The sequence below is a fragment of the Nocardia sp. NRRL S-836 genome (genome assembly GCF_001279525.1).
GTDB lineage: Bacteria > Actinomycetota > Actinomycetes > Mycobacteriales > Pseudonocardiaceae > Lentzea.
Window position 1 is genome coordinate 1 of sequence record NZ_LGDY01000002.1, and the last position, 57,239, is coordinate 57,239.

The window sequence follows — 57,239 nt, forward strand, 5'->3', positions numbered from 1 at the left end:
CGGGGTCGCCGCCGGGGGTGCCCGGGTTGCCGGGGGGCGGGTTCTGGACGTTGTTGCCCGTGTCCGGCAGGTCGGGCAGCGTGGTGACGTTGTCGGAGTACTGCTTGGCCCACTTGAGGACCGTGCGGACGTACTCGTTGGAGTTGTTGTAGCGGAAGACGGCCGCGGCGCGGTCGGACGGCTTGGTCAGGTCGCCGCCACCGGCGCAGAGGTAGCGGCCGGCGCCCAGGGCGGCGTCGTAGACGTTGTTCGGGTTGATGACGCCGTCGTCGTTGCCGTCGGCGCTGTAGCCGGCCCAGGTGCTCGGGATGAACTGCATGGGGCCGACCGCGCGGTCCCAGGTGCTGTCGCCGTCGAGGCGGCCGCCGTCGGTGTCGCGGACGGGCAGGATGCCGGGGGCGCCGTTGAGGACCGGGCCGAGGATCTTGGGGGTGGCGTCGCCGATGCCGTTCACGCGGCCGTTGTTGGCGTGGTTGGACTCGATCTTGCCGATGCCGGCGAGCAGGGCCCAGTCGAGCTTGCAGCCGGGGACCATCGTGGCCATCTTGTCCTCGGCGCGCAGGTAGGCCTCCAGGACCACGCCGGGGATGCCGTGGTCGCCGGGGAAGTCGTCGATGACGCCGCCGTCGTTGACGAGGTCGTCGTCGATGTCGCCGTCCTCGAGGTCGAGCAGCAGCGCGGCGCTCAGCTCGTCGGACAGCGGGAGGCGGCCGGTGGCGCCGAGCTCGGACGGGTCGCGGCGCAGGGCGCCGAAGACGTCAGCGGTGCCGAGGGAGACGGCCATGTCGGAGTGCTTGGAGACGTTGACCCAGTCGACCAGCTTGGTACCCATGATCATCGCCGGTGCGAGCATGGCAGCCAGCGCGGCCACGGCGAAGCCCTTGTGACGGGCTGACAGAGCCGCGGGACCGCGCAGTTTGGCCATTGCCACGAATACTCACCTCTCGTGCGTCATCGCGGCGCGCCGTCACACAGTTACGGCGTGCGCCCCCTCGCTGCCCTGTTCCACCCTGCCCCACTCGCGAGCCTAGGTGTACCCAAGACGGAGTGAAGCGTCTGTTGGGTTCCCTTGACTGTTAACTCACCGAACATTCACCGGAGGGCCACAGGGCCTGCTCCCGCAGCAGTGCCAGTGCCTCGTCACCGAAGGGGTTGACACCGGGGCCCTTCGCGAGGGCGTGAGCGACGTGCACGTGGAGGCACTTGACCCTGCTCGGCATGCCGCCCGCGGTGATCTGCGTGCCCAGCGGCTCCAGCGCGTCCCTCTCCGCGAGGTACGACTCGTGGGCCCGCCGGTAGGCGGCGGCGAGCTCGGGGTCCTCGGCCAGCCGTTCGGTCTGCTCCTTCATCAAACCGCTGCCCTCCAGCGTGCTGACCAGGGAGTTCAGCTTCGGGCAGGTCAGGTAGAACATCGTCGGGAACGGGGTCCCGTCCGGCAGCCGCGGGTGCGTCTGCACGACGTTCGGGTGCCCGGAGGGGCAGCGGGACGCGATCGCACGGGTCCCGCGCGGCGTCCGGCCGAGCTGCTTCGCGACCGTTTCCAGGTCAGCAGCGCTTACTTGTGCGTCACCGATTGCCAAAGTTCCTCGTACCAAGACTGGTTCGCCGACGGCTTGCCCGACGGTCGCTCCGATTCAGTGTTGCGGTTCTCGTCGCCGGGCAGCTGCACGATGTAGGGCGTCTCGCCCGGCCGCACCCAGTGCAGCCGCTTGCGCGCCTCGATCTCCACGTACGCCGGGTCGTTCAGCTGCGACCTGCGGTGCTCCAGCGCGGCGACCTGCTCGCGCAGCTTGTCGGACTCCGCGTTCGCGTCGCGCAGCTCGTCGCGCTGCGACAGGTAGGTCCGCAGCGGGACCGCGATGCTCAGCGCCAGTGCGCACAGCACCATCGCGAACATCGCGGCCCGCCGCGTCCCGGTCATCCCGAAGGCGCCGCCCGTGCCGTCGGAACGGCGGGCCGGGCCCTTCGGACGTGGTGGCTTGCGCGCGCGCGACGGCCGCGCCTCCCGTTCGGCACGGGGGCGGCGAGGTCGGCGCGCGCGCTCAGCCATGCGTCAGCCCTCCGGCGTGTACCGGGGGAACGCCAGCTCGCCCGCGTAACGCGCGGCGTCGCCGAGGCTCTCCTCGATGCGCAGCAGCTGGTTGTACTTCGCGGTGCGCTCACCGCGGGCCGGCGCACCGGTCTTGATCTGGCCGGCACCGGTCGCGACGGCGAGGTCGGCGATGGTCGTGTCCTCGGTCTCGCCCGAGCGGTGCGACATCATCGACTTGTAGCCGTAGGAGGTGGCCAGCGAGACCGCGTCGAGCGTCTCGGACAGCGTGCCGATCTGGTTGACCTTCACCAGCAGCGCGTTGGCGGCGCGGCGGGAGATGCCCTCCTCCAGGCGCTCCGGGTTCGTGACGAACAGGTCGTCGCCGACGATCTGGACCTTCTCGCCCAGCTCGGCGGTCAGCTGCACCCAGCCGTCCCAGTCGTCCTCGGACAGCGGGTCCTCGATCGACACGAGCGGGTAGTCGCGGACCAGCTCCGAGTAGTAGCCGATCATCTGCTCGGCGGAGCGCTTGGACTTCTCGAACGTGTAGGCGCCGTCGCCGAAGAACTCGGTCGCGGCCACGTCCAGCGCGAGCGCCACGTCGCGGCCGGCCCGGTAGCCCGCCTTCTCGATGGCCTCCAGGATCAGGTCGAGCGCGTCGCGGTTGCTCGACAGCGACGGCGCGAAGCCGCCCTCGTCGCCGAGGCCGGTCGCGAGGCCCTTGCTCTTCAGCACGGACTTGAGGGCGTGGTAGACCTCGGTGCCCCAGCGCAGGCCCTCGCGGAACGTCTCCGCGCCGATCGGCGCGATCATGAACTCCTGGATGTCCACGTCGGTGTCGGCGTGCGCGCCACCGTTGAGGATGTTCAGCATCGGCACCGGCAGCACGTGCGCGTTCGGGCCGCCCACGTAGCGGAACAGCTCCAGGCCGGACGACGTGGCCGCGGCCTTCGCGACGGCCAGCGACACGCCCAGGATCGCGTTCGCGCCCAGGCGCGACTTGTCCGGCGTGCCGTCCAGGTCGACGAGCTTCTGGTCCACGACGCGCTGCTCGACGGCCTCGATGCCGACCAGCTCGGGGCCGATCTCGTCCAGCACCGCCGTCACCGCGCGCTCGACGCCCTTGCCCAGGTACCGCTTGGCGTCGCCGTCGCGCAGCTCCACCGCCTCGTGCTCACCGGTCGAGGCACCCGACGGAACGGCAGCGCGCTCCAGCGTGCCGTCGTCCAGCGCTACCTCGACCTCGACGGTGGGGTTGCCGCGCGAGTCCAGGATCTCGCGTGCTCCGACCTGCTCGATGACCGCCACTTGCGCTCCCTGTTTCTCCTGCGTCTCGTCTCGCGACGAGCCTACTTGGGCCAGGTGACCGGCTGGGGCTCGACACCGTCAGATCACAGCGGAGCACCGGCGCCGGTCTACTGAATCGTGCCAGACGCTTGCCGTGCCCGTACACGGCTACGACAACGTCACCGGCAGGTGCTTGACGCCGTTCTGGAAGTTCGACCGCAGCCGGCTGACCGGACCGGCGGGCTCCAGCCGGCCGGGCAGGTCGAGGACCGCCTCGAAGACCGCGCGCAGCTGGGTCCTGGCCAGCTGCGCGCCGAGGCAGAAGTGCGGGCCGTGCCCGAAGCTCAGGTGGTCGGCCTCCCGCCGGCCGACGTCGAACCGGTGCGGGTCGGTGAACGCGCGCTCGTCCCGGTTCGCCGACGAGAACCACACGACGACCTTGTCCCCCGCCGCGATCCGCACGCCGGACAGCGTCGTGTCCTCGACGGCCGTGCGGCGGAAGTGCATGACCGGCGTCCACCAGCGCAGCATCTCCTCGACAGCGGTGCCGAGCAGCGACCGGTCGGCGCGCAGCCGTTCGTACTGGCCGGGGTGCTCCAGCAGGGCGATCAGGCCGCCGGGGATGCCGTTGCGCAGCGTCTCGTTGCCGGCCACCGAGAACAGCCAGAAGAGGTTCTCGAACTCCTCGATCGACAGGTCCTCGCGCATGAGGTTGCTGATCACGTCGTCCGACGGGTGCGCACGCTTGTGCTCGCCCAGCGCGTGCGCGTAGGCGTAGAGGTCGGGCATGCCGTCGCGGGCGCGCGGGTCGCGGCCGTCGTCCGGGCGCAGTTCCAGCGCCGCCAGCGCCATGTCCGTCATGCCGGTCGTGTCGCTGGACGACAGCGCGTACTCGGCGTCCTGGAAGCCGATCACGCGGTTGCTCCAGTCGTAGAGCAGCGCCCGGTCCCGGCGCGGCACGCCGAAGACGTCGGCCAGGGTCAGCAGCGGCAGGTCGGCGACGTCGGCGGCGAAGTCACCGGACGGCTCGGCGACGATCCGGCGCGCGTTCGCCCGGATGCCCTCCTCCAGCCTGGCCACGGCCCACGGCGTGAACGCCCTGGTCAGCATGCGCCGCAGCCGGGAGTGCTCCGGCGGGTCCTGGTTGAGCATCATGCGCCGGACGTACCGCAGGTCCTCCGGCCGCGGGTCGCGGATCTGCGTGGCGCCGCGGTGCGACGAGAACACGCCGGGCGAGCGCAGCACCGTCCGGACGTCGTCGTAGCGGAAGACCGCCCAGAAGGATCCGGCACAGGAATCCTCGATGCGCACGACGTTCTTTTCGCGCAGCCGGGTGAGTGCGTCGTGCGGGACACCGGAGGTATATGTGTCCGGGTCGAGGATCAGCTCGGCATCGGTACGCATAGACAGGATTCTGACGTGCTCCATGTCGAACGTGGCGGGAACGGACCGCTGCTGGTGCTGCTGCACGGCCTCGGTGCCACCGGCGAGGTCTGGGAACAGGTCGTCGCGGGCTGGCACGGCAGCTGGCTCGTGCCGGACCTGCCCGGTCACGGCAGGAGCGCGCCCCTCGACCGGTACTCGTTCGGCTCTCTCGCGGCCGCCGTCGCGACCGTGGTCCCCCGCGAGCCGGTCGCCGTCCTCGGCCACTCGCTGGGCGGTGTGGTCGGCCTGGCGCTGGCGAGCGGCTGGTTCGGCGTCGAGGTCACGACCGCGGTCGGCGTCGGGATCAAGGTGCGGTGGACCGACGAGGAGCTGGCCAAGGCCGCCGCCCTCGCCGCCAAGCCCGCCAAGGTGTTCGCGACCAGGGACGAGGCCGCCGAGCGCGCGGCGAAGATGGCCGGGGTTCCGCTGCGGCACGGCGTGTCCGAGGTGGACGGCGGCTGGGCGCCCGCGCTGGACATGGGGGCGTTCGGCGTGGGCCGCCCGGACCTGGCCGGGCTGGTCATGGCCGCGCAGGCGCACGTCGTGCTGGCGGCGGGCGAGAACGACCCGATGTGCCCCCGGGAGCACCTGGAGGAGCTGGTGCCCGAGCCGGTGGTGCTCACCGGCGCGGGCCACAACGTGCACGTCGAGTCGCCCTCGGCGCTGTCGCCGCTGCTCGCTCAGCTCGCGAGGTAGCCGCCGTCGGCCGCGAGCACCGTGCCGGTCACGAAGCTCGACCGGTCGGACGCCAGGAACAGCACGACGTCCGCGATCTCCTCCGGCTCGCCGACGCGGGCCAGCGGCAGCTGGTCGCTGAACGCCTCGAACACCTCGCCGGCGTGCTCGACCGCGGCCTCGGTGCGGATCGGGCCGGGCGCGACCGAGTTCACGCGGACGCCGTGCGCGCCGAACTCGACGGCCCACGAGCGGGTCAGCGCGTCCATCGCGGCCTTGGAGGCGCTGTACACGCTGGTGACCGCGTTGCCGACGTCCGCGCCGATGGACGAGATGTTGACGATCGCGCCCTTGCCCTTCGCGACCATCGCCGGTGCGAGCGCGGCGGTGAGGAAGTAGGTGCCGCGCACGTTGACGTCGAAGACCTGCTGGTAGGTCTCCAGCGACTGCTCGGGGGTCGGCGCGAACGGGAAGATGCCCGCGTTGTTCACGAGCACGTCGACGTCGCCGACCTCCTGTGCGAGCGTGCGGATGTCGTCGAGGTTCGCGACGTCGGAGACGAGGAAGTGCCCGGTGCCCCCGGCCTTCTCGATCAGCTCGACGGTCTCCTTGCCCAGCTCGGCGCGGCGGCCGGTGAGGTAGACGGTGGCACCCGCCTCGGCGAGCCTGACCGCGATCGCGCGGCCGATGCCCGAGGTGGCTCCGGTGACGAGTGCCTTCTTGCCTGCGAGTTCCTTGGTTGACATGTCTACGAATCTGGCGCAGCGTGATGGTCAGGCCGTGAACTTCGGATGAATCAGCTGGTCAGCACCGGTGTGCGCAGGCCGAAGTAGGTCCTGACGAACCGCGGCACGTGGTAGCAGCCGAGCACCACCGGCTCGATCAGGTGCACGTCGGCGAGCGACTCCAGCAGCAGCTCCACGCACGCGACGTCACGGCCGAACAGCTCGGCCGCCTCGCACACGTTGACCCCGTCCTTCTCCTCGTGGGCGAGCAGCCGCAGCAGGTGCAGCTCCTCGTCGGTGAGCTGCCGCGCGGCCTTGTCCAGCGGCGCCAGCACGGCCCGGCAGTCCGACGGCACGGCGTTGCCGAGCCGGGTCTCCCGCTCCATCTGCCGGTACAGCATGTCCACGGTCCACCGCGGGCGGGCGGTGAGCTTGCCGCCGAGCACCCTGATCGGGTTCGGCAGGTACGACACGTGCGCCAGCACCTCCGCGACCCGCTCCGGCTCGGCGGCGACCCGCCTCGGGTCGAGGACCTTGCGGAAGAGCTCGTGCGCCTCGGACTCGGTGAGGCCCCCGGTCTTGAACCAGGTCACGGCGGGCAGCTCGTTCAGCCTGCGCACGCTGGTGAGGATCAGCGCGGAACCGGAGGTGTGCAGGTCGCGCACGGACTCGGCGTCCGGCACGTCGTCAACCACGACCAGGAACCGCTTGCCGCGCGCCTTCTCCCGCCACAGCGCCGCCCTGTCGCCGTCCGGGTTCTCGACGCCGACCGCGCGCAGCAGCTCGTTCGCGACGTCCCTGCCGCGCACGAAGATCTGCCCGTCGGGGAACCGGTGCCTCACGAGGTGGCCGATCCGCACGGCCAGCGCGGTCTTGCCGCTGCCGTGCATGCCGGTGATGCCGATGGTGCCCGGCAGCACCTCCAGCGCCTGCGCGATCTCCTGGGCCCGGCCGGTGAAGTCGGGCAGGTCCGGCGGCAGCTGCGCCGGCGTGCGCGGCAGCGCGAGGTCGCCCCTGAGGATCTGCGCGTGGACCTTGCGCAGCTCGGGGCCCGGTTCGAGGCCGAGCTCCTCGTTCAGCAGGGCGCGTGCCTGGTGGTAGTGGTCGAGCGCCTCCGCCTGCCGGCCGTCGCGGTAGAGCGCGGACATCAGCAGGGCGCGCGGGCGTTCCCGCAACGGGTTCGCGGCGACGTGCTTCTGCAGCTCCAGCACGTCCAGCTCGCGTTCGAGCCAGTCCTCGCGGGCCTTGAGCCGCTGCTGCGCGAGCCGGACCCGTTGGGCCTCGAAGTAGGTGCCGGTGAGGCCTTCCAGCGGCTCGCCGCGGCAGTCGTCCACGAGCTCGGCGCGCACGGTGTAGCCGCCGTCCCTGGACCTCAGGTCCAGCTCGGGCAGGGTCTTGCGGATCCGGTAGGTGTGGGTCCGCAGCGCCGTCACCGCGCTCGGTGTCGGGTCGTCCCAGACCATGCCGATCAGCTGGTCGTTGCTCAGCCGGATGCCGTTGTTCAGCAGCAGCGCCGCCAGCACGGCGCGCTGCTGGCGCGGCCCCAGGTCGATCTCCTCGTCGTCCCGCCAGGCTCGTACCGGACCCATCAGGGAGAAGCGCAGGCTCATGCAACAGCACAACGTTCGCGCGCATTCCCCGCTTCCCTCCCGGCCGGTTTCTCCTAGCTTGGGGGGATGAACCCGTTACGCGAGGTGACCCTCGACCAGCTCCGGCAGCGGACGAGCGTGAAGTGGCGGCACTACCCGCCCGACGTCCTGCCGGTGTGGGTGGCCGAGATGGACGTCATGCCGGCCGAGCCGGTCGCGCGGGCCATCACCGACGCGGTCGCGCTGGGCGACACCGGCTATCCCGCGGGCACCGCGTACGCCGAGGCGCTGGCCGCGTTCGGGCGCGAGCGCTGGGGCTGGGAGCCGGCCGTGGAGCGCACCGCGATCGTGCCGGACGTGATGATGGGCGTCGTCGAGATGCTCCGGCTCGTGTCGCCGCGGGACGCGCCCGTGGTGGTCAACTGCCCGGTGTACCCGCCCTTCTACCAGTTCATCAGGTCGATGGGGCGCACAGTGGTCGAGGCACCGCTCGGCCCGTCGTGGCGGATCGACCTCGCGGCGCTGGAGCGAGCCTTCGACCGCGCCGGGCGTGGTGCGGCGTACCTGCTGTGCAGCCCGCACAACCCGACCGGGACCGTGCACACCGCCGACGAGCTCGCCGCCGTCGCGGCGCTGGCCGAGCGGCACGGTGTGCGGGTCGTGGTGGACGAGATCCACGCGCCGATCGTGGCCACCGGCGTGCGGTTCGTGCCGTACCTGAGCGTGTCGGGCAACGCGTTGTCGCTGATGTCGGCGTCGAAGGCGTGGAACCTCGCGGGGCTGAAGGCGGCGCTGGCCGTCGCGGGCCCGGAGGCGGCGGACGACCTCGCGCGGCTGCCGGAGGAGGTGGCCGACGGGCCCAGCCACGTCGGGGTCCTCGCGCACACCGCGGCGTACCGGCACGGCGGCGCGTGGCTGGACGCGGTGCTGGCCGGGCTGGACGAGAACCGCCGGTTGCTCGCCGACCTGCTGGCCGCCGAGCTGCCGGACGTGGGGTACGCGCCGTCGGAGGGCACGTACCTGGCGTGGCTGGACTGCCGGGCGCTGGGCCTCGGGGACAGCCCTGCCGAGGCGTTCCTGCGGCACGGGCGGGTGGCCGTGAACTGCGGGATCCCGTTCGGCACCGGCGGGGCGGGGTTCGTGCGGGTGAACCTGGCGACCTCGCCGGAGATCGTGACCGAGGCGGTGCGCAGGATGGCCGCGGGGTGGTCGAAAGCCTCGTCCTGAGGACGGCGGGCTGGTACTGCTGGGCCCGTGCGGATCAAACCCGGCTTCGCGGCGGTCACGGTGCTGGTCTGGGCCTCCGGCTACCCGATGGGCGCGCTGGCCGTGGCGGTGGCGCCGCCGTTCCTGATGACCACGATCCGGTTCGCTCTGGCGGCGGTGCTGATGGGGCTCGTGGCGCTGGTGACGGGCGCGCGCTGGCCGCGTGGGCGGGCGCTGGCGCACACGTGCGTGGCGGGGCTGCTCGTGCAGGCGGTGCAGTTCTCCGGTGTGTACCTGGGGCTGCGGCTGGGGGTGCCGGCGTCGGTGACGGCGCTGGTCATCTCGTGCACGCCGGTGCTGACGGCGGTCGTGGCGGCGCGGGTGTTCCGGGTCCGGATCGGACCGCGGCAGGTCCTCGGGCTCGTGCTGGGCGTGGCCGCCGTGGTCGCCGCGTTGTGGGGCCGGCTGGGGTCGTTCGGGTCCGGCGCGGTGTTCACGGTCGTCGGCATGCTCGGGTTCGTCGCGGGTGGCGTGTACCAGCAGAGGTTCGTCCGCGACACGGACTTCCGGACCGGGAACGCGGTGCAGCACGCGGTGTCGGTGCCGGTGGTGGGGGTGCTGGCGCTGACCGAGTCGTCCGGTGTGACCGACTGGCGGCAGTTCTGGGCGGCGGTGGCGTTCCTGGTGCTGGTGAACTCGATGGGCGGGGCGTCGTTGTTCCTGGTCGGGGTGCGCACGGGCGGTGCGGCGGCGATGACGGCGCTGTCCTCTGTGGTCCCCTCGGTGACGGCGCTGATCGCGTGGCCGCTGCTCGGGCAGGCGCCGACGGCCGGTGTGGTGGCCGGGCTGGTGCTCGGGTTCGCGGCGTGCTGGCTCGGCACGGCCACCCCTTCGAGTTCTGTCGCCCGGACGGCAGTCGTAGAACCCGCCCGCGATGGGTACCGTTGATCGAATGACGGACGGCACCTTCGAGGCGTTCCGCAAGGCGGAGGCGTTGCTGGGCCAGCAGCGGCCGCTGGACGCGCTGCGCGAGCTGCGGCAGGTGCTGGACGAGGCCCCGGACGCGCCGTCCGTGCAGCTGCTCGCCGGCCGCGCCTACCTCGGCACCGCGCAGCTGCGGCGGGCGGAGGAGGCGTTCCGCAAGGTCCTCGACCTCGACCCCAGCGACCACTACGCCCGGTTCGCGCTGGGCAAGACGTTGCAGCGGCAGCAGCGGCTGCCCGAGGCGCTCGCCCAGCTGCGGATGGCCGTCGCGATGAACCCGTCGCCGGAGTACCAGGAGGCGCTTGGCGAGGTCAAGGCCAGGCTGGCGCTCGGCGGCGGCTGACGCGCCGCCGAGCCACCGCCCGTGCTCACCTGAACAGCGTCTCGCCCCAGTACCCGCCCGGACGCACACCGGGTGGCACCGCGAAGTGCCCGGAACCGGTGTGCTCCAGGTACTCCATCATCTTGTCCTTTGTGGACAGCGCCTGCTGCATCGGCACGAACGCCTTGCGCGAGTCCCGGTTGAACGCCACGAAGAACAGGCCGGCGTCGAGGTGCCCGAGCCCGTCGGAGCCGTCGGTGAAGTTGTAGCCGCGGCGCAGGATCCTGGCCCCGTTCACCGACTCCGGCGACGCGAGCCGGATGTGGGACTGCTCGCCGATCTTCGGCACCCCGCCGGCACCCCTGACGTGCAGGTCGGGCTCGTCGAACTCCTTGGCCTGCCCGAGCGGCGCGCCCTCGCCCTTGGTGCGGCCGACGATCTGCTCCTGCTCGGTGAGCGAGGTGCGGTCCCAGATCTCGATGTGCATGCGGATCCGGCGGGTCACCAGGTAGGTGCCGCCGTGGATCCACTCCGGGCCCTCCGCGGCCCACACGTGGTCGCGCAGCAGGTCGGTGTCCTCGGCCTTGATGTTGCGCGTGCCGTCCTTGAACCCGAACATGTTGCGCGGCGTCGCCTGCGCGCGGGTGGTCGACGAGGTGCGGCCGAAGCCGAGCTGCGACCAGCGCACCGCGACCCGGCCGAAGCCGATCCTGACCAGGTTGCGGATGGCGTGCACGGCGACCTGCGGGTCGTTCGCGCAGGCCTGGATGCAGATGTCGCCGTTGCTGCGCGCGGGGTCGAGGTCGTCCTGCGGGAAGCGCGGCAGGTCGATCAACGCCTCCGGCCGCCGGTCCTTCAGCCCGAACCGGTCGTCGAACAGCGACGGCCCGAAGCCGATCGTCAGCGTCAGCGCGGAGGCGGGCAGGTCGAGCGCCTCACCGGTGTCCTTCGGCGGTGCGTCGGCGTTGCCGCCGACCGCGCCGTTCTCCGCCGCCTCCTGGCCCGCGGTCATCCGTTCCGCTGCCCGCGTCCACTGCTTGAGCAGGTCGACGAGCTCGTCCCGGCTCTTCGTCTTCACGTCCAGCGCGACGAAGTGCATGTGGTCCTGCGCGGGCGTGGTGATGCCCGCCTGGACGTCGCCGTGGAACGGCACCTGCGCCGCCGCGACGTTCTCGACCTCCGGCGCCGCCGTGACGGCGAACGCACCGGCGGCCGCGCCGGCACCGGCGAGCGCCACCCCGGCGCCCGCGTACCCGAGCAGCCTGCGCCGCGACACCTCGCTCACTTGGCCGACACCACCTCGGCGACCCTGCTGACCGGCTCGCCCAGCGCGTCGACGGCCTCAGCGAGGGCCTTGACCTCGTCCTTGGACAGCTCGGTGTACAGCTTGAAGCCGTCGCCCCTGCGGTGCTTCTCCAGCGCCTCGTCGAGCGCCTTGAACTTCTCGTCCAGTGTGGACACCAGTGCGGCGTCCTTCTGCTGCACCACCGGGCGCAGCGCCGCGATCGCCGCCTGCGAGCCGTCCACGTTGGACCGGAAGTCCCACAGGTCGGTGTGCGAGTAGCGGTCCTCCTCACCGGTGATCTTGCCGGTGGCGACCTCGTCGAGCAGCTCCTTGGCGCCGTTCGCGAGCTGCACCGGGGTGAGCTCGACACCCTTGGCCTTGGCGACGATCTCCTTGACGTCGGTCAGCAGCTGGTCGGCGATCTTCTCGGAGTCGGCCTGCAGCCCGGACTCCCACAGGTCCTTCTCCAGGCGGTGGTAGCCGGTGAACGCCATGCCGTCCTCGATGACGTCCTCGCGGCCGTCGATCTTCGGGTCGAGGTCGCCGAAGCTCTCCGCGACCGGTTCGATGCGCTCCCAGTAGATCCGCGACACCGGGAACAGCGCCTTCGCGTCGTCGACCTTCTTGGCCTTGACGGCGTTGACGAACTCCTCGGTCTTCACGAGCAGCTGGTCGGCCTGCGAGCTGACGTAGCGCTGGTAGCTCTTGGTCGCCTCGGCCAGCACCGCGTCGCCGTCGGTGGACTTCTTGCTGTCGCCGGTGACGGTGAAGTCGCCGCGGATGCCGTCGCCCTTCATGCCCGGCTTGCACGCGGTCTGGAACTTGCCGGACTCGGTGACCTCGACGATCAGCTTGCGGCTGAGGCCCGGCCCGATGTTCTCGACCTCGCCGAGGATCCGGTCGCCCTCCGCGTACAGGTAGAACTCGGTGACCTTCGTGCCCTTGTTCGTCACCTCGAACGTGACGTTGCCCGTACCCGTCTCGGTCTTCGCGACCTTGCACGCGTTGTCGCTCGCCTCGACCGCGATCGCGCCACTCGCGGCGTTGTCAGCGGGGCTCCCGCACGCGGCCAGCACCGCGAGTGAGCCCAGGACGACTACTGCCTTGCGCACCGCAACTCCAGAATTTCAGGCGGCAGCGCGGACGCGCGGCCGGACGAGGAAGAGGGACAGGACGACCGCCACGTAGGAGACCCACGCGACGGCCTGCAGCACCGAGGTCCGCTGCGAGTAGTTGAAGAAGCCCTTGAGCACCGCGCCGTACCAGGAGTCCTCCGGCAGCACGTCGCTGATGTCGAACGCGAGCGTGTTCAGCCCCGGCAGGATCGCCGCCTCCTGCAGGTCGTGGATGCCGTAGCTCAGGACACCCGCCGCCACGAACACGAGCAGCACGCCCGTGACCGTGAAGAACTTGCCGAGGTCGAACCGGATCGCCCCCGCGTAGAGCCCGGCGGCGATGGCCACGGCCACCGCGATCCCGGCCAGGAACCCGATCAGCGGCTGCGCCGCACCCCCACCCGCGGCCTGCACGCTGGAATAGAAGAAAACAGCCGTTTCGAGCCCTTCTCGTCCTACGGACAAAAAGGACACAACGACCACGGCAACGGGCCCGACCTGAAGTGCTTGATCCATTTTCCCGCGCAGCTCGGCCGCGATCGTCTTGGCCGCGCGCCGCATCCAGAAGATCATTCCCGTGACGAACGCGACCGCAATGATCGACATCGTCCCGCCGAACGCTTCCTGCTGCTCAAAGCTCATGCCGGCACCGGCGAAGGTGATCACCGCACCCGCCGTCACGGAGAGCACCACCGCGGTCACCACGCCGACCCACACCCACTTCAGCGCGTGCCTTCTGTCCGTTTTAACCAGAAATGCGATCAGGATGCTGACCACGAGCGCGGCCTCAAGCCCCTCCCGCAGCCCGATCAAGCCATTGGCAAACAACATCCCGCGCCTCCGTGAATTCAGGTCGGCCTGAATTTAGGTAAGGCTCACCTGTATGTCCAGCCGCCAACAGTGCCGGTTGCATCACGCTTGACCCGGCACCCCGCCGCCGGAGCCACGTAGCCTGGGTCTCGTGGTCCTGCTGCAGCCCCAACGCCGCCGCTCCCGCGCCGCCAACATCGTCGGCCGCATCGCCCTGGTGCTGCTGCTGATCGTGGTCGTCGCAGCCGGAGCGTGGGGCCTGGGCGCCCTGAACCGCCGCGACGCCGACCGAGTCGGCCCACCCCCGTTCCTCGTCCCCCTGCAGGAGGTGGAGCCAGGCGCCGCCGCCCCCGGCAACGCGGTCGCCCCACCCCCCACCCCCGGCGACAACCCGCTGACCGAATGGGCCACCCGCGTGGCGTCGAAAACCGACATCCCGGTCCGCGCCCTGCACGCCTACGCCGCCGCCGACCTGACCATGCAGCGCGACGCCCCGTCGTGCCGCATCTCCTGGGCCACCCTGGCGGGCATCGGCCGCATCGAGTCCCACCACGGCAACATCAACGGCGCCCGCCTCCAGGACAACGGCCTCCCGTCCCGCCCGATCATCGGCATCCCCCTCGACGGCTCCCCCGGCGTCCGCGCCATCAACGACACCGACGGCGGCCGCCTCGACACCGACACTAGGTGGGACCGCGCCGTGGGCCCAATGCAGTTCATCCCCGGCACCTGGAACCGCTGGGCCAAACGAGCCGCAGCCGACGGCCAGCCCGCCGACCCCCAGAACATCGACGACGCCGCCCTGACCGCAGCCCGCTACCTGTGCGGCGGCGGTTCACGCGACCTCGGGACGGGCCCCGGCTGGTGGGCGGCGGTGCTCGCCTACAACAACTCCGTGGAGTACGGGCAGAACGTGTTCAGCGGCGCCGACGCCTACGCACGGGCCAGCGTGCCCCAGTAGCCACTCGCCGCGTTTCGCCGCCTTTGGTTCGCTCGGGTGTCTTCGCTCGCTTGGGCTGGGGGCCGCCGGGGGTTCCTGCCGCTCGGTGGACCTGCCTGTTACGCCTTCCGCCACACGATCGGGTGAAGGATGTCCTGATTCAGGCCCGGTGCCGTCTATCAGGCATGTCAGGATTTCACTGCTCACTCGCCCGCAGATATGGAAACGCGGGAGGGGCGCCACACCACGCTGTCGCGGCGACTCGGCTCGCACCGCCTCGACGGCTCGCCGCCGCACCGTCTCGACCGTTGTGCGTCGCGCTGTCGCGGCGGCTCCACACGGCACTGTGCCGACCGCCGCCCGCTGGGTCACCGCCTCCACCCGCGCCAGGCCCACCTACGGCCTTCCCGGCCACCCCGGCGCGGCCCCAGCCGCGCATTCGCCCAGCCCTGTCCGGCCCGGCCTGTCCCGGCCTCGCCTCCGAAGTCTGAGCCAAACCCGTCCGCTGCTGGCCCAGCTCGTTCGCGTGGCCACCGCTTCTCGCCCAGCCCGGCATGGCCGGTGTTTCTCGCCTGCCGAGCACCGCGAGCGGCTCTCGCCTGCCCCGGCATGGCCGGTGTTCTCGCCTACCCGGCATGGCGAGCACTTGTCGCCTGCCCGCCATGGCTGGTGTTTCTCGTCCGTCCCGCATGGCTGGCGTCTCTCGCCTACCGGGCACGCTGGCGTCTTTCGCCTGCCCCGCATGGCGGGTGTTTGTCGCCTGCCTGGCGTGGCGGTGTTTGTCGCCTGCCAGGCCGGGTGAGCGTCTTCTCCCTTCCCTGGCAAGGAACCTGGGTGGTTGTGGTTTCGTCACGAGTCGCAGGCGAAGCCCTGCCGCGGCAAGGAGGGACGTCAAGTCCACGCTTTTCGGACTTGACGTCCCCTCCTTGGTGTGGCCGCCTCTGGTGCGATTCGTGACGAAACCACAACCACAACGCAAGCACCCAAGCAGCCGCAAGCCGCCCAAAGCACCAGGCGTGCCATCAACCCGCGAGCGGCGCCGGCCCGGTTTTTGATCAGATTGTCAGGGGGTCGAGGGGGACGGAGTCCCCCTCGCAGCAACGCACCCGCCACATCCCCAAGCCCCGCAACCACTTACGGACGCGCACCCGCCACCCGCCATCGCAACCGGCGGACGTCCCACGCACCCGGCGCGCCTCGGACAAGCTCACCCCCACCTGGAAAGGCGCGTCGCCGGAGGCGCGTTGCCGGGACGAGCGCGGCCGTCGAACGGGCGCGGCAACGGGAAGGCGCGGCAACCGAAAGGGCACCCAAAGCCGACGAAGAAGGCTGGGGCCAGACGGAAGTAGGCCCCAGCCCTCCTTCTCATTTCCCTGCCGACGCAACACCCACGCGCACCTCAGCAGGAGAAGCCAACCACCCACCCGACCCCTCAACCGCAGATCCCCCAACCTCCGAACCCACCGTGGAATCCCCAGCATCCGCCCGATCACCCAAAGGCGCCCCACTAGCCGGCACCCCACCCGGCGAAGACGACGGCACCGGCTCCTCCGACCGCGGCACAGCCGTCGGCACACCCCCAGACGCCCTCGCCGAAGCCGGCGGCGCACCCGTCGGAACCGGCGCACCCGAAGAACTCGGAACCCCAGGCGGAACCCCCGCACTCGACGTCACCACCGGCACAGACGTGTCCGAAGTAGACGAACCATCCCCAGGACCAGGATCCTCGTTCCGCCCCACCGCCCCCGGCTTCGACGAAGCCGAAGACGAAGACGAGACCGAAGACGGCGGCAACGAGACCGAAGACACCCGCACGGTCTGCGTCACGGTCGACACCGCCACCCGAGTCTGCGTCCCCATCCGCGCCGTCCGCACCTCACGCACCTTCCCCTCCACCACAACGGTTTCCGTCACGGTCGAGGCAGTGTCGAACGGCTTGGTCCACCACTGCGATGTCGGCCGGGTGGCGGGCGGGGCCGCCAGAGGGGCTTCCTCCGGCGACCCCGTCAGGGCGATCAGCGCGAACATGCCGCCGAGTGCCAGGAAAGGTACGACGACCACGGCTCCGAAGCAGCCACGGCCACTGGGCGGCTCTTCACGGTGACTCATCTGCGACACACCCCCGCACGAGGACAACTGTTCCACCTTGTTGATCGTCCACAAGGAACAGTGCGTCACAGTTCTTTAGTCACACGATGGGGTGCTCACGCCAACGGCGGCAACTCCGGAGCGTGAGCGGCGGGCGAAGATGAAAGCCTTTCCAGGGCCAGGGAAACTGCTCGTTCCAACTGCGGGTCGCGGCCGGAAACGCGGTCGGCCGGGGTCATGACCACCTCGATGTCCGGGTCGACGCCGTAGTTCTCGACGTCCCAGCCGTGGCCCTTGAACCACGACGCGTACCTCGGCTGGGTGACCATGGTGCCGTCGACCAGGGAGTAGCGCATGTCGATGCCGATCACGCCGCCCCACGTGCGGACGCCGACGACCGGGCCGATGCCCAGTTCCTTGATGGCCACGTTCACGATGTCGCCGTCGGAGCCGGCGTACTCGTCGGCCACCGCCACGACCGGGCCGCGCGGGGCGTCCTGGGGGTAGCTCTCCGACGCCGTGTAGCCGCGGGCCACGGACCAGCCGATGACCTTGCGGCCGAGCTTCTCGATCACGAGCTGGGAGGTGTGGCCGCCGCCGTTCTCGCGGACGTCGAGGACCAGGGCCTCGCGGGTCAGCTCCACGCGCAGGTCGCGGTGCAGCTGGGCCCAGCCGGCGCCCATCATGTCGGGAACGTGCAGGTAGCCCACGCGGCCGCCGGACATGTCGTGCGTGAACGCACGGCGGTTGGCCACCCAGTCGTGATAACGCAGGGGCTCTTCATCGGCCAACGGCACGACCACGACCCGACGCAGCGCGCCACCACCACTGGGGCGCACGGTCAGCTCGACGGGCTTGCCCGCGGTGCCGATCAGCAACGGACCGGGCCCGGACGCACCGACCGGACGGCCGTCCACGGCCACGATGGCGTCGCCCGCGCGCACGGCCACGCCGGGAGCGGCCAGCGGCGAACGGGCGTGCGGGTCGGAGGTCTCGCCGGGGATCACCCGCTCGACCACCCAGTCGTCGCCGGACCGGACCAGGTCCGCGCCCAGCAGGCCCTGGCGGCGGGAGGTGGGCACGTGGTGCGGCGCGCCCCAGACGTAGGCGTGGGACGTGCCGAGCTCGCCCTGGACCTCCCACAGCAGGTCGACGAGGTCGTCGTGGCTGCCGAGCTGCTCCACGAGCGGGCGGTAGCGGTCGAGCTCGCCCTGCCAGTCGACGCCGCCCATGTCGGTGCGCCAGAAGTTGTCGCGCATGAGCCGCCCGTTCTCGGCGTACATCTGCGCCCACTCCAGAGCGGGGTCGACCACGACGCGCACCCGCGCCAGGTCGATCTCGACGTGGTCCGGGGAGTCCTCGTCGGCCTTGCTGTCGGTCGGGACGACGCGCAGGTCGCCGCGGTCCTCGACGAGCATCCGGCGGCCGTCGCCGGACACCGCGAACGCGTCCGCGCTCTCGGCCAGGCACTCGGTCTTCTGCTTCGCGAGGTCGAACCGCTCCAGCACCGTGCGCGGCGGCCGGGCGTCGGGCGTGGCCAGGTTGTCGCCGAGCACGCCGAGCAACGGGCGGCGCAGCCACAGCAGGCCGCCGCGGGCCGCGCGCAGGCCCGTGTACTCGGCGGCCGCGACGGGCACGGCCACGACCCGGTCGGCCAGGCCCTCGATGTCGACCTTCGAGATCGCGGGCTTGTCGTCGTCGTCCGAGGAGTCCTTGTCGTCCTCCTCGTCACCCACCGGCCGGCCGCCGCGCATCGGGGCGAACGGCGACGGGGTCGTGGCGGCCAGCGGCACCAGGTGCGGGCGGCAGCCGGTCGGGAACGACAGGTCGAAGACGTGGGCGTCGTAGACCGGGTCGAACGTCCGGACCGACAGGAACGCCAGGTACTTGCCGTCCTCGGTGAAGGTCGGCGAGAAGTCGGCGAACCGCAGCGGCGTCACGTCCACGAGGGACAGGTCCGTCACGTTCGCCATCCTGATGTGCCGCAACGGTGTCGGTCCCGGATGCGACCACGCGAGCCACGCCGAGTCCGGCGAGAACGCCAGGTTGCTCACGTTCGCGTTGGCGCCGGACACGACCTCCCGCACCTCACCGGAAGCGATGTCCACCAACAACAACCGGCCGTCGTGCGTCCCGACGGCCACGCGCGAGCCGTCCGGCGCGGCGACGAGCGAGAGCACCCGGCCCAGCTGCCCGGACGCGATGCGGCGAGCGGTGTTGCCGGGTTCGACGCCACCGACGGGCGCGATCTCCAGCGCCTCCTCGCCCTCCACGTCGGTCACCCACACGACGTGGCCGGTCTCGCCGAGGATCTTCGGCAGCCGCGCGCGCACGTCCGAGCGCTCGGCCAGCGCGCGCACGGGACCGTCCCGGTGCGTCACCCAGTGCACGGAACCGCGCACCTCGATGGCGGACGCGCGACCGGTGTGGTCGACGCTGAACGAGTCGATGTTGCCGGAAGCCTTGACGTGGTGCGGTTGCAGGCCGGTGCGCGGGCCGCCCAGCCTGATGTCGAGCTTGCGCAGCTCCGAGAGGCCCTCCAGCAGCCACAGCTCGCCGGCGGAGTGGAAGATCACCCGCGAGCCATCGGTGGAGGCGTTGCGCGCGTAGAAGTCCAGCTCGCTGTGGCGCCGCAGGTCGGTGCCGTCCGGCGCGACCGAGTACAGGCTGCCGACGCCCTCGTGGTCGGACAGGAACGCGATCCGCCCGTCCACCCACATCGGGTTGACCAGCGACGACTTCAGGTCGTCGAGGATGCGGACGAACTCGCCGGTGCCGGCCTGGTCCACCCACAGCTTCCCGGCGGTGCCACCGCGGTACCGCTTCCAGTACGAGGGTTCCTGCATGTAGCTGGACGCCGTGACGACCTGCCCGTCCGGGCCGAACGAGACGTCGTTCACCCACCCGTACGGCAGCACCTCGGCCGGTTCGCCGTCCAGCGGCACCGCCCAGGCCTGCTTGCGGTTCCTGGACATCTGGCCCGTCGTGGAGACGGCGACCACGCGGCCGTCCGCAGTCCACCCCGACACGTGCGTGCGGGCGACGCCCCAGTGCGTCAACCGGCGGGCGGGTCCACCGTCCACAGGTGCCACCCGCACCTCGGGCGCACCGTCGATCCAGCTGGCCCAGGCCAGGTGCGTGCCGTCCACCGAGATCCGCGGCGAGCGGACGGGCACCTGGTCAGCGGACGCGCGCCACGCCCTTCCCCCGTCGACGGGGGCCAGCCACACGTCGTCCTCGGCCACGAACGTCACCAAGTCACCGCGAAGGTGCGGATACCGCAGGTAAGTCACGTGATCGACGTTAGCCCAACCTCACCGGTTCAGGAGGGCCAAAAACGCCGCCAGTCCTCCGCGCTCGGAGATTCCAGACCTTCGGCCCGCGCCTTGGCTTCGGCTTCCCGCACGGACGCCGCGAACCGCCGGCACACCTGGCGCAGCTCCGTCTCCGGGTCCTCACCCGCGAGCCGGGACAGCGCGGTCACGGCGAACAGCGTCGTGCCCGTGTCGTCGCCCTCCGGCAGCAGGTCGACCGGAAGACCGGCGCGTGTGGTGCGCTGCACCAGCTTCGCGGCCAGCGCCACCGCCGGCTGCCCGAGCGCCACACCGTCCACACTGGACTCGCGCTGCTTCTCGGCCTGCTTGAGCTCCTCCCAGCGGTGCTGCTGCGAGGTCGCGTCGTGCACGGCCGGGTCGTTGCCCTCGAAGACGTGCGGGTGCCGGCCGACCAGCTTCGCGACCAGCCCGGCCGCGACGGCGTCGATGTCGAACGGGTCCAGCGCGTCCTCGGCGGCGACCTGGGCGTGGACGAGCACCTGCAGCAGCACGTCGCCGAGCTCCTCGCGCATCGCGGCGCGGTCGCCGTCCTCGATGGCCTCGAGCAGCTCGAAGGTCTCCTCGACCAGGTACTGGCGCAGCGACTGGTGGTCCTGCTCCGCGTCCCACGGACATCCGCCCGGTGAGCGCAGCCGGTGCATCACGGCGGCCGCGTCGAGCAGCCCGGCGCCCAGCGGCTCCGGCGTCGTGATCACCACGGCACCGGGGTACGCGCCGGCCGAGGTCGTGAGCACCACGGCACCGTCTTCGAGCTCCTCGGGAGCGGGCCCGTCGACGCCAAACGCCGACCAGGACTCCACCGGCACGCCCTCGCCCGCGTAGACGGCGGAGGCCGTGCGCAGCGCGGGCAGGGCGGCAGCGGGCAGCACGGTGCCGAGCCGCTCGCTCAGGAGGACGACGGTGGTGGTCAAGACTTCTTCTGGGCCGCGCTCACGCCGACGAAACCGGCCTGCTCACCGGCCTTGCCGACGACGGTCGCACCGGTCGGGTCCCACACGCCGTAGCGCGGGTTGACCTCGATGTCCAGGTCGGCCGCGTGGAACTGGGCGATCCGCAGGCCGAACGCCGCGAGCAGCCGCGGGTCCATGCGGTCGGCCAGCTCGTCCTCGCCCGGCGTCGCCGGGACCGTGTCGCGCGACTTGACCAGCGCGACCATCCAGCTGGCCTGCTGCTCGTCGGCGGGGAACGCGACGACCGTGCCCGGCTTCACGCCCCACAGCATGGTGTGCACGAGGGAGGCGTTCTCGGAGACGCGGACCTTCTGGTTCGTCGCCGAGGCCTGCTGGCCGCTCGACGTGCGCGGCGCCTCCTGCACGAACCGGGCGAACTTCGCCGGGTCCGCGGCGGCCTCCCTGGCCTTGTCCTTGGCTTCCTTCGGGTCCTTGACCTGGAAGAAGTCGATCGTGATCTCGAGCGTGGAGAGGTTGCGGCGGGCCAGTTCGCCCATGACCATCGCGTCGCGCTGGCGGCGGTAGATCGTGGTGGGGTCCTGCTCGCTCTGCTTGGAGGCCTCCTCCGGGCCGCCGCGCTCCTTCACCGCGTCGTACACCTTGGTCTCGTCGACCGTGATGTTCTCGCGCTGCGCGGCGTACTCGGCGATCCTGTGGGTGATCTCGTCGGCCAGCACGAGCCGCGAGACCTGGTCGAGCTTGCCCTGGTCCTGCATCTGCTGGGCCGCGGGCTCCTTCTTGAGCACCGTGATGGTGCGATCCTGGACGGTCTTCAGATCGATCGCCTGGCCTCCGACGATCGCGGCCGAGCCGGCCTTCGCGGGCCCGGCGGAGCATCCGGTGGCAAGCAACGCCACAGCAACACCGACCAGCGAGAAACGCTTCAGAACAGTGCTCACGGGGATCAGCCTCTCACGCCGTGGTGACTCCGGTCACGGGAGTCCCCGCGAGTGAGTCGAGGAAGGCACCGCACCAGTTCAGCAGTTCCTGATCACGCAGCTGCGGTGCACCCATCCGGCCGCCCGCGGCTCCCTCCGTCGGCCTAGGCACCGTGACCGTGCCCATGGCCTGCTTGTACACGGCCTTGGGGAACAGCCTGCGCAGCCGGACGAGCTGCGAGTCGCGCAGCTCCAGCTTCGCGAACCGGATGTTCTGCCCCATCGCGATCACCTCGGCGACGCCGTGGCGGCGGCAGGTGTGCCGCAGCCTGGCCACGCCGAGGAGGCGTTCGACCGGCTCCGGCGGCGTGCCGTAGCGGTCCTTGAGCTCGTCCCAGACCGACTGGAGCGCCGCCTCGTCCGTGGCGGCCGCGATCTTGCGGTAGGCCTCCAGGCGCAGCCGTTCGCCGGGCACGTAGTCGTGCGGCACGTGCGCGTCGACCGGCAGGTCGACCCTGACCTCGGCGAGCTCCTCCTCGACCTCGCCGCCGTCGGCGCCGGCGTGCCTGCGGAACGCCTCGACGGCCTCGCCGACCAGCCGCACGTACAGGTCGAAGCCGACGCCCGCGATGTGGCCGGACTGCTCGGCGCCGAGGATGTTGCCGGCGCCGCGGATCTCCAGGTCCTTCATCGCGACCGCCATGCCCGCGCCCAGCTCGGTGTTCTGGGCGATCGTGGCGAGCCGGTCGTGCGCGTGCTCGGTCAGCGGCGTCTCCGCCGGGTACAGGAAGTAGGCGTACCCGCGTTCGCGGCCACGGCCGACGCGGCCGCGCAGCTGGTGCAGCTGCGCCAGGCCGAGCAGGTCGCCGCGCTCGACGATCAGCGTGTTGGCGTTGGAGATGTCCAGGCCGGTCTCGACGATCGTGGTGCAGACGAGCACGTCGTACTCGCGTTCCCAGAAGCCCTGGATGAGGTGTTCGAGCTTGTCCTCGTTCATCTGGCCGTGCCCGGTCACGACCCTGGCCTCCGGCACGAGCTCGCGGATGCGCTTCGCGGCCTTCTCGATGGTCGAGACCCGGTTGTGCACGTAGAAGACCTGGCCGTCGCGCAGCAGCTCGCGGCGGATCGCGGCGGCGACCTGCTTGTCGTCGTACGCGCCGACGTAGGTGAGGATCGGGTGCCGTTCCTCCGGCGGGGTCAGGATCGTGGACATCTCGCGGATGCCGGCCAGCGACATCTCCAGCGTGCGCGGGATCGGCGTCGCGGACATGGTCAGCACGTCGACGTGCGTCCGCAGCGCCTTGATGTGCTCCTTGTGCTCCACGCCGAACCGCTGCTCCTCGTCCACGATCACGAGGCCGAGGTCCTTGTACCGCACGGACTTCTGCAGCAGCCGGTGCGTGCCGATCACGATGTCGACCTCGCCGTCGGCGAGACCGGCCACGGTCTGCGCCGACTCGTTCGCGTCGGTGAACCGGGACAGGCCCTTGACGTTCACCGGGAACTGGCGCATGCGCTCGGCGAACGTGTTGAGGTGCTGCTGGGCCAGCAGCGTCGTCGGCACCAGCACGGCGACCTGCTTGCCGTCCTGCACCGCCTTGAACGCCGCGCGGACCGCGATCTCGGTCTTGCCGTAGCCGACGTCACCGCAGATGACGCGGTCCATCGGCACGCTGCGCTCCATGTCGGCCTTGACCTCGTCGATCGCGGCCATCTGGTCCTGCGTCTCGGTGAACGCGAACGCGTCCTCCAGCTCGCGCTGCCACGGCGTGTCGCTCGCGAACGCGTGGCCGGGCGCGGACTGGCGGGCCGCGTAGAGCTGCACGAGCTCGGCCGCGATCTGCTTGACCGCCTTGCGCGCCTTGGACTTCGTGTTCTTCCAGTCGCTGCCGCCGAGCTTGTTGAGCGTCGGCAGCTCACCGCCCACGTACCGGCTGACCTCGTCGAGCTGGTCGGTCGGCACGAACAGCCGGTCGCCGGGCTGGCCGCGCTTGGACGACGCGTACTCCAGCACCAGGTACTCGCGGGTGGCGGACGCGCCGGCGGCGTCCTTGGTGGTGCGCTGCACCATCTCCACGTACTTGCCGATGCCGTGCTGCTCGTGCACCACGAAGTCGCCCGCCTTGAGCGCCAGCGGGTCCACCGCGTTGCGCCGCTTGGAGGGCATCTTGCGCATGTCCTTGGTGGACGTTCCGCCGCGGCCGCCGGTCAGGTCGGTCTCGGTCAGCACGACCAGCGCGAGGTCCGGCAGCACGAAGCCGTCCTCGAGCGCGCCGCGCACGACCGTGACCATGCCGGCTTTCGGTGCCTCGTCGAGGGATTCGAGGCAGACGGCGGCGACCTCGGCTTCCTTGAGCCGTTCCTCCGCACGGTGCGCGGTACCGGCGCCGGGCACGACGAGCACCGCCGCGCCACCGGTCGCCGTGTGCGCCTTGAGGTCCGCGAAGGCCCGGTCGACGTCGCCCTGGTAGGCCTCGACCGGCTTGACGTCGAGGTGCACCACGTCGGCGGCGTCGGTCGTGAGCTGCGTGAGCGTCCACCACGGACGGTCGTTGGCCCGCGCCTGCTCGGAGATCTCACCCAGGCCCCGGTAGGCGCTGCGGCCCAGGTCGATCGGCGCCTTGCCGCCCGTGGCGGCGGCCATCCACGACGCCTCCAGGAACTCCTGGCCGGTCCGCACCAGGTCGGCGGCCCGCGCGCGGACCTTCTCCGGGTCGTTGAGCAGCACGTGCGTGCCCTTCGGCACCACGTCCGTGAGCATCTGCAGCTCGCCGGGGCACAGCGCCGGGATCAACGCCTCCATGCCCTCGACCGCGATGCCGTTGGAGAGCTTCTCCAGCATCTCCACCAGGTGCGCGTCCGACCGGTGCTCCTCGGCCAGCTCCGCCGCGCGGTGCCGCACGTCGTCGGTCAGCAGCAGCTCGCGGCACGGCGGCGCGACGAACTCGCCGACCTCCTCGGGCAGCGACCGCTGGTCCTGCACGGAGAACGGCCGGATCTCGCTGACCTCGTCGCCCCAGAACTCGACGCGGTAGGGGTGCTCCGCGGTCGGCGGGAAGATGTCGAGGATGCCGCCGCGCGTGGCGTACTCACCGCGCTTCTCGACCATGTCGACGCGCGTGTAGGCGTTCTCGGCCAGCCGCGTGACCAGCTCCGCGAAGTCCTGCTCCTCGCCGACCACGAGGTGCACCGGCGTGAGGTCGCCCAGGCCCGGCGCCATCGGCTGGATGAGGCTGCGCACGGTCGTGACCAGCACCTTGACCGGCTTGCCCGCGGGGTGCTTGAGGCGGCGCAGCACCTGAAGGCGCGCGCCGACGGTGTCCGCGCGGGGCGACAGGCGCTCGTGCGGCAGCGTCTCCCAGCTCGGGAAGAACGCGACCTCGTCGGAGCCGATGAGGTCTTTGAGGACGTTCGTCAGCTCCTCGGCCTCGCGGCCGGTCGCCGTGACGGCCAGCACCGGCCGGACCGTGGACAGCGCGGCGGTGACCAGCGGGCGGGCGGCCAGCGGACCGTCCAGCTCCAGCTCGGGAACACCGGCCGAGTCGATCAGCGTGCGGAGGGCTTTGTCGGGCAGGACACCATCGAGCAGGCCGTGCAGCGGCATGATTTCGAAACCCCGTCGAGTGCGGAATGCCAGACAGACCCCTGCCTGGGACGAGGGGTCTCACCCCCACCATAGCTCGTGCGGCGAACCCTTATCGGGTGACTCGTGCGCGGCTCTAGTGGTCGCGCTGCGCAGCGGCGCGCGCCGCCTGCATCTTGCGCCGCAGGTGCCCGGCGGGGTCGGCGTCGTAGCTGCGGCAGTCGTCCTGCCAGGTCACGAGGGCCTGGCGGAGGTCGCCGAGCGAGTGCACGTACGCCTGGGACCCGCCGTGCCGCACGGTGGTGCGCGCCACGTCGGTCCACACGAGGTCGAACCCGTGCACCCGTTGCAGCGCCGTCCACACCATCCGGTCGGGTACCTCCACGTCGTCGGCCTCGACCCACCTGGCGGCCCAGGCGTGCGCGTCCTCACGGCTGACCGTGCCGTCGAGCACCGCCTGCCAGACGTCGGCGACCGTCGTCCTGGTCGCCTGCTCAGGAATAGTCATTCCAGTACTCCCGGTCGATCCGGCTCTGCAGTTGCTTCTCGGTCAGTTTCGGGAACGTCGTCGTCGGGTTGCCCGACGGGTTCGACGGGTCGCTGACCACGACGGAGTAGGTGCCGTCACCGTTGCTCAGCACCCGCACGAGCTGACCGTCCTCCTGGAAGTACAGCTTGCCGTCCTTGCGCACGCGGTCCACGTCGACGTCACGTTCTGTCTCGCGCAGCTTGCCGTGGACGTCGCGGTCGGAGGTCACGCCGGTGGGCCTGGCCTCCTGTTCGAGGTCGCGCGTGGCCCGCTGGGCGCTGGTCAGGCCCGCACCCGCGTCGATGGACCCGTGCTGCTGCGCCGGTTTGCCCGGCTTGCGGGGCCCGCCGGGAGGAGGACCGGGCTTGGGTGGCTTCTTGTGCAGTGCGAACCACACGAGCAACCACAGCTGGGTGAGCAGTGTCCGCATCGCCGCCTACCCGTTCAGCAGTTTCGTGAGGCTGGTCAGGCTGTTGATCAACGCTCCGGTGAAGGTGAGGATGCGACCGGCCCACTTCACCACGGCCGCCACGATCTGCGACGCGATCGCCGGGATCGTCACGACGAAGATCGCCTCGACCGCCCACACGATCACCCTCGCCACCAGGTCGGCGATCAGGTCCCGGACGATCTCGCGGGTCATCTCCACGAGGTTGCCCGCGCCCTCGGTGGCCGCCGCCATCGCCGCCGAGATGGCTCCCAGCGCACCGATGGCCTCGACGTTCTTCGCCATCTTGGCCCGGTACGCGTCGGCCGCCTCGCCCTGCCAGCCGGGGATGTCCGCCTCCACGCACGACCGCAGGTCCTCGGACATGCTGTAGAGCTCCTTGGCCATGTTCTCCCAGGTCGTGGCGTGTGACCTGACCACGTCCGGCTTGCCGGTGAGCTCGTCGAGCACCTCCCGCAGCGGCTCGAAGTACTCGATGGCCCAGCCGAGCCCGTTGGACAGCAGGCCGCTGATCGGGTCGAGCGCGAAGGCGACGACCTCGACGGCCGCACCCGAACCCGCCAGCAGGTCGTCGACCCACCCCTCGGTCCTGATCGCGTCGACGAGGCCCTCGATGCTGTCGGCGACACCGGAGCCGGTCCACACCTCGCGCGACGACTGGACGGGGGCCACCAGGTCGGTCATGACGGCTCACCCCCGCCGGCGGACCGCACCAGGCCCGCGTTCTGCTCGTCGACGCCCTCGTAGTCGTCCGAGCTGACCAGCAGCGTCTTGACGACGATGTCGAGCGTCTCCTCCTGGTAGGCGATCAGCTCGTCCTGCTCGGTGTGCCGGCCCGCCAGCACCCCGGAGATCCACTCGCACAACGCGCCGTAGGCCTGGCCGTCCTGCGTGATGTGGGCGCTCGCGGACTTCACCGCGGCGAACCGCGCCTGGATCTTGGCCACGTTCGCCGCGTGGGCGCGCAACTGCTCGACGTCGACCTCGAACGACATGGTCACCGCTCCCTGAGGTAGGTGCGGGTGTCGTTGCCGTCGTCGTCATAGTCGGTCATGACCGGACGGGCGGTGCTTTCACCGCCGCGCAGCTGGTTGCCGACCCGCTCCGCGATGGCCCGTGCGGCCGGGGTGTCGCCGACGGTCTCCGCGATGATCTCCCGCGACCGGTCGGCCAGCTCGCCGCGCGCCCTGCCCAGTGTCGCCATGATCGCCTGGGCGACCTCGGCGGGCGGGACCCGCTGGATCCGGTCGGTGAGCCGCAGGTCCACCAATGCCCCGGTCGAGTCGACCGTCAGCTCGGCGAGCCCGTTCCGGTCGTGCACGGTGACCCGCACGTCCTGGAACCGCTCGCTCATCGCCCGCGTGTCGGCGGCGAGCTTGTCGATGCGTCCCTTCCACGCCTCCAGCCTGTCGCGTGCCCCGTCCGGGTCGAGGATGCCTCCCACCACGTCTCACTCCCCCTGCCTGGTGTCGTGGCCACCGTGACCGACAGTAGGAGTACGAGCGCGCGCAGTTGTGCGGAAACGGGAAATTCCAACCCGGCAGTGGACCACGCCGATGGCCTCACGGAAGCTCCACGGCACAAAACGCATAGTCGGTACATGCGCGCACTTGTTGCTGCAGGGCTGGTGCTGGTCGTCGCCGCGTGCTCCACGCCGGAGCCGGGCGGGAACGCGCCCTCGAAGGCGCCCGCTCCCCGGGGGCTGAAGGTCGAGCAGGTCGCCGGAGGGTTCGAGCACGCCTGGGACCTCGGGTTCCTGCCGGACGGCTCGCTGCTGGTCAGCGAACGGCCGGCGCGGCTCAAGCTGGTCAAGGACGGCCGGGTCACGCCGGTCGACGCCGACCTGGGCGACGTGCAGGTGCGCGGTGAGGGCGGGTTGATGGGGCTGGTCGTGCATCCGGACGGCAAGCGGTTCACCGCCTGCTACAACACGGCCGAGGACGTGCGGCTGGTGACGTTCCGGCTGGAGGGTGCCAAGGCCACGAAGACGAAGGACCTGCTCACCGGCATGCCGTCGAACTCCAGTGGGCGGCACTCCGGGTGCCGGCCGACGCTCGCGCCGGACGGGACGATGTTCGTGGCGACCGGGGACATCGCGCAGGGCCGCAACCCGCAGGACCGCACGAGCCTGGGCGGCAAGGTGCTGCGGATCGACCCGGAGACCGGTGAAGGGGCGAAGGGCAACCCGTTCGAGTCCTCGCAGAACGCCAACGAGCGGCGGATCTACAGCTACGGGCACCGCAACGTGCAGGGCGTGGTGTTCCGGCCGGGCTCCGGCCAGGCGTTCTCCAGCGAGCACGGGCCGTCGGTCGACGACGAGGTCAACCTGCTCAAGGCGGGCGGCAACTACGGGTGGGACCCGTCCCAGGGCGGCACGCGGGGCGGGTACGACGAGTCCGTGCCGATGACCGACCTGCGGCGCTTCCCGGACGCCGTGCCGGCGGTGTGGTCGTCCGGGTCGCCGACGGAGGCGATCTGCCAGCCGGCGTTCTGGAACGGCAAGCTCGCGGTCACCGCGCTCAAGGGCGCGAAGCTGATGCTGTTCACCCTCGACGACGCCGGCAAGGTGCGGGACGTCAGCGTCCCAGACGAGCTCAACGACCGGTACGGCCGCCTGCGTGCCGCCCGCACCGCACCCGACGGGTCGCTCTACCTCACGACGTCCAACGGCAGCGACGACAAGCTGCTCCGGCTCACAGGAGCCGCGTGAGGCCGCGCACGAACGCCCGCTGCTCGTCGCCGAGCCCCGCGAAGTAGGCCTGGTCGGCGTCCTCGACGTCCTTCATGGCCGTGCCGACCAGTGCCGTGCCCTCCGGCGTCAGCTCCAGCAGCCGGGCCCGCGAGTCGGCGGGGTCGACCGAGCGTGAGACGAGCCCGCGGTCCGCGAGCTTGCGCAGGACCTGCGAGGTCATCATCGGGTCGGTGCCCGCGTGCTCGGCCAGGCGTTGCTGCGAGGGCGCGCCGCCGTGCTCGCCCAGCCACCACAGCGAGGCGAGCAGCACGAACTGCACGTGGGTGAGGTCGTGCGGGGCCAGTGCCGCCCGCATGGCGCGCTGCCACGCGAGCGTCACCCGCCACAGCAGGAAGCCCGGCGAGTCGTCCGGGCCGGAGAAACGGGTCACGACGCCAATTTCACCAGCGCCTCGACGGCGTCGGGCAGGTCGGCCGTCACCACGGGTCCGAGGGACTGCGCGGCGGGCCCCTCGACCACCACCGAGTGCGTGACGCGGACACCGCCGGGCACCTCCTCGACGTGGTGCGTGAACCGCAGCACCGCGCCCGGCACGGCCGTCTCGTCCACGAAGCCCACGCCGTCGGTGACCGAGGTCAGCGTGAACGTGACCGGGCCCTGTCCGGTGACCACCATCGTGCCGCCCGACCCCTCGGCGAACGGCCCGTCCAGCGTCGCGGACTCCAGGCCCTCGTCCCACTCCGTCCACCGGGAGACGTCGCTCCACAGGGCCCAGACCGCCGCCGCGGTCGCCGGGCCTTCGACGCTGTGCTCGAACTCGAAATTCGTCATGCGTGCATATTATCTGCGCGCTTAGCATCGCGCAACGGGCGGGCCGCGGCGGACTCGGCGGGTGCCGCTCAGGACCGCGAGCGCAACCGGGGCCTGTGCTCCATTGCGGACAGGCCCTTCCAGGCCAGGTTGACCAGGTGCGCGGCCACCTCGTCCTTCTCCGGCTTGCGCACCTCCAGCCACCACTGCCCGGTCAGCGCGACCATCCCGACCAGCGCCTGCGCGTACAGCGCGGCGAGCTCGCGGTCGTAGCCCCGCTGGGCGAAGTGCACGGCGAGGACGTGCTCGACCTGCGAGGCGATGTCGTTGAGCAGCGACGAGAACGTGCCGGACGAGGAGGCCACGGGTGAGTCGCGCACCAGGATGCGGAACCCGTCCGTCGAGCCCTCGATGTAGTCGAGCAGGGCGCCGGCGGCCTGTTCGAGCAGCTCACGCGGGTGGCTGCCGCCTTCCAGCGCGGTGGCGATCTGGTTCATCAGGCGTCGCATCTCGCGGTCGACGACGACGGCGTAGACACCTTCCTTGCCGCCGAAGTGCTCGTAGACGACGGGTTTCGAGACGCCGGCGCGGTGCGCGATCTCCTCGATCGAGGTGGCCTCGAAGCCCTTCTCGGCGAACAGGGAGCGGGACACGGTCAGGAGCTGCTCGCGCCGTTCCCCGCCCGTCATCCTGACCCTGGTCATCGAGTCAGCCTACTTCCGGAGCCGGTGCGGTCGCGTCGTGTCGGGTGGATTCGGGACGTGCGCGGGGGATGATCGGGAAATGGCCAGGCGCAAGATCGTCCGGATCACCGTCCTCTCGCTGCTGTCGCTGCTCGTGCTGGTCACGGCGGCGCTGGGCGGCATCGGCTGGTACTACAGCGGTGAGCTGCTGGAACCGGCCGAGGTGCCGCAGCGGTACCCGGAGACCGCGCTCGGCCAGGACGGCGGCAACGTCGTGCTGGCCGAGTCGGCGCTGAGCACCCGGGCCGGCACGTTCGGACTCGTCTGGCCCGGCGGCACCGCGAAGGTCGGCGACGTCGAGACGACGCGGAACGGGCGCGTCGAACGACCGCTGCTGGAGGGCACCGCACCGCCGGAGGGCACCCGCGTGCGGATCGAGACCGACGTCTACGAGGGCAACCCGAAGACCGCGCTCGGACTGGTCTACAGCGAGGTGCGGGTGCCCGCCGAGCTGGGTGAGATGCCCGCGTGGCTCGTGCCGGCCGAGAACCGGGACACGTGGGCGATCACCGTGCACGGCCGCGGGGCGTCGCGCGAGGAGGCGCTGCGGGTCGTTCCGCAGTTGCACACCGCGGGGCTGCCGGTCCTGCTGATCACCTACCGCAACGACGCGGGCGCGCCCGCCTCCCCCGACGGCCTCTACCACCTGGGCGACACCGAGTGGCGTGACGTCGAGGCCGCCATCAGGTACGCGCAGGGCCAGGGCGCGCGGAAGGTGCTGCTCTACGGCTGGTCGATGGGCGGCGCGATCGTCGGCCAGGCGCTCGCCCGCTCCGAGCTGGCCGGTGTGGTCGGCGGCGTCGTGCTCGACTCCCCCGTCACGAACTGGACGCAGACGCTGGACCTGCAGGCGCGCAACCGGGGCGTGCCGACGTGGCTCACCCCGGTCGCGGAGCTGGTCTCCGGCTGGCGCGCCGACCTCGACTTCGACCGCTTCGACCTGGTCCGCAACCCGCCGGGGCACCGGCCGTCGACCCTGGTCTTCCACGGCACCGCGGACGGCACCGTGCCCGCCCAGTCGTCACGCGACCTGGCCACCGCGGCACCCGGCCTGGGGTGGCCGCTGCGGTACGTCGAGATCCCCGGCGCCGACCACACCTCGGGGTGGAATGTGGCGACGGACACGTACCGCAGAGAGCTCGGCGAGTTCCTGACCAGCACGATCGGCCTGCGGCCGTGATCATGGGACCGGTCGTCGCCACGGCCGGTCGAGTGGTGGTTGGACAAGCGCGGGAGGTCTCATGACAACATGTGCGCTGGACGGGCGCCAACTCGTCCGTTCCGCCATGGTGTAAAGGCAGCACCTCGGATTTTGGTTCCGATGGTCCAGGTTCGAATCCTGGTGGCGGAGCTGGCATCGGTTCGCGTGGGTCTTCAGGAGGTGCGGAGCTGCCCGAGGAGACGGTCGACGAGCAGGGCAACGTGGGCCACCGCCACCACGAGATGTCCGACGCGTGGCTGGTGGGCCGCGCGAGCGAGCTCGTCGCCGTGGCCCAGAGCAGTCACCTCGCCGCGCAGCTCGACGCGGCCAACGAGATCGACCACATCCTCGCCGAGGCCCAGGGCCGCGGCGAGCCCCGCATCGTGGCGCAGCTGCTGCGCGCCGCCGCCGTGGTCCGGCTCGTCACGCCCGGCCTGGTCGACATGTCCGACCCGCGGCTCGACGAGATGCTCACGCACTGCCGCCGGCACGGCCTGATCGTGCTGGAGGCGGACGCGCGGGCGTTGCGCGGCCGCCGGTTCCTGCTGGGCAACGCCGAGGACAAGGCGCTCACCGAGATCGCGGCGGCGCTCGCGATGATGCTCGACGAGGAACCGGAGCCCGACCCGGTCTTCGACAAGCGGACGTGGGACCAGCTGCTGGCCACGACGCTGCAGGACATCGCCCTGGTGCTGACCCAGCTCGGCGTCTACGAGATGGCCGACGACGTGCTGGCCCGCGCGCACAACGCGCTGTGGGAGAGCGGTCAGCCGCACCAGATCTACGTGCACCTGGTGAACCGCACGCGCCTGCGGATCGGCTGGGGCCTGCGCCTCGAACGGGTGAACTTCCACGACGACGCGCACGAGCAGTTCCGGGTCGCCGCCGGGCTCGCCGAGGCCGCGGAGGTGCCGTTCCGGCAGTCGCTGCACCCCGGCCGGCGCGACCTCGCCGCCGCCGAGCAGGTGCCGATCCTCGGTGCCGCGCAGGCGCTCACGAACCCGGCCGAGGACCACCTCGACCGGCTGTGGTCGTTGCGCGGGCTGTCGATGTACGCGCGGGAGCTGATCATCGTCGCGATCGCGCTGGCCCGCTGCCTGCAGGTGGCGAACCGGCTGGACGACGCGCTGAAGGTGCTCGGCGACACCCGCACGCAGATGGAGCACGACACGTCGGAACCGTCGCTGGTGCTGTCGCTGGAACGCGAGTACGCGCACCTCTGCGGTCCGCACACGACCTCCGCCCTGCAGGCCTACAACGCGGCCCTGGAGGCCGAGCTGTGGGCGATGCGGGAGTCCCGCGTGGCCACGTTGACGACGCGCCGCGAACACGAACGACTGACGCGCGCGCACGGCGCGATAGCGCAGCAGGCGTTGCAGGACCCGTTGACCGGCCTGCCGAACCGGCGCGCCCTCGACGACAAGATGCGCGAGCTCATCGCCGGTGAGGTGTACCCGTTCTCGATCGCGCTGGTGGACCTCGACGGGTTCAAGGGCGTGAACGACCGGCACTCGCACGCCGAGGGTGATGATGTTCTTCGGGTGATTGCCAGCACACTCCGCCAGGCGTTGCGGGGTGACGACATGGTGGCCCGCTACGGCGGCGACGAGTTCGTGGTGCTGCTGCCGGGCGCCCCCCTGCACGCCGCGGAGGCAGCGCTGGGACGGGCCGTGGATGCCGTGGCAGGCCTGCCAATCGACCTCTCCCGCGGGGTCACGCTGTCGGTCGGCGTCATCTCGCTGCGCCCCCGCGAATCCGCCAACCAGGCCCTGTCAAGGGCTGACTCGGCGATGTACGTGGCGAAGCGGCAGGGTGGCTGCCAGGTTGCCGCTGTGGCGGGGGAGCCGTCCGCGGAGGCTTAGGCTGGTCCGCGGACTTCGAACCACCCAGCCTGTTAGGGAGAGCATTGATGCTCGAAGGCCCTGTCAGCACGGTCGTGCTCGCCGCCGGGGAAGGCACCCGCATGCGGTCGGCCACGCCCAAGGTGCTGCACCGGATCGCCGGACGGTCACTCGTCGAACACGCGGTGCGTGCGGCGGCGGGCACAGACCCCGATCACCTGGCCGTCGTCGTCGGCCACGGCCGAGAGTCGGTCACCGAGCACCTCGACGCCCTGTCCGGCGCGCTGGGCCGCAAGGTCACCGTCGCCGTGCAGGCCGAGCAGAAGGGCACCGGGCACGCGGTCTCGTGCGGGCTGGCCGAGCTGCCCCACGACCTGGGCGGCACCGTGGTCGTGAGCTACGGCGACGTGCCGCTGCTCGACACGCAGACCCTCACCGCGCTGCTCACCGAGCACTCCGCCGCGGGCAACGCCGTGACCGTGCTGACCGCCGAGGTGGACAACCCCACCGGGTACGGCCGGATCGTGCGCGACCCCGACGGCTCCGTGCAGCGGATCGTGGAGCAGAAGGACGCCTCCGTCACCGAGCAGCTGATCACCGAGATCAACTCGGGCGTGTACGCGTTCGACGCCGCGGTGCTGCGCGACGGCCTCTCCCGGCTGTCGACCGACAACGCGCAGGGCGAGCTCTACCTGACCGACGTGCTGGGCATCGCCCGCGGCGACGGCAGGCGGGTGGGCGCGCTGGTCGCGTCCGACCGCTGGCTGGTCGAGGGCATCAACGACCGCGTGCAGCTGGCCGCCGTGGGCGCCGAGCTGAACCGCCGCCTCGTCGAGGGCCTGATGCGCTCCGGCGTCACGGTCGTCGACCCGGCGTCGGTGTGGGTGGACGCGGACGTGCGGGTCGGCCAGGACGCGCTGATCGAGCCGAACGTACAGCTGCGCGCCGGCACGGTGATCGGCGCCGGTGCCGTGGTCGGCCCGGACACGACGCTCTCGGGCGTGACGGTGGGTGACGGCGCGTCCGTCGTGCGCACCCACGGCAGCGACTCGGTGATCGGCGCCGGCGCCTCCGTCGGCCCGTTCGCCTACCTGCGCCCCGGAACGTCACTGGGCGTGAAGGGCAAGATCGGCACGTTCGTGGAGACGAAGAACGCGCAGATCGGCGAGGGTTCGAAGGTCCCGCACCTGTCCTACATCGGTGACGCCACGATCGGCGATCACAGCAACATCGGTGCAGCATCGGTAACCGTCAACTACGACGGGGTGAACAAGCACCGCACAATCGTCGGTTCCCACTGCCGCACCGGCTCGGACAACATGTTCGTGGCGCCGGTGACGGTGGGCGACGGCGCGTACACCGGCGCGGGCACCGTCCTGCGCCGCGACGTCCCACCGGGCGCGCTGGCCGTGTCCGGCGGCCCGCAACGCAACCTCGAAGGCTGGGTCCTCAGCCGGCGCGAGGGCACGGCAGCCGCCCAGGCGGCGGCCGCGGCACTCGCGCAGCAGAATTCCGAGAAGACAGAGGAGGGTCGCTGACCGTGAACCCGCAGATGTCCGGCACACCGAAGAAGAACCTGATGCTCTTCGGAGGTCGTGCCTACCCGGAGCTGACGGAAGAGGTCGCGAAGCACCTCAACGTCACCGTGACCCCGCAGCAGGCCTACGACTTCGCGAACGGCGAGATCTTCGTCCGCTTCGAGGAGTCGGTGCGCGGCTGCGACGCCTTCGTGATCCAGTCGCACACCGCCCCCATCAACCAGTGGCTGATGGAACAGCTGATCATGGTCGACGCCCTGAAGCGCGCGTCCGCCAAGCGCATCACCGTGATCCTGCCGTACTACCCCTACGGCCGGCAGGACAAGAAGCACCGCGGCCGCGAGCCGATCTCCGCCCGCCTCATCGCGGACATGTTCAAGACCGCCGGAGCCGACCGCCTCGTCTCCGTCGACCTGCACACCGCCCAGATCCAGGGCTTCTTCGACGGCCCGGTCGACCACCTGTGGGCCATGCCCCTGCTGGCCGACCACATCCGCGGCAAGTACGCGGGCCACGACCTCACCGTCGTCTCCCCCGACGCGGGCCGCACCAAGCTCGCGGAGAAGTGGGCCGACACCCTCGGCGGCGCACCGATCGCGTTCATCCACAAGACCCGCGACCCCCTCCGCCCGAACGAGGTCGTCTCCAACCGCGTCGTCGGCAAGGTCGAGGGCCGCCTCTGCATCGTGATCGACGACATGGTCGACACCGGCGGCACCATCGCCGGAGCCGTGAAGCAGCTCCTCAGCGAGGGCGCCGCGGACGTGGTCATCGCCGCCACCCACGGCATCCTCTCCGGCCCGGCCACCGAACGCCTCTCCACCTGCGGCGCCCGCGAGGTCGTGTTCACCGACACGCTGCCCATCCCGGCGGAGAAGCGCTTCCCGAACATGACCGTGCTGTCCATCGCACCCCTCCTGGCCCGCGTGATCCAGGAAGTGTTCGAGGACGGCTCGGTGACGTCGCTGTTCGACGGCAACGCCTAATCTCCTCTCGACGGGGCCTCCCGCGCTCGCTTCGGCACGCGCGGGAGGCCCTTCGCCTTTCCGCCCTGCGGTTCTTCACGGCTCCTCGCCGCTTTCGCCGCTTTCGCTGCTCTCGCTGCTCTCGCTGCTCTTGCCGGGAGCCCACCCGCCACGCGGTCAATCACGGACTCGCGCGGGGGTCCAACGCCCCACACGGAGGCGACGCCAGGGACAACGCCCCTGATCGAGCGAAGCGAGACGACCTTCCCTCACCTCAGGCAGTTCACGCCTATCGAGCGAAGCGAGACGTATCTACCTTCCCTCCATGGGTAGCGGTGACAAGCCCTTTGACCTGCGATTGGGGCTTGACTTTGAGGGCGGGGCGATATCCTGGTAGGGATCGGCCGGGCTCCCTTATGCCCGGCTTTTTAAGGCCGACTCATCGCCCCGCTAGAGGTCAAGCCCCAATCGCTATCGTCGCGAAGCGGCGATGAACCCCGAACGTCGTCCCTGCCTGATCAACCACGCTGTCAAGGCGATCGACAACGTGCCTGAGCGACCCCGGTGCCAAGGCGACAGACAACGGACCCAACCCAACCCCGGCGCCAAGGCGACCCAACGAGGGACGCAACTCAACCCCCCGCACCCAATGCGACACAGCCAAGGACCAACGCCGGCCCCCCGATTAGGCTCCCCGCTCCCCCTCACCTACACTGGTCGGGTTGCCTCGGCGAGGGCGAGCTCGACAAGCTCGGCGTGATCGACGCGGTGGCTTGATGCCGCGCGTGTTGTCCTGTTCCGCGCTGCTCGCCGCCGCTGGCCACCTTCCCAAACGCTGATACTTGTGCACCGCCCCGACGTACAAGGCCAGACCTGTTAAGGAGTACCCCACCGTGTCCGAGGTCCGTCTCGCCGCTGAGCAGCGCACTGAATTCGGCAAGGGCGCCGCCCGCCGTACCCGTCGCGCCGGCAAGATCCCCGCGGTGCTCTACGGCCACGGTTCCGACCCGAAGCACCTGGCCCTGCCGGCGCTCGAGTTCGCCCGTGTCGTCCGTGAGCACGGTCAGAACGCCGTCCTCACCCTCGCCCTCGACGGCGGGAGTGAGCTGGCGCTGACCAAGACCGTCACCACGCACCCCATCAAGAACTACATCGAGCACGTCGACCTGCTGCTCGTCCAGCGCGGCGAGAAGGTCACCGTCGAGGTGCCGCTGGTCATCTCGGGCGAGCCCGCCTCGGGCACGCTGCTGACGCAGGACCTCAGCACGATCCAGATCGAGTCCGACGCGATGAACATCCCGGAGCAGATCGAGCTGTCGATCGCCGGTGTCGCCGCGGGCACGCAGATCCACGCCAGTGACCTGACGCTGCCGGAAGGTGCCGTCCTGATCACCGACGCCGACGCGCTCGTCGTCGCCGTCAACGAGGCGCCGTCCGCGGCGCAGCTCGAGGGTGACGAGGCCGCCGCTCCGGCCGAGGCCACCGAGGAAAGCTGAGCCCCATCACGTCGGGCCGGACAGACGGCGCGCCACCTCCTCACGAGGGGGGCGGCGCGCCGTTGCAGTACCTGCGTCCGACCGAGATCCGGGTCCGGACCTTCCGCCGCAAGCGCCAGGGCTACGACCCGGGCCAGGTCCACGAGTTCCTGTCGATCATCGCCGACGCGCTGTCCGGCCGGATGCGGCTCAACCCGGACCACGTGCAGACCGTGCGGTTCGCGGCCGTGCCCAACGGCTACGACCCGCGCCAGGTCGACGAGCTGCTGCACCTGCTGGAGTTCCAGGTCCGCAACGGCATCGTGCCGCCGACCGGGCTGAGCACCGGCGAGGACCTGGCCACACGCAAGATCCCCCGGTCGAGCACCGGCTACGATCGCGTGGAAGTCGACGCCTTCCTCGCCCGTGCCGCGGCCAACCTGGACGGCCGGGGTGCGATGACCTCCACCGAGGTCCGCAACACCCGGTTCAGCACCACGTCCGGCCTGCTGGGCCGCGGGTACCAGGTGCAGGCCGTGGACGCGTTGCTGGACGACCTCGAGCAGGAGTTGCGGTTCCGTGGACGATGAGCTCGCCCTCGTTGTGGGCCTGGGCAACCCCGGCCCGAAGTACGAGGGCAACCGCCACAACATCGGCTTCCTGGTCCTCGACGAGCTGGCCCACCGGGCCGGCGGCAAGTTCAAGGCGCACAGGTCCGGTGCCGAGGTCGTCGAGGGACGCCTGTCCGGCCGCCGCGTCGTGCTCGCCAAGCCGCGCAGCTTCATGAACCTCTCCGGCGGCCCCGTCTCCAGCGCCGCCAAGTTCTACAAGCCGGGCCTCGTCGTCGTCGTCCACGACGAGCTGGACCTGCCGTTCGCCGCGATCCGCATGAAGCTCGGCGGCGGCGACAACGGCCACAACGGACTGCGCTCCATCACGAAGTCGCTGGGCACCAAGGACTACTACCGCGTCCGCTTCGGCATCGACCGGCCGTCCGGCCGCCAGGACCCCGCCGACTACGTGCTGAAGGACTTCTCCGCGGTGGAGCGCAAGCAGCTCGCCCTGGAGATCGACCGGGCGGCGGACGCGACGGAGGCGTTGGTCAGCAAGGGCCTGGAAGCCGCCCAAAACGCCTTCCACTGAGCCGTAGGATGCCGGCATGACCAACCGAAAGGGCCATGCCGCGTAAGCCCGCCGGCACCGTCCGCGCCCAGTTCCCGCCGCTGCCCCACCGCCTCGACGCCGCCGACGACGTCCCAGGCGTGTCGCCGTCCACCCGGCGGGAGATCCGCAAGCTCGAATTCGCCCACGAACGCCTGTACCGCGGCGCCGTCCGGAACTGGCTGTGGAAGTGGCGCATCGAGGCGTGCGGCCCGCCATGCCGCGAAGAGGACGACGGCTCGTGTCGCGGGCCGTACGAGCACGACGACGACGGGCACTGGGAACGCGAGGACCTGGAGGACGTGCTGCGGCTGCTGCCCGCCCCCGCCGCACGGGACCTGCGGCGGGTGGTGGAGCGGATCGACAACCACCACCGGTCGGGGTGTCCTGGCTGGCGCGACTGCCGTTGGCGCCGCAGGGGCCGGACACCCCCGACCTGGTGGCGGAACTAGACCAGCGCGGCCGCCGCGGACCTGCGCAGCTTGCCGGACGGCGTCTTCGGCAGCGTTCCCGGCGGCTGCACGACCACCGCGAACGGCCGCAGCCCCACCGCGTCGACCACGCGGGCGGTGACCTCCTTGACGAGGCCCTTCTCCGCCTCGGCGTCACCGGCCAGCGTCGACTCGACCACGACGGCGAACCGTTCGCGCTGCGTCCCGGCGTCCAGCCGGACGGCCACGGCGTTGCCCGCGCGCACGCCGTCCACCGAGCACGCGGCGCGTTCGACGTCGGTCGGGTAGATGTTGCGGCCGCCCATGATGATGACGTCCTTGCGCCGCCCGCAGACGACGACCTGGCCGTCCTCCACCACGTACCCGAGGTCACCGGTGGACAGCCAGCCGTCGGCGTCCTGCGTCGCCAGCGGACCGTTCACCGTCAGGTATCCGGGCGTCACGGCGTCGCCGCGGAGCTGGATCTCACCGACCGAGCGCAGTCCCACGACATCGCCGTCGTCGTTGACCACGCGCAGCTCCAGGCCCGGCAGCGGCGGTCCCAGCAACGGGTAGGCGCGGCCGGACTCCGACGGCACGGCCTGGCGCGCGGCCTCCAGCTCCTGGGGGTCCACGACGTCGACCGACAGGCCGGTGAACAACGGCGCGAACGCCACGCCCAGCGTGGTCTCCGCCATGCCGTAGGCGGCCAGGATCGACTCCGGCCGCAGCCCGAACCGGGCGCCCGCGTCGATGAACGACTTGACCGCGGCCGGGTCGATCGGCTCGGCGCCGTTCAACGCGAGCCGCAGGGTCGACAGGTCGAACGAGTCGTCCGACGAGGCGAGGCGGCGGGCCACGATCGCGTAGGCGAAGTTCGGCGCGGCGGTGATCGTGCCACCGTGCCGGGTGATCAGGTCGGCCCACAGGGTCGGGCGGGACAGGAAGTCGACCGGGGTGACCTTCACGAGCTCCAGGCCGAACAGCATCGGCACGGTCAGGAACCCGACCATCCCCATGTCGTGGAACAACGGCAGCCACGACACCATGACGTCCGACGTCGGGTCCAGCGCCGCTGCCTCGCGCATTCCAAGCGCGTTCGACATCAGGTTGCGGTGGGTGATGCGGACCGCCTTGGGGTCCGCGGTGGAGCCGCTGGTCAACTGCAGCAGTGCGGTGGCATCCTCGGGGGTGGGAACAGGGTCGGCGATCGGCTCGCCGTCGAGCTCGGACAGCTTCCGGTAGGCGATTCCGTGCTGGTCCAGCACGGGGGCCAGTGCGTCGAACGGAGCGCCGAGCAGCACGAGACGAGAGTCGATCATGGCGAGCACCCGCACCGTGTCCTCGGCCCACTCGGCCAGGTCGGTGCGCGGTGTGGGTTGATGCAACATCGTGACGCTCCCGCCGCACAGCCATGCGGCCTGCACGGCTGGGGCGATCGCGGCTGGTTCGGCGGCGAGCACTGCGATCGCGGTGCCCGGCGCCACATCGAGCGCACCGGCCATCCGCCGGGCGCGTTCGTGCACCTCGGCCCAGGTCCGGCGGACCGGCTCGGCGGGTTCCCCCGTCGTCATGCCCTTGCCACTGCCGTTTGCGGCCGTCGCCAGCATCACATCCACGAACTGACTCATGTTCGTGATCGTAGTGGCGGCCTTTGGTCCATCAGGGCGAAACGTTATGCCACGCGAAACGCGATACTCCCCAGTACAGGTACGCAGGAGGAGGTCATTGGTGGATCGGGGCGGCCCCGGAGCGCAGCATCGTCTGCCCGCTCATCCGGCACCTCTGCTCTCCGCGCAGGACGTGGCGCTCGTCGCGTTCCACCGCCCTCCGAAGGGCCAGCGGGGGTACGACGCGACCGAGGTCGACGCGTTCCTCGACCGGGTCGAGGACACCATGCGCAGCAAGGACGTCCTGACGCGCGAGGACGTGCTGAACGTCCGGTTCCGCACGGCGACCCGTGATCCGGGCTACGACGTCAACGAGGTCAACGTGTTCATGGAGCTGGTCGCCGACACGCTGCGGTCCACTCCGCAACGCCAGCAGGCCGCCGCACCGGCCCAGGGCGCGCACGCCACGTCGCAGGCGCTGAGACCCGCGGTGCGGCTGTCGCCCGACGACGTCGCGGCCGTGCGGTTCCACAAGCCCAGGCCGGGCACCCGCGGCTACCACGAGGGCCAGGTCGACGCGTTCCTCGACCGCATCGAGGCCACCCTGCGCGGGCGGGACAACCTGACCGCGCAACAGGTCCAGGACGCGGTGTTCGGCGAGTCCGCGCCCGGCACGTTCGGCTACGACTCCGAGGACGTCGACACGTTCCTCGACCTGGTCGTGCTGATGTTCGAGACCGCGCCACCACCCGTCGTCCAGGCACCGCCGACGGCGCAGCTGCCGCAGCAGCAGCGTCCACAACGGCCGGTCCCGCCGCCGCAGCAGCAGCGACCGCAACGCCCCCAGGCGGTCCCACCGCCTCCGCCTCCACCTCCGCAGAAGCAGCAGGCACTCCCGGCGCCACCGGCACCACCGGTGCCACCGGTGCCGCCGCGCCCGAAGGCCGGTGGGGAGAAGAAGCTCACGGCCCGCGACATCCGCAACGTCGCGTTCCACCGCCCGCCGCGTGGCCGCCGCGGCTACCAGGAGTCCCAGGTGGACGCTTTCCTCGACCGCATCGAGGCGACGCTGATGGGGCAGGACAACCTGACGGGCAAGGACGTCCGCGACATCCGGTTCTCCCGCCCGCTGATCGGCCGGCGCGGCTACGACGAGACCGAGGTGGACGCGTTCCTGGCCAGGGTCGAGCAGCAGCTCTCCGGGCCGGTGCGCAGCATGCCGCAGGTCAGGTCCTGGAAGGAGCTGCGCCAGCTGCGCATCCCGCAGGCGGCGTCCGGGCAGCGCGGCTACCGCACCGCGCAGGTCGACCGGATGCTGGAGGAGATCGGCGTCGCGCTCGACGGCATGCTGGGGGCGACCTCCGAGGAGGTCATGAAGACCCGCTTCAGCTACGCGCTGCTGTCCGGGCAGGGCTACGACACGTCGTTCATCGACGAGCTGCTGCCCCAGCTGGCCGGCGAACTGCGCCGCCGCGGCAAGTAGCCGTCTTCCCGGCGTGTCCGTGAGCACCACCGGCACGGCCGCCGGTGGTGCTCACGGACGTCCTCAGCCGCACAAGGAGTTCGGCGAGGAGAAGTAGCTGATGCCGTAGCCGGTGTCCGTGCCGCCGTTGCGGGTCCAGGCCGTCACGCACGGGTGCTTGTCGGCCGAGCTGTAGAACTTGCCGTCTTCCTTCCACTGGCCGGACAACGTCCGCGTCCTGACCTTGAAGAGCAGGCCGCGCCCCTTGTCGACCGACATGCAGTAACCGGGAGCCGCCTCACCCGACGCGCCGTGCGACCCGAGGAACACGATCTGGGCCCTGGCGCCGCTGCCCTTGCTGATGCACACGCTGTACCGCAGCGTGTCGGCCGCCGTGGCGGTGCCGGCACCGACCAGGGTCAACGCCCCGGTCGCCGCCAGCGCACTGGCCGCCGCGATGATCCGCCTGCTCCACAACACCCGCACACCCATGGGATCCGCACTCTCCATCCGTTCGCAGTGGACACCGGTGAGTCTGGTGCCGTGCGCGACCGGCTGGCGAGCCTTTGGCAGCGCCCGTAAGGAATCCGTCCTTTTTCCGGTCAGCCCTCGACCACCTCGGCCGCCTCCATCCAGGCGGCCTCGACGTCGGACTCCTCGGCCAGCACGGCCCGCAGCTCCGCGTCGAGCTTGAGCAGCCGGTCGGGTTCGGTGGCCGCCTCGGCGAGCGCCGCGTGCAGCTCCGCCTCCTTCTTGTGCAGCTGCTCCAGCCGTCGTTCCAGCCGCGCCAGCTCCTTGCGGGCGGCACGCTGGTCGGCGGCGTTGGAGGGTGCCTTCGCGGCGGCCGGGGCCGCGGACTCCCTGTCGCGCAACGAGTCCCGGCGCTGCAGGTACTCCTCGATGCCGCCGGGCAGGTCCGTCAGGCCGCCGTCACCGAACAGGGCCACGACCTTGTCGCACACGCGCTCGACCAGGTACCGGTCGTGCGAGATGACGATCAACGTGCCGGCCCACGAGTCGAGCAGGTCCTCCAGCTGCTGCAACGTGTCGATGTCCAGGTCGTTCGTGGGCTCGTCCAGCAGCAGCACGTTCGGCTCGGCCATGAGCAGCCGGCACAGCTGCAGCCGCCGCCGCTCGCCACCGGACAGGTCCGACACCGGCGTCCACTGCTTCTGCGACGAGAACCCGAACCGCTCGCCCAGCTGCGACGCGGACATCTCGTACTTGCCGAGCACGACACGGCGCGCGACCTCCTCGATCGCCTCCAGCACCCGCATCGAGCCGTCGAGGTCGAGCAGCTCCTGCGAGAGGTGCGCGATCTTCACCGTCTGGCCCTGGATCCGCTTGCCCGTCTCGGGTTCGCGCTCCCCGGCCAGCAGCCTCAGCAACGTCGTCTTGCCGGAACCGTTGACACCGACCAGACCGACGCGTTCACCCGGCCCGATCCGCCACGTCAGGTCGCGCACCAGCACGCGGTCCGGAATGGACAGTGTCACGTCCTCCAGCTCGATCACGGTGCGGCCCAGCCGCTTCTTGGCGAACGCGAGCAGCTCGACGTTGTCCCGCAGCGGCGGCACGTCCGCGATCAGCGCCTCGGCCGCCTCGATCCGGTAGCGCGGCTTCGAGGTCCGCGCGGGCGCGCCCCGGCGCAGCCACGCGAGCTCCTTGCGCGCCAGGTTCTGCCGCTTCTCCTCCAGCACGTCCGCCAGCCGGGTCCGCTCGGCACGGGCGTAGATCCAGTCGGCGTAGCCGCCCTCGTACTGCTCGACCTTGCCCTGCACGACCTCCCAGGTGCGGTTGCAGACGGTGTCGAGGAACCACCGGTCGTGGGTGACGACGACGAGCGCGCACTTGCGCGTCAGCAGGTGCTGCGCCAGCCACCGCACGCCTTCGACGTCGAGGTGGTTCGTGGGCTCGTCGAGCACGATCAGTTCGAGGTCCTGGATCAACGCGGCCGCGAGCGCGACCCGGCGCCGCTCGCCACCCGACATCGTGGACACCACGGAGTCCAGGCCCAGCGCCATGATCCCGAGACCGTCCAAAATGGACCGCACCCGTGCGTCGGCCGCCCACTCGTGCTCGGCGTCGAAGCCGAGCGGGTCGATCACCGCGTTGCGCACGGTCGAGCCGTGCGGCAGCTCGGTCCGCTGCGTCACGACCGCCATCCGCAGGTCCCGCGACCGCGACACCCGGCCGTCGTCGGCCGGCTCCACCCCGGCCAGCACCTCCAGCAGCGTCGTCTTGCCACCGCCGTTCAGGCCGACGACGCCGATCCGGTCGCCCTCGTTGACGCCGAGCGACACGCCGTCGAGCAGCGGCCGGACGCCGAACGACTTCGACACGGACTCCAGGTTGACCAGGTTGGCCATCAAAACCTCACGCCTTGGGGAGAAACTGCCTGATGAAGGCTACCCAGAAGGGTCAAAGCGGTGCTCAGAGCACGTCGATCCGGGTGAGCACCTGCGCCATCGCGCTCGCCAGCAGCGGCAGCTGCTCCGCGGCCGCCCGCCACCCGGCCTCGTCGCCGCGCACCCACGCGGCACGCGCCCGGTACAGGCAGGTCGTGTACGCCTGGTCGAACTTCGAGGTCTCCCGCTCGTACTGCCTGAGCGCGCCCGCGACGTGCCCGTTGGTCCGCGCCAGGTCGTGGACGAGGCTGAGCGCGTGCATCGCGCGGCCGGTGACGACGACCTCGTCCGCCAGGTCGTCCGGGACCGGTACGCCGACGGTGGCGTCCAGCAGCCGCAGCTCGTCATAGGCACGCCGGCCGACGCGGTGCAGCAGCACCACCGTGACCGCGCAGACGGCCGACACGCCCAGTCCCCACACCCAGTACGGCGTGAACAGGGTGAACGTCAGGACGAGCGCGGCGACGGCCCACAGCGGGCGGTCGACGGCCATCGCGAACGTGTCCGTGCGGTCGAGGCGCACGGCCCGCCGCTGGTCTTCGAGGTCGGTGGGAGCGGCGGAGCGCTCGACCCGCTCGGACTCGGGTCCCCGGCGGTAGGGGAAGTAACGCGCGGCATCGAGTGTGCCCAACGTCATAGCGGAACACTACAGTCGAGCCCATGCGCGGGGCGATCGGTTCCACCGTTCTCGGCACGAAGCTCTACCTCGACGACCACGACCCGCGCAGCGCGGTGGTGGCCTTCCGCAAGGCCGAACGCGGCGCGCCCGCCGAGCTCAGGCCCGCCGTGCAGCTGCTGCTCGCGTTGCTGGACCTGCGGCACGGCCGCGGCCGGGTGGCGGCCAGGATGCTGCCGCGCGCACGGCGCTCGGCCGACCCGGTGGTGGCGGACCGGGCCCGGACCGTGCTGACCGAGTGGCGGTTGTTCCCCGAGCAGGTGTGCGACCCGTTCACACCGGTCGAGCGCCGCGACCTCGACCACGCCCTGCTGATCGCCGAGCACCTGGCCGCCACGCGGGCGCGGCGCCCGGCACGCACGCGCGGGACGTGGACCGGTCCGGCGGTTCCGCGGGTCGTGGTGCAGGGCGCCGGGTTCGTGGTGGCGGCGGGTCTCGCGCTCGCCGGGACGCTGCTGATCGGCTGGGACGGCGGGACCGGGACCTGGCACCGGCTGGCCGGCATGTGGCCGGTGGTGCTGGTGGCCGTGCTGTTCGCCGTGGGCAGCTGGCGGTTCTCCGCGCACGCGGCCAAGACCGCCGGACGCCTGCACCTCGACCGAGTCGTGCCGGAGCCTGCGGAGAACGAGCTGTTCGTGCTGTACCTGCGGTCGTTCAACGCCGACGCCGAACGCGGTGGCGACGCACGGGTGGTCACCGTGCCGTTCTCCGAGAGCTTCGGCAACCAGGTGCTCTTCACCTTCTTCTCGGCCCATCGCGCCGAGGAGAACCTCGTCGCGGCGGTGCGCCCGCTCGGCCGGGTGCTCGCCATCGACCTGCCGGGCCGCGCCGGGCCGCCCGCGGGTTCCGAACGGCTCCAGGTCCCGACGGACAACTGGCAGGACCCGGTGCGTGCGCTGATGACCCGCGCACGGCTCGTCGTGATCGCGCTGGACCCGACACCCGGCACGCTGTGGGAGTTCGTCGAGGCCAGGAAGGTCGTCGCACCACAACGGCTGCTCCTCGTCGCCGGGGACGAGCGGAGCTACCGGGCGTTCCGCGAGCTGGCCGCGGCCGAGCTCGGCGAGCAGGTGCTGCCGGAGTACCGCGCGCCGGACCTGCCGGTGGGCCTGCCGTTCTTCAGCGGCCTGGTCACGTACTCCCCGGCCTGGGAGCCCACGTTCACCCCGCTCGACCAGGTGCGGCCGCCCGACCTGCCCGCCAGCCGGATGACCAGGCACGTGGAGCCGGTGCTGCTGCGGCTGGTGGAGCACGAGAACGCCGAAGACCCCGGCGGCAAGGTCGTGGTCGTGCCCCGGCCGCCGTACCGGACGCACACGACCGGTGCGCTGGCGCTCGCGGCGCTGGGCATGGCCGCTGCCGTCACGTTCCTGGTGCTCACCAGGAACATCTGGGCCTGGGACCTCGCCGACTGGCTGGTGCCGACCATGATCGTGCTGGTGTCGACGGCGCAGCTGCTGGTGCAACGGCGGCGGCGCGGCGACCTCGTCCCCGCGCCGCCGCCGATCCAGCTGAAGGCCTAGGCCGTCCTCACGCGTGCACCTCGGGCGGCGTGGGCTTCGGTTCCTCGGTGGTGATCACGCGCGCACCGGGCACCGGGCCCTGGGCGACGCGCACGGTCCGGCAGACGCCCGCGCCCGCGAGCTCGGCGGCGACGCGCACGGCCGTGTCGTTGTCCTCGCACAGGAACGCCGTGGTGGGGCCGGAACCGGACACGATGCCGGCCAGCGCGCCCGCGTCGACGCCCGCGCGCAGCGTGCGGCGCAGGTTCGGGCGCAGGGACACGGCGGCGGCCTGGAGGTCGTTGCCCAGCAGCAGTGCGAGCTGGCGCGGGTCGCCGGAGGACAGTCCCTCCAGCACCGCCTCGACCTGGCCCACGCGGGGCGGGTCGCCGTCGGCGCGCAGGCGGTCCAGCTCGTCGAACACGTCCGGGGTGGACAGTCCGCGCCGGTCGAACGCCAGCACCCAGTGGAACTGGTGGCGGGCCAGCACCGGCACGATCCGCTCGCCGCGGCCGGTACCGAGCGCGGTGCCGCCGTAGAGGCAGAACGGGACGTCCGCGCCGAGCTTGCCGGCCAGTCCGGCCAGCTCGTCGCGGCTGATCTCCAGCCGCCACAGCGAAGCGAGGCCCACCAGGGTGGCGGCGGCGTCCGCGCTGCCGCCGGCCATGCCGCCGGCGACCGGGATGGCCTTGCGGATCACGACGCGGACCTTGGGGTCGTCCGGGTCCTTGCCCACGTGCGCGGCCAGCAGGCGCACGGCCCGCCAGGCGAGGTTGGAGGCTCCGGTGGGCACCTGGTCGGCGCCCTCGCCGTGGACCTCGACGCCGGGCTCGTCGGCGACCGCCACGGTGACCTCGTCGGCCAGTGACAGCGCCTGGAAGATGGTCACCAGGTCGTGGTAGCCGTCCGGTCGCACGTCGCCTACGGCCAGGTGCAGGTTGACCTTGGCCGGGACGCGGACCGTGACCGGGGGAGGAACGACTGCGAGCACCACGTCAGCCTACGGGCGATCGGCGCGGGCGGGCTGCTCCCCCGGTCACGGCGGATCTCACACCGGGATGACGGAACCGTTGAAGGTCTGCTTGATGTAGTCCTTGACCTGCTGCGACGCCAGCAGCTCCGCCAGGTCGCGGATGCGCTTGTCGCCCTTGAGCTCGGTGCGGGTGACCAGGCCGTTGGCGTTGGGGTTGCCCTCGGCCTTCTCCAGCACCAGCGCGTCGGTGGCCGGCTTGAGGCCCGCGTCGATGGCGTAGTTGCCGTTGATCACCGAGGCGTCGGTGTCCTCCAGCGAACGCGGCAGCTGGGCCGCCTCCAGGGGCACGAACTGCAGGTTCTTCGGGTTCTCCGTGACGTCGCGGACGGTCGGCTGGTCCACGGCCTTGAGCTTCACCAGGCCGTTGGCCTCCAGCAGCTTCAGGCCGCGCGCCTCGTTCGTGGCGTCGTTGGCGACCGCGATCTTGGCGTTCTGCGGCAGCTCCTCGACCTTCTTCGCCTTCTTCGAGTACAGGCCCAGCGGCTCGACGTGCACGCCGGCGACCCACTCGACCTTCGCGCCGCTCTCCTTCGTGAACGTCGCCAGGTACGGGACGGTCTGGAAGTAGTTGGCGTCGAGCGAGCCGTCGACCAGCGCCGTGTTGGGCTGCACGTAGTCGGTGAACTCCACGACCTCGATCTTCAGGCCCTTCGACGCCGCCAGGTTGTCGGCGACGTACTTGAGGATCTGGGCGTGCGGGACCGGCGAGACACCGACCTTGAGCGTGTCCGAAGCGGACGAACCGCCGGCCGAGCAAGCGGACAAAGCAGTCAAAGCGACCGCGATCAGGGCAGCCTTAATACGCATGACGTTCCTTTTGAGAAAAAGCGGCGGGAAAACTAGACGGTCGCGTGCCGGCGCCGGTCGGACGCGCGGGAGGCACGGGTGAAGCCGAACTGGATCACGGTCGTGAGCACGGCGAGCCACGCCACGGTGCTCCACAGGATCCGGTCGTTGAAGCGCTGGTAGCCCTCGCGGATGGCGAGGTCGCCGAGACCACCGCCGCCGATGACACCCGCCATGGCCGAGTAGCCGATGAGGGCGATGACGGTGACGCCGATGGCGTTGATCAGCGCGGGCAGCGACTCGCGGATCAGGACCGAACGCACGATCCGCAGCGTCGAGGCGCCGGTGGTGACCGCGGCCTCGACCACGGTCACGTGCACCTCGGACAGGATGTTCTGCACCAGCCGCCCCACGAACGGGATCGCTCCCACCGCCAGCGGCACGATGACGGCCGTGCTGCCGATGGAACCGCCGACGATCAGGCGGGTCACCGAGGTGAGGGCGACGAGCAGCACGATGAACGGCATCGAGCGGCCCAGGTCCGTGACGAAGCTGAGGATGCGGTGCACGGTGGGGTTCGGCCGCAGCCCGCCCTTGGCGGTGAGCTGCAGCCAGACTCCGACCGGAATTCCGAAAGCGGTGGCGATGACGGTGGAGACGCCGACCATGTACAGCGTCTCCCCGGTGGCCTCGACGAGGTAGCTCACCACGTCGGACCAGGGTGTTGCAGACCTCACGCAGCTACTCCCTGTGGCCCCTTCAGGGACCTCTGAACCGCGCCGCCGGCCTCACTGATCCACTCGAGCGCCGAGTCGGACCGCTCGCCGTTCAGGCCGACCCGGAACCGCGCGACCGGCGTCTCGCCGAGGCGGGTCAGCCCGCCGCCGACGATGTTCAGCTCGACGCCGAACCGGTTCGCGACCTCGGGCAGCAGCGCGCCGACCGCGGCGAACCCGACGAGCACGACGTCGGCGACCCGGTCGTACGCGCTCTCGTTGATCGGGTTCAGGTCGACCGCGGGCAGCAGCGCGGAGCTGGTGCGGCTGGCGACGTTGTTGACGAGGTCGAGCACCTTGCCGTGCTCGACGACCCGGCCCTGCTCCAGCACCGCGACGTCGTCGCAGATCTTGCGGACCACGCCCATGTCGTGCGTGACGACGAGAACGGTCACGCCGAGCTCTGCGCGCGCACGGTCGAGCACCGTCAGCACGGACCCGGTGGTCTCCGGGTCGAGCGCGCTGGTGGGCTCGTCGGCGAGCAGGACGGACGGGTTGGCGGCGAGCGCGCGGGCCACGGCGATGCGCTGGCGCTGCCCGCCGGACAGCTGGTCGGGGTAGGCACCGGCCTTGTCGGTCAGCCCGACGAGGTCGAGCAGCTCACCCACCCGGCTGCGGCGCTGCGGACCGGGAACGCCCGCGCTCTCCAGCGGCAGGGCGATGTTTCCGGCCGCCGTGCGCTGACGCAGGAGCGAATCCCCTTGCGGCACAACGCCGATCTGCCGGCGAGCGGCACGCAGCGCGGAGCCGTCGAGCGAGGTGATGTCCGTGCCGTCGACGCGGATCGCACCCGAGTCGGGGCGCTCCAGCAGCGCGACGCAGCGGGCCAGCGTCGACTTGCCGGCCCCGCTCGGGCCGACGACGCCGAGCACGGTGCCGGCCTGGACGTCGAGGGTGACGCCGTTCAGCGCGTTGACACCCTGGAAGGACTTGGTGAGGTTTTCGACAGTGATCACTTCTGCTCCACGGCTGCGCTCGACGGCACACCCACCCGTCTGACTGGGGTGCGCGGTCGAAGTTCTGCTCAGGGTGTGCGCCACTCGATGGCTGAGTGCGCGTCAAAGGACTTTGAGAAGGCGCCTTAGACGAGGTGGCGACGACATGCAGAAGCGGTGCGACGGCACTGGTCGACTACTCGACGGCGCGTCAGCATTCGCGAGGTACCCATGTGATCCTCCATCGGTCCTGGCGTTAGCACCTGCCCGCATCCAGCGGGTGGTTGCTGCGACGTCGTAGAGCCAGGTCTCTCAGTCGCTCCGGATGGCAATGAGCAGTCAACCGGACGGACGTTCGGTTGCGCAAGCCAGATTCGGATTCGTTCGACAGATCACACTGTTGGCCGAAGGATCGCCGGATCAGACCTCGGCGATCCGGACAAAGTCGATCACGCTCAGCTGCTCGCCCCTGACCTGCGGGTCGATGCCCGCCTTCTGGAGCAGTTCGTCGACGTCGGCGGTGTAGCTCTTGAGTGCCGCACGGAGGGTCTTGCGGCGCTGCGCGAAGGCTGAGTCGACGATCGCGAAGAGCTTCTTCTTGTCCACTGTGGACAGCGGCTTTTCGTGACGCCGGAAGGCGACCAGGCCGGAGTCGACGTTCGGGGCGGGCCAGAACACGTTCCTGCCGACGGCGCCGGCCTTGCGGGCCTCGGCGTACCAGGCGAGCTTCACGCTGGGCACCCCGTAGATCTTGCTGCCGGGCTTGGCCGCCATCCGGTCCGCCACCTCCGCCTGGACCATCACGAGGCCCTTGGCGAGGCTCGGCAGCTCGTGCAGGAGGTGCAGCACCACGGGGACCGCGACGTTGTACGGCAGGTTCGCCACGATCGCGGTGGGTTGCACCGGCAGGTCCTCCCGGGTGACCTTCATGGCGTCCTTCAGGACGACGTGGAGCTTGCCCGCGTTCTCCGGGTCCATCTCGCGCACGGTCTGCGGCAGCCGCTCGGCGAGCGGCGGGTCGATCTCGACCGCGACGACCTGCGCGGCGGCGGGCAGCAGGGCGAGGGTGAGGGACCCCAGGCCGGGGCCGACCTCCAGGACGACGTCCGTCTCATCCAGCCCGGCGGCGGCGACGATCTTGCGGACCGTGTTGGGGTCGTGCACGAAGTTCTGGCCGAGCTTCTTGGTCGGGCGGATGCCCAGCTCTTCGGCTAGACGACGGACTTCGGCGGGTCCCAGCAGGCTCACCGCTGCATTCTCGCAGGCCCCCACGCCTGCCCACCGCCCGACGCCCCGCACCGGGCCGTACGCGGGGACCCCGCGTACGCCGAGAGCGTGCGGAAGGTCTCCGCGTGCGATCGGAGGCAGTGGAGCGGTGGGACGGCGAAGGCCGCCCGTGGCGAACCACGGACGGCCTTCGGCGAGTGCGGTGCGGGGTTACGGCAGGCCGAGCTTGGCGCGGCAGCCGGGCCACGCGGAGTACGTGCCGCCACGGCCGTCACGCAACTTGGTCGCGATGGCGATCTGCTGCTCGCGGGTGGCCTGGTGCGGGTAGGCCGCGTACGCGCTGCCGCCGTAGGCGTCCCAGGTGCTCTTGTTGAACTGCAGGCCGCCGTAGTAGCCGTTGCCGGTGTTGATGGCCCAGTTGCCGCCCGCCTCACAGCCGGCGAGGCGGTCCCAGGCGGCGCCGTCGGGCAGCGGCTTGCTGCCGACGACGATCTTCTTCGGCTTGGGCTCCTTCGTGACCTTCCCGCCGATCTTCTCGCGGGCGATCTCCTTGCCGTTCTTCACCGTCACGCGGTAGGTGGAGATCTGCTCACCGGGGGCGCCCGGGTCGACGACCTTCTGCTCGCCCGCGGTCATGGTCGGGTCGTTGGTCTTCTCGACCGGCGCCGCGACCGGCTCGTTCACGTTGATGACCGTGACGCCGGTGCGCGAGATGTAGATCTCGGCGCCGGTGGCCAGCCGGACGTCCGCGCCGGAGGCGACGGCGTCCTCGGGGCCGAGCGTGAGGTTCTCGCTCTTCAGCAGCTCGTCGACGGTGACGGCGGTGGTCTGGACCTCGCGGACCGGGTTCGCGCCGTCGAAGAGCTTGACCGTCTTGAGGGTCTTGACTTCCAGGTTCATGCCGTCGAGCGGCACGTCCGAGCTCGTCGGCGCCGAGAACCAGGAGCCCTCGGTGGGCACGCCGAGCTGCTTGGCGGCCTCCTCGACGGTGACCGAGCGGACCCACTCCTCGCGGGCCTGGCCGTCGACGCTCATCTTGAGCAGGCGGCCGCGGTCGAGGGTGATCTTGCCGCCGTCGGAGATCGGGGTGTTGAGCGACGGCGACAGCGCGTCGTGCTCGCCGACCCGGATGCCCTCCTCCGCGAGGACGTCGCCGACCGTGCCCTCGTAGGAGTGGACGGTCGACGTGACGCCGTCGATGTCCACGGCCACGGACTTGTCCATGGCCATCGCCGTCACGCCACCGCCGGAGATGGACACCAGCACGGCGGCGACGGCGCCCTTGAGGAAGCGGCGCTTCCAGGACGTGACGCTCTGGACCAGCAGCTGCGGGTCCTCGCGCTCCTCTTCCTCCGACGGGAGGACGAGGGGCGGCATGATCGTCGTCTCGGCGTTGATGAGCCGGATCAGCTCGTCGACGTCGACGTTCGCCGTGGCCAGCAGGTCGTCCGCGTCCGGGCCGAGCACCTCGAGCACGTCCGCGGGCGTGATGCTCAGCGCACCGGCGGGGAAGCTCGGGTGGGGGTCCACGAGATCGACTGCGGTGGACGTCGTGACCGGCGTGAACCAGTCCGTGTCGTCGTTGAAGTCGTACGGAGCGGCAGTTCTGTCGCTACCAGACAAGGGTCGATACCTCCATTGCGGAAGCTGTGAGGCCACCGCACAGTTGGCGTTGACAAGATCATTCGAGTTGCAGCTCGAAGGTTCCCGGCAACTCCTCCTACGTGGTCTCGCTTCTTCGCGCTTCTGGCTTCCGGCCCGCCCCGACCGCGGGCGTGCTCCCAACCGACTGGGTCGGTACAGGTGGCACGGTCACGGGACAGTAACGGGGTCACCGACGTTGCGCAAACACCCCCGCCGATGTTGTGACCTCAGTCACCCCATGGGGGTAGGAACCCTGTGCTCCGTTCGTCCTAAGTCGCATCTCGGTGGTCGAGTCCGAACACCCGCTGAGCGGTACGGGTGACCGCGGCGCAGAGTTCAGAAAGATCTTCGCCACGCAGAGCAGCCAGCGACCGAACTGTGTAATTCACACAATGTGGTTCATTCGGCCGGCCGCGGAACGGGTGCGGCGTCAGGAAAGGCGCGTCCGTCTCGACCAGCAGCTGGTCGGGCGGCACCAGCCGGGCCGCCTCCTGCAGAGCCCGCGCGTTCTTGAACGTCACCGGGCCCGCGAACGACAGCACGTACCCCTGCTCGACGCACCGGCGGGCGAAGTCCGCGTCACCGGAGAAGCAGTGGAAGACCACAGTGGACGGTGCGCCCTCGTCGTCGAGCACCTTGAGGACGTCCTCGTGCGCGTCCCGGTCGTGGATCATCAACGGCTTCCCGACGCGCTTGGAAAGGTCGATGTGCCAACGGAAAGCCTCGTGCTGGGCGGCCGGCGGCGAGTAGTCCCAGTAGTAGTCGAGACCGGTCTCGCCGATCGCGACCACGCGGTCGAACGCGGCCAGCCGCTCCAGCTCCGCCTTCTCCGCGTCGCCGAACGTGGCGGTGCGCGTCGGGTGCACGGCCACCGCCGCGTAGACGCGGGAGTCCCAGGTGGACGCTTCCGCGGCCCACCGCGCGGACTTCAGGTCGTCCGCCACCGTCACCACGTGCGAGACCCCGGCGGCGTTCGCCCGGTCGAGCAGGACGGCCACGTCGGCGGCGTCGGCAGCACCACACGCGTCGAGGTGCGTGTGAGCGTCGATCACCGGTGCCGGAAGGGTTTCCGGCACCGGCGGTCGTTCCCGTTCGTCGCTCACCTGGCGATCGGGGCCCACTCCGGGCCCGTCTCGCCGAGATCGGGGTCGAGCTTCGCGAACAACGGCGACGGCTTGCCCAGCGGCCGGCCTGCCTCGATCGGCGTCGACTCCCAGCGCGCCTGCTCACCGGCGTAGTCACCGGTCAGCACCGGGTAGCTGCGCTCCGGCACGTCGAGGTCGGTGACCTCGGTCAGCTCCGGCTGCGCGGACCACACGCCCGTACCGCCCAGCGCCTCGTACACCTTCTGCGCCGAGTGCGGCAGGAACGGCGTCATGAGCGTGTTCGCGTCCTGCACGACCTGCAAAGCCGTGTGCAGCACCGAGTCGCGGCGCTCCGGGTCGTCCTTGAGCTTCCACGGCTCCTGGTCGGACAGGTACTTGTTCGCCGCCGAGATGACGCGCATGGCCTCGCCGGAGGCCTGCTTGAACCGCGAGCGGCGCAGGTGCGCGCCGACCGTGTCGAACGCCGCACGCGACTGCCGCAGCAGCTCGTGGTCGGCGTCGGTCAGCGCGGTCGCCTTCGGGATCGCGCCGACGTTCTTGTGCGCCATGGAGATCGAGCGGTTGACCAGGTTGCCCCACTCGTTCGCCAGCTCGAAGTTCGTCCTGCGGACGAACTCCTCCCAGGTGAAGTCGGTGTCCTGGTTCTCGGGACCGGCGACGGAGATGAAGTACCGCAGCGCGTCCGGCCCGAACTCCTTGAGGAAGTCACCGACGTAGATCACGGTGCCGCGCGAGGTCGAGAACTTCGAGCCGCTCATCGTCAGGTACTCCGACGACACGACCTCGGTCGGCAGGTTCAGCGTGCCGAACCGGCCGGGCTCGCCGCCCTTGTCGCCGGCGCCGTTCTGCCCGAGCAGCAGCGACGGCCAGATCAGCGAGTGGAAGACGATGTTGTCCTTGCCCATGAAGTAGTAGCCCTGGGCGTCACCGGTCCAGAACTCCTTCCAGGCGTCGTCGTTCCCGGAGCGCCGGGCCCACTCGACGGAGGCGCTCAGGTAGCCGATCACCGCGTCGAACCACACGTAGAACCGCTTCATCGGCTGGTCGCTCCACCCGTCGAGCGGGATCGGCACCCCCCAGTCGAGGTCGCGGGTGATGGCGCGCGGCCGCAGGTCCTTGATCAGGTTCTGCGAGAACTTGAGCACGTTCGGGCGCCACTCGGTCCGCGTGGAGATCCACGAGCCGAGCGACTCGATGAACGACGGCAGGTCGAGGAACAGGTGCTCGGTCTCGACGAACTTCGGCGTCTCCCCGTTGATCCGCGAGCGCGGGTTCTTCAGGTCGATGGGGTCGAGCTGGTTGCCGCAGTTGTCGCACTGGTCGCCGCGCGCGCCGTCGTACCCGCAGATCGGGCAGGTGCCCTCGATGAAGCGGTCGGGCAGCGTCCGGCCGGTCGACGGGCTGATCGCGCCCATCTCCGTCTTGGGGATGACGTAGCCGTTCTTCCACAGCGCGGAGAACAGGTCCTGCACCACCCGGTAGTGGTTGCCGGTGGTGGTGCGGGTGAAGAGGTCGTAGGACAGGCCGAGGCCCTGCAGGTCGGAAGCGATCACACGGTTGTACTTGTCGGCGAGCTCACGCGCGGTGAGCCCTTCCTTCTCGGCCTGCACCTGGATGGGCGTGCCGTGCTCGTCCGTGCCGCTGACCATGAGCACCCGGTGTCCGGACATTCGCATGTAGCGGGAGAAGACGTCGGACGGGACACCGAAACCGGAGACGTGACCGATGTGCCTGGGGCCGTTGGCATATGGCCAGGCCACCGCGGTCAGTACGGAGGCACTCATGCACATAGCCTACGGAGGCGGTGCCAGGCGGTTTTCACCGAGTGGGAGGTCTGTTTGTCCGCGACCAGGATGTTGGTGCTCGGCGTCGTCAAGCTCGTCGGCGAGGCGCACGGTTACCAGGTGCGCCGCGAGCTGCAGTCGTGGGCGGCGGAGGCCTGGGCGAACGTGCAGCCGGGCTCGATCTACCACGCGCTGAAGTCGCTCGCGAAGGACGGCCTGCTCGAACCGGTCGGCACCGAGTCCGCGGAGGGCCCGGCCAGGACCACGTATCGGATCACCGCGACCGGCGAGCACGAGCTGCGGGACCTGCTCGCCCACGCGCTGGCCGACGCGAGCGCGGGCAACGACGAGCTCTCCGCGGCGATCGCGATGCTCACCCTCATCCCGCGCCAGCAGGCCGTCGTGATGCTCAAGAACCGGCTCGCGGGCCTGGAGGGACAGCTGGCACCGACCAGGCACGGCATCACCTCGATGCCGGAGATGGGCAAGCCCGCGCACGTCAGCGAGCTCTTCCGGCTGTGGCTGGTCCACCTCGAAGGCCAGGTCCGCTGGACCAGGGAGCTGGTCGAACGGCTGGAGGCCGGCGCCTACGACCTCGCCGACTAGTCAAATTTGAATAGTCTCGCTAGCCTCTAGTCAAACTTGACTAGAGGGGGTTCGGTCATGATCAAGGCACGCGGCCTCGCGCGCCGGTTCACCACCAAGGCAGGTCCGGTGGAGGCGGTGCGCGGGGTGGACATCGACGTCGCCGAGGGCGAGCTCGTGGGGTTCCTCGGCCCGAACGGCGCGGGCAAGTCCACGACGTTGCGCATGCTGACGACCCTGTTGCGGCCCACGGCGGGCGAGGCGATCATCGCGGGCCACGACCTGCTGGCCGACCCGGCGGGCGTGCGCCGCAACATCGGCTACGTGGGCCAGAAGAACGGCGCGGGCGCCGAGCAGCGGGTCGCCGACGAGCTGGAGTTCCAGGCCCGCTTCCACGGCCTGGGCAAGCACGACGCCCGCAGGAGGGTCGCCGACCTGCTCGAACGGTTCGACCTGGCGGACCTGGAGAAACGCGCCGTCGTCACGTTGTCGGGCGGCCAGCAGCGCAGGCTCGACATCGCGATGGGCGTGCTGCACGACCCGCGGCTGCTGTTCCTGGACGAGCCGTCGACCGGGCTCGACCCGCAGAGCCGCCGCAACCTGTGGGACCACGTCCGGCAGCTCAGGGCCGACGGGACCACG

General features: G+C 70.9%; 51 protein-coding genes, 1 tRNA gene, 1 pseudogene and 1 riboswitch (1 of these 54 running past the window's edge). Of the genes and pseudogenes, 19 read left to right on the plus strand and 34 right to left on the minus strand.

Features of this window, described 5'->3' with window-relative positions; translation table 11 throughout:
* The 5 genes and pseudogenes from ADL03_RS02065 to ADL03_RS02085 form a co-directional block, all read right to left on the minus strand.
* Positions 1-931, minus strand: a pseudogene (locus ADL03_RS02065) (lytic murein transglycosylase); the annotation flags it as partial.
* 145 nt (positions 932-1,076) lie between these two features.
* Positions 1,077-1,574, minus strand: a complete 498-nt coding sequence (locus ADL03_RS02070; RefSeq protein WP_157527885.1) for a DUF501 domain-containing protein — start codon at positions 1,572-1,574, stop codon at positions 1,077-1,079.
* On the minus strand, positions 1,556-2,050 hold the full coding sequence (locus tag ADL03_RS02075) for a septum formation initiator family protein (RefSeq protein ID WP_082372808.1): 495 nt from the start codon (positions 2,048-2,050) through the stop codon (positions 1,556-1,558). The genes ADL03_RS02070 and ADL03_RS02075 overlap by 19 nt, the downstream gene beginning before the upstream one ends.
* Before the next feature lie 3 nt (positions 2,051-2,053).
* Positions 2,054-3,340: a phosphopyruvate hydratase gene (gene eno / locus ADL03_RS02080; protein WP_053731641.1), complete on the minus strand. Its 1,287-nt coding sequence runs from the start codon at positions 3,338-3,340 to the stop codon at positions 2,054-2,056.
* Positions 3,341-3,487: 147 nt separating this feature from the next.
* Positions 3,488-4,723, minus strand: coding sequence for a cytochrome P450 (locus ADL03_RS02085; protein ID WP_053731642.1), 1,236 nt, complete (start codon positions 4,721-4,723; stop codon positions 3,488-3,490).
* A 15-nt stretch (positions 4,724-4,738) separates the two neighbouring features.
* Here ADL03_RS02085 and ADL03_RS02090 point away from each other — a divergent pair, with 15 nt between their 5' ends.
* Complete coding sequence (locus ADL03_RS02090) at positions 4,739-5,440, plus strand: alpha/beta fold hydrolase (RefSeq protein WP_053731643.1); 702 nt, start codon at positions 4,739-4,741, stop codon at positions 5,438-5,440.
* On the opposite strand, the gene ADL03_RS02095 is transcribed toward ADL03_RS02090, so the two are convergent.
* Both ADL03_RS02095 and ADL03_RS02100 read right to left on the minus strand, forming a co-directional pair.
* Positions 5,425-6,165, minus strand: coding sequence for an SDR family NAD(P)-dependent oxidoreductase (locus ADL03_RS02095; RefSeq protein ID WP_053731644.1), 741 nt, complete (start codon positions 6,163-6,165; stop codon positions 5,425-5,427). The two genes, ADL03_RS02090 and ADL03_RS02095, sit on opposite strands and share 16 nt — an antisense overlap.
* A 50-nt stretch (positions 6,166-6,215) precedes the next feature.
* A complete protein-coding gene (locus ADL03_RS02100) occupies positions 6,216-7,754 on the minus strand; it encodes a BTAD domain-containing putative transcriptional regulator (RefSeq protein ID WP_053731645.1) in 1,539 nt (512 codons plus the stop codon).
* Between the two features lie 66 nt (positions 7,755-7,820).
* Between ADL03_RS02100 and ADL03_RS02105 the strand changes: the two genes are divergently transcribed.
* From ADL03_RS02105 to ADL03_RS02115, 3 genes are read left to right on the plus strand one after another with little or no spacing between them, the layout of a single operon-like run.
* On the plus strand, positions 7,821-8,960 hold the full coding sequence (locus ADL03_RS02105; protein ID WP_053731646.1) for a MalY/PatB family protein: 1,140 nt from the start codon (positions 7,821-7,823) through the stop codon (positions 8,958-8,960).
* Between the two features lie 27 nt (positions 8,961-8,987).
* Complete coding sequence (locus tag ADL03_RS02110) at positions 8,988-9,887, plus strand: DMT family transporter (protein ID WP_053731647.1); 900 nt, start codon at positions 8,988-8,990, stop codon at positions 9,885-9,887.
* Positions 9,888-9,891: 4 nt separating this feature from the next.
* The gene (locus ADL03_RS02115; RefSeq protein WP_053731648.1) at positions 9,892-10,266 is read left to right on the plus strand and encodes a tetratricopeptide repeat protein; all 375 of its coding nucleotides are present in this window, start codon (positions 9,892-9,894) and stop codon (positions 10,264-10,266) included.
* Positions 10,267-10,291: 25 nt separating this feature from the next.
* Here ADL03_RS02115 and efeB read toward each other — a convergent pair whose 3' ends face one another.
* Genes efeB through efeU form a run of 3 tightly spaced genes read right to left on the minus strand, consistent with a single transcriptional unit; the run spans position 10,292 to position 13,476 of the window.
* On the minus strand, positions 10,292-11,530 hold the full coding sequence (gene efeB / locus ADL03_RS02120; protein WP_053731649.1) for an iron uptake transporter deferrochelatase/peroxidase subunit: 1,239 nt from the start codon (positions 11,528-11,530) through the stop codon (positions 10,292-10,294).
* Positions 11,527-12,642: an iron uptake system protein EfeO gene (efeO, locus tag ADL03_RS02125; RefSeq protein ID WP_053731650.1), complete on the minus strand. Its 1,116-nt coding sequence runs from the start codon at positions 12,640-12,642 to the stop codon at positions 11,527-11,529. The genes efeB and efeO overlap by 4 nt, the downstream gene beginning before the upstream one ends.
* Positions 12,643-12,657: 15 nt before the next feature.
* A complete protein-coding gene (gene efeU / locus ADL03_RS02130) occupies positions 12,658-13,476 on the minus strand; it encodes an iron uptake transporter permease EfeU (protein ID WP_053731651.1) in 819 nt (272 codons plus the stop codon).
* A gap of 130 nt (positions 13,477-13,606) precedes the next feature.
* Here efeU and ADL03_RS02135 point away from each other — a divergent pair, with 130 nt between their 5' ends.
* Positions 13,607-14,416: a hypothetical protein gene (locus ADL03_RS02135; RefSeq protein ID WP_231641365.1), complete on the plus strand. Its 810-nt coding sequence runs from the start codon at positions 13,607-13,609 to the stop codon at positions 14,414-14,416.
* Between the two features lie 2,183 nt (positions 14,417-16,599).
* On the opposite strand, the gene ADL03_RS02140 is transcribed toward ADL03_RS02135, so the two are convergent.
* The 9 genes from ADL03_RS02140 to ADL03_RS02180 all read right to left on the minus strand — a co-directional run bounded on the left by ADL03_RS02140 (position 16,600) and on the right by ADL03_RS02180 (position 27,653).
* Positions 16,600-19,776 carry a S41 family peptidase gene (locus tag ADL03_RS02140; RefSeq protein ID WP_053731652.1) on the minus strand — a complete coding sequence of 1,059 codons (3,177 nt, stop codon included), beginning with the start codon at positions 19,774-19,776 and terminating at the stop codon, positions 16,600-16,602.
* A 29-nt stretch (positions 19,777-19,805) separates the two neighbouring features.
* Positions 19,806-20,729, minus strand: a complete 924-nt coding sequence (locus ADL03_RS02145) for a MazG family protein (RefSeq protein WP_053731653.1) — start codon at positions 20,727-20,729, stop codon at positions 19,806-19,808.
* Positions 20,726-21,667: a hypothetical protein gene (locus tag ADL03_RS02150; RefSeq protein WP_053731654.1), complete on the minus strand. Its 942-nt coding sequence runs from the start codon at positions 21,665-21,667 to the stop codon at positions 20,726-20,728. Before ADL03_RS02150 ends, ADL03_RS02145 begins: the two co-directional genes overlap by 4 nt.
* A gap of 13 nt (positions 21,668-21,680) precedes the next feature.
* Positions 21,681-25,250 (minus strand): transcription-repair coupling factor, encoded by a 3,570-nt coding sequence (mfd, locus tag ADL03_RS02155; RefSeq protein ID WP_053731655.1) that lies wholly within the window; start codon positions 25,248-25,250, stop codon positions 21,681-21,683.
* A 115-nt stretch (positions 25,251-25,365) separates the two neighbouring features.
* Positions 25,366-25,737: a hypothetical protein gene (locus ADL03_RS02160; RefSeq protein ID WP_157527832.1), complete on the minus strand. Its 372-nt coding sequence runs from the start codon at positions 25,735-25,737 to the stop codon at positions 25,366-25,368.
* Positions 25,724-26,188, minus strand: a complete 465-nt coding sequence (locus ADL03_RS02165; protein ID WP_053731657.1) for a hypothetical protein — start codon at positions 26,186-26,188, stop codon at positions 25,724-25,726. Before ADL03_RS02165 ends, ADL03_RS02160 begins: the two co-directional genes overlap by 14 nt.
* Positions 26,189-26,194: 6 nt before the next feature.
* On the minus strand, positions 26,195-26,890 hold the full coding sequence (locus ADL03_RS02170; protein ID WP_053731658.1) for a WXG100 family type VII secretion target: 696 nt from the start codon (positions 26,888-26,890) through the stop codon (positions 26,195-26,197).
* Positions 26,887-27,201: a type VII secretion target gene (locus ADL03_RS02175; RefSeq protein ID WP_053731839.1), complete on the minus strand. Its 315-nt coding sequence runs from the start codon at positions 27,199-27,201 to the stop codon at positions 26,887-26,889. The genes ADL03_RS02170 and ADL03_RS02175 overlap by 4 nt, the downstream gene beginning before the upstream one ends.
* Before the next feature lie 2 nt (positions 27,202-27,203).
* On the minus strand, positions 27,204-27,653 hold the full coding sequence (locus tag ADL03_RS02180) for a YbaB/EbfC family nucleoid-associated protein (RefSeq protein WP_053731659.1): 450 nt from the start codon (positions 27,651-27,653) through the stop codon (positions 27,204-27,206).
* Positions 27,654-27,806: 153 nt separating this feature from the next.
* Between ADL03_RS02180 and ADL03_RS02185 the strand changes: the two genes are divergently transcribed.
* Complete coding sequence (locus ADL03_RS02185; RefSeq protein ID WP_053731660.1) at positions 27,807-28,916, plus strand: sorbosone dehydrogenase family protein; 1,110 nt, start codon at positions 27,807-27,809, stop codon at positions 28,914-28,916.
* Here ADL03_RS02185 and ADL03_RS02190 read toward each other — a convergent pair.
* The 3 genes from ADL03_RS02190 to ADL03_RS02200 form a co-directional block, all read right to left on the minus strand.
* On the minus strand, positions 28,900-29,328 hold the full coding sequence (locus ADL03_RS02190) for a MarR family winged helix-turn-helix transcriptional regulator (protein ID WP_231641367.1): 429 nt from the start codon (positions 29,326-29,328) through the stop codon (positions 28,900-28,902). The genes ADL03_RS02185 and ADL03_RS02190 overlap by 17 nt on opposite strands.
* Complete coding sequence (locus ADL03_RS02195) at positions 29,325-29,729, minus strand: SRPBCC family protein (RefSeq protein ID WP_053731661.1); 405 nt, start codon at positions 29,727-29,729, stop codon at positions 29,325-29,327. The genes ADL03_RS02190 and ADL03_RS02195 overlap by 4 nt, the downstream gene beginning before the upstream one ends.
* A gap of 68 nt (positions 29,730-29,797) precedes the next feature.
* Complete coding sequence (locus ADL03_RS02200; protein WP_082372809.1) at positions 29,798-30,412, minus strand: TetR/AcrR family transcriptional regulator; 615 nt, start codon at positions 30,410-30,412, stop codon at positions 29,798-29,800.
* A 79-nt stretch (positions 30,413-30,491) separates the two neighbouring features.
* On the opposite strand from ADL03_RS02200, the gene ADL03_RS02205 reads away from it, so the two are divergent.
* The 9 genes from ADL03_RS02205 (at position 30,492) to ADL03_RS02245 (ending at position 39,084) form a co-directional block, all read left to right on the plus strand.
* A complete protein-coding gene (locus ADL03_RS02205; RefSeq protein ID WP_053731663.1) occupies positions 30,492-31,631 on the plus strand; it encodes a S9 family peptidase in 1,140 nt (379 codons plus the stop codon).
* A 100-nt stretch (positions 31,632-31,731) separates the two neighbouring features.
* A tRNA-Gln gene (locus ADL03_RS02210) sits at positions 31,732-31,802 on the plus strand.
* A 71-nt stretch (positions 31,803-31,873) separates the two neighbouring features.
* Positions 31,874-33,514 carry a GGDEF domain-containing protein gene (locus ADL03_RS02215; RefSeq protein ID WP_197288013.1) on the plus strand — a complete coding sequence of 547 codons (1,641 nt, stop codon included), beginning with the start codon at positions 31,874-31,876 and terminating at the stop codon, positions 33,512-33,514.
* A 47-nt stretch (positions 33,515-33,561) separates the two neighbouring features.
* Complete coding sequence (gene glmU, locus ADL03_RS02220; protein ID WP_053731664.1) at positions 33,562-35,031, plus strand: bifunctional UDP-N-acetylglucosamine diphosphorylase/glucosamine-1-phosphate N-acetyltransferase GlmU; 1,470 nt, start codon at positions 33,562-33,564, stop codon at positions 35,029-35,031.
* Positions 35,032-35,045: 14 nt separating this feature from the next.
* A complete protein-coding gene (locus ADL03_RS02225; RefSeq protein ID WP_197288035.1) occupies positions 35,046-36,017 on the plus strand; it encodes a ribose-phosphate diphosphokinase in 972 nt (323 codons plus the stop codon).
* A gap of 872 nt (positions 36,018-36,889) precedes the next feature.
* Positions 36,890-37,492, plus strand: a complete 603-nt coding sequence (locus tag ADL03_RS02230) for a 50S ribosomal protein L25/general stress protein Ctc (RefSeq protein WP_053731666.1) — start codon at positions 36,890-36,892, stop codon at positions 37,490-37,492.
* A 62-nt stretch (positions 37,493-37,554) separates the two neighbouring features.
* On the plus strand, positions 37,555-38,061 hold the full coding sequence (locus ADL03_RS02235) for a DivIVA domain-containing protein (RefSeq protein ID WP_197288014.1): 507 nt from the start codon (positions 37,555-37,557) through the stop codon (positions 38,059-38,061).
* A complete protein-coding gene (gene pth, locus ADL03_RS02240; protein ID WP_053731667.1) occupies positions 38,051-38,614 on the plus strand; it encodes an aminoacyl-tRNA hydrolase in 564 nt (187 codons plus the stop codon). Before ADL03_RS02235 ends, pth begins: the two co-directional genes overlap by 11 nt.
* A gap of 35 nt (positions 38,615-38,649) precedes the next feature.
* Entirely contained in the window at positions 38,650-39,084 is a 435-nt protein-coding gene (locus ADL03_RS02245) for a hypothetical protein (protein ID WP_053731668.1), read from the plus strand.
* On the opposite strand, the gene ADL03_RS02250 is transcribed toward ADL03_RS02245, so the two are convergent.
* Positions 39,081-40,694, minus strand: a complete 1,614-nt coding sequence (locus tag ADL03_RS02250; protein ID WP_053731669.1) for a fatty acyl-AMP ligase — start codon at positions 40,692-40,694, stop codon at positions 39,081-39,083. The genes ADL03_RS02245 and ADL03_RS02250 overlap by 4 nt on opposite strands.
* A gap of 100 nt (positions 40,695-40,794) precedes the next feature.
* On the opposite strand from ADL03_RS02250, the gene ADL03_RS50415 reads away from it, so the two are divergent.
* On the plus strand, positions 40,795-42,156 hold the full coding sequence (locus ADL03_RS50415; RefSeq protein ID WP_304438790.1) for a DivIVA domain-containing protein: 1,362 nt from the start codon (positions 40,795-40,797) through the stop codon (positions 42,154-42,156).
* Positions 42,157-42,219: 63 nt separating this feature from the next.
* Here the strand turns inward: ADL03_RS50415 and ADL03_RS02260 are convergent, their stop codons facing one another.
* The 3 genes from ADL03_RS02260 to ADL03_RS02270 all read right to left on the minus strand — a co-directional run bounded on the left by ADL03_RS02260 (position 42,220) and on the right by ADL03_RS02270 (position 45,180).
* Complete coding sequence (locus ADL03_RS02260) at positions 42,220-42,645, minus strand: hypothetical protein (RefSeq protein ID WP_157527838.1); 426 nt, start codon at positions 42,643-42,645, stop codon at positions 42,220-42,222.
* Between the two features lie 92 nt (positions 42,646-42,737).
* Complete coding sequence (locus ADL03_RS02265) at positions 42,738-44,504, minus strand: ABC-F family ATP-binding cassette domain-containing protein (protein ID WP_053731671.1); 1,767 nt, start codon at positions 44,502-44,504, stop codon at positions 42,738-42,740.
* A 64-nt stretch (positions 44,505-44,568) separates the two neighbouring features.
* Entirely contained in the window at positions 44,569-45,180 is a 612-nt protein-coding gene (locus tag ADL03_RS02270; RefSeq protein ID WP_053731672.1) for a hypothetical protein, read from the minus strand.
* Between the two features lie 23 nt (positions 45,181-45,203).
* Between ADL03_RS02270 and ADL03_RS02275 the strand changes: the two genes are divergently transcribed.
* Positions 45,204-46,742, plus strand: a complete 1,539-nt coding sequence (locus ADL03_RS02275; RefSeq protein WP_053731673.1) for a hypothetical protein — start codon at positions 45,204-45,206, stop codon at positions 46,740-46,742.
* A 7-nt stretch (positions 46,743-46,749) separates the two neighbouring features.
* Here ADL03_RS02275 and ADL03_RS02280 read toward each other — a convergent pair whose 3' ends face one another.
* From ADL03_RS02280 to metG, 8 genes are all read right to left on the minus strand, one after another.
* Positions 46,750-47,712, minus strand: a complete 963-nt coding sequence (locus ADL03_RS02280) for a 4-(cytidine 5'-diphospho)-2-C-methyl-D-erythritol kinase (protein WP_053731843.1) — start codon at positions 47,710-47,712, stop codon at positions 46,750-46,752.
* Between the two features lie 57 nt (positions 47,713-47,769).
* On the minus strand, positions 47,770-48,561 hold the full coding sequence (locus ADL03_RS02285; RefSeq protein WP_053731674.1) for a MetQ/NlpA family ABC transporter substrate-binding protein: 792 nt from the start codon (positions 48,559-48,561) through the stop codon (positions 47,770-47,772).
* Between the two features lie 32 nt (positions 48,562-48,593).
* The gene (locus tag ADL03_RS02290) at positions 48,594-49,277 is read right to left on the minus strand and encodes a methionine ABC transporter permease (RefSeq protein ID WP_053731675.1); all 684 of its coding nucleotides are present in this window, start codon (positions 49,275-49,277) and stop codon (positions 48,594-48,596) included.
* A complete protein-coding gene (locus ADL03_RS02295; RefSeq protein WP_053731676.1) occupies positions 49,274-50,272 on the minus strand; it encodes a methionine ABC transporter ATP-binding protein in 999 nt (332 codons plus the stop codon). The genes ADL03_RS02290 and ADL03_RS02295 overlap by 4 nt, the downstream gene beginning before the upstream one ends.
* Positions 50,273-50,489: 217 nt before the next feature.
* Positions 50,490-50,583, minus strand: a riboswitch (SAM riboswitch).
* 88 nt (positions 50,584-50,671) lie between these two features.
* A complete protein-coding gene (gene rsmA, locus ADL03_RS02300; RefSeq protein WP_053731677.1) occupies positions 50,672-51,499 on the minus strand; it encodes a 16S rRNA (adenine(1518)-N(6)/adenine(1519)-N(6))-dimethyltransferase RsmA in 828 nt (275 codons plus the stop codon).
* A gap of 189 nt (positions 51,500-51,688) precedes the next feature.
* A complete protein-coding gene (locus ADL03_RS50420) occupies positions 51,689-53,101 on the minus strand; it encodes a resuscitation-promoting factor (protein ID WP_053731678.1) in 1,413 nt (470 codons plus the stop codon).
* A 290-nt stretch (positions 53,102-53,391) separates the two neighbouring features.
* A complete protein-coding gene (locus ADL03_RS02310) occupies positions 53,392-54,225 on the minus strand; it encodes a TatD family hydrolase (protein ID WP_053731844.1) in 834 nt (277 codons plus the stop codon).
* A complete protein-coding gene (gene metG, locus ADL03_RS02315; RefSeq protein WP_053731679.1) occupies positions 54,222-56,012 on the minus strand; it encodes a methionine--tRNA ligase in 1,791 nt (596 codons plus the stop codon). Before metG ends, ADL03_RS02310 begins: the two co-directional genes overlap by 4 nt.
* Before the next feature lie 54 nt (positions 56,013-56,066).
* Here metG and ADL03_RS02320 point away from each other — a divergent pair, with 54 nt between their 5' ends.
* Together ADL03_RS02320 and ADL03_RS02325 are read left to right on the plus strand one after the other, a co-directional pair.
* Entirely contained in the window at positions 56,067-56,618 is a 552-nt protein-coding gene (locus tag ADL03_RS02320; protein WP_053731680.1) for a PadR family transcriptional regulator, read from the plus strand.
* 57 nt (positions 56,619-56,675) lie between these two features.
* On the plus strand, positions 56,676-57,239 hold the 5' portion of the coding sequence (locus ADL03_RS02325; RefSeq protein WP_053731681.1) for an ATP-binding cassette domain-containing protein. 369 nt of this gene lie beyond the right edge of the window; 564 of the gene's 933 nt are visible here — the first part of the coding sequence; its start codon is at positions 56,676-56,678; the stop codon falls past the right edge of the window.

Excerpts from the sequence above, each read along its gene's own strand:
- ADL03_RS02075 (WP_082372808.1), bottom strand. The coding sequence starts at position 2,050 with ATGGCTGAGCGCGCGCGCCGACCTCGCCGCCCCCGTGCCGAACGGGAG.
- ADL03_RS02085 (WP_053731642.1), bottom strand. The coding sequence starts at position 4,723 with ATGCGTACCGATGCCGAGCTGATCCTCGACCCGGACACATATACCTCC.
- ADL03_RS02095 (WP_053731644.1), bottom strand. The coding sequence starts at position 6,165 with ATGTCAACCAAGGAACTCGCAGGCAAGAAGGCACTCGTCACCGGAGCC.
- ADL03_RS02100 (WP_053731645.1), bottom strand. The coding sequence starts at position 7,754 with ATGAGCCTGCGCTTCTCCCTGATGGGTCCGGTACGAGCCTGGCGGGAC.
- ADL03_RS02105 (WP_053731646.1), top strand. The coding sequence starts at position 7,821 with ATGAACCCGTTACGCGAGGTGACCCTCGACCAGCTCCGGCAGCGGACG.
- ADL03_RS02115 (WP_053731648.1), top strand. The coding sequence starts at position 9,892 with ATGACGGACGGCACCTTCGAGGCGTTCCGCAAGGCGGAGGCGTTGCTG.
- efeU (WP_053731651.1), bottom strand. The coding sequence starts at position 13,476 with ATGTTGTTTGCCAATGGCTTGATCGGGCTGCGGGAGGGGCTTGAGGCC.
- mfd (WP_053731655.1), bottom strand. The coding sequence starts at position 25,250 with ATGCCGCTGCACGGCCTGCTCGATGGTGTCCTGCCCGACAAAGCCCTC.
- ADL03_RS02160 (WP_157527832.1), bottom strand. The coding sequence starts at position 25,737 with ATGACTATTCCTGAGCAGGCGACCAGGACGACGGTCGCCGACGTCTGG.
- ADL03_RS02165 (WP_053731657.1), bottom strand. The coding sequence starts at position 26,188 with ATGCGGACACTGCTCACCCAGCTGTGGTTGCTCGTGTGGTTCGCACTG.
- ADL03_RS02170 (WP_053731658.1), bottom strand. The coding sequence starts at position 26,890 with ATGACCGACCTGGTGGCCCCCGTCCAGTCGTCGCGCGAGGTGTGGACC.
- ADL03_RS02175 (WP_053731839.1), bottom strand. The coding sequence starts at position 27,201 with ATGTCGTTCGAGGTCGACGTCGAGCAGTTGCGCGCCCACGCGGCGAAC.
- ADL03_RS02185 (WP_053731660.1), top strand. The coding sequence starts at position 27,807 with ATGCGCGCACTTGTTGCTGCAGGGCTGGTGCTGGTCGTCGCCGCGTGC.
- ADL03_RS02195 (WP_053731661.1), bottom strand. The coding sequence starts at position 29,729 with ATGACGAATTTCGAGTTCGAGCACAGCGTCGAAGGCCCGGCGACCGCG.
- ADL03_RS02200 (WP_082372809.1), bottom strand. The coding sequence starts at position 30,412 with ATGACCAGGGTCAGGATGACGGGCGGGGAACGGCGCGAGCAGCTCCTG.
- ADL03_RS02205 (WP_053731663.1), top strand. The coding sequence starts at position 30,492 with ATGGCCAGGCGCAAGATCGTCCGGATCACCGTCCTCTCGCTGCTGTCG.
- glmU (WP_053731664.1), top strand. The coding sequence starts at position 33,562 with ATGCTCGAAGGCCCTGTCAGCACGGTCGTGCTCGCCGCCGGGGAAGGC.
- ADL03_RS02225 (WP_197288035.1), top strand. The coding sequence starts at position 35,046 with ATGTCCGGCACACCGAAGAAGAACCTGATGCTCTTCGGAGGTCGTGCC.
- ADL03_RS02245 (WP_053731668.1), top strand. The coding sequence starts at position 38,650 with ATGCCGCGTAAGCCCGCCGGCACCGTCCGCGCCCAGTTCCCGCCGCTG.
- ADL03_RS02250 (WP_053731669.1), bottom strand. The coding sequence starts at position 40,694 with ATGAGTCAGTTCGTGGATGTGATGCTGGCGACGGCCGCAAACGGCAGT.
- ADL03_RS02260 (WP_157527838.1), bottom strand. The coding sequence starts at position 42,645 with ATGGAGAGTGCGGATCCCATGGGTGTGCGGGTGTTGTGGAGCAGGCGG.
- ADL03_RS02265 (WP_053731671.1), bottom strand. The coding sequence starts at position 44,504 with ATGGCCAACCTGGTCAACCTGGAGTCCGTGTCGAAGTCGTTCGGCGTC.
- ADL03_RS02270 (WP_053731672.1), bottom strand. The coding sequence starts at position 45,180 with ATGACGTTGGGCACACTCGATGCCGCGCGTTACTTCCCCTACCGCCGG.
- ADL03_RS02275 (WP_053731673.1), top strand. The coding sequence starts at position 45,204 with ATGCGCGGGGCGATCGGTTCCACCGTTCTCGGCACGAAGCTCTACCTC.
- ADL03_RS02285 (WP_053731674.1), bottom strand. The coding sequence starts at position 48,561 with ATGCGTATTAAGGCTGCCCTGATCGCGGTCGCTTTGACTGCTTTGTCC.
- metG (WP_053731679.1), bottom strand. The coding sequence starts at position 56,012 with ATGAGTGCCTCCGTACTGACCGCGGTGGCCTGGCCATATGCCAACGGC.